This is a genomic window from Lysinibacillus sp. GW823-FHT06C08 (assembly GCF_058795135.1).
Genome location: NZ_JBXAHN010000008.1, coordinates 55455 through 113125, shown reverse-complemented (window position 1 = coordinate 113125; position 57671 = coordinate 55455). Strand labels below are relative to the sequence as shown.

At 35.1% G+C, this 57671-nt stretch carries 65 protein-coding genes, 3 pseudogenes and 1 riboswitch (1 of these 69 only partly in view); of the genes and pseudogenes, 25 read left to right on the top strand and 43 right to left on the bottom strand.

Features of this window, described 5'->3' with window-relative positions; translation table 11 throughout:
• Positions 1–32: the final stretch of a hypothetical protein gene (locus AC1Q6O_RS17720; RefSeq protein WP_089987390.1), read on the top strand. Its footprint begins 577 nt before the window's first position; the window shows 32 of its 609 coding nt (coding positions 578–609); the start codon falls outside the window, past its left edge; the stop codon is at positions 30–32.
• Between the two features lie 92 nt (positions 33–124).
• On the opposite strand, the gene AC1Q6O_RS17715 is transcribed toward AC1Q6O_RS17720, so the two are convergent.
• From AC1Q6O_RS17715 to AC1Q6O_RS17695, 5 genes and pseudogenes are all read right to left on the bottom strand, one after another.
• Positions 125–1698 (bottom strand): IS3 family transposase gene (locus AC1Q6O_RS17715; protein ID WP_492401863.1). Its coding sequence is split into 2 segments (ribosomal slippage): positions 125–1056 and positions 1056–1698, totalling 1575 coding nucleotides; the frame shifts between segments, so codons are not numbered across the junction.
• A 223-nt stretch (positions 1699–1921) separates the two neighbouring features.
• A pseudogene (locus AC1Q6O_RS17710) lies at positions 1922–2071 on the bottom strand (XlyB); the annotation flags it as partial.
• On the bottom strand, positions 2068–2472 hold the full coding sequence (locus tag AC1Q6O_RS17705) for a phage holin family protein (protein ID WP_492401861.1): 405 nt from the start codon (positions 2470–2472) through the stop codon (positions 2068–2070). The pseudogene AC1Q6O_RS17710 and the gene AC1Q6O_RS17705, both read right to left, overlap by 4 nt.
• Positions 2473–2566: 94 nt before the next feature.
• Positions 2567–2944, bottom strand: a pseudogene (locus AC1Q6O_RS17700) (BclA C-terminal domain-containing protein); the annotation flags it as partial.
• 219 nt (positions 2945–3163) lie between these two features.
• Complete coding sequence (locus tag AC1Q6O_RS17695) at positions 3164–3310, bottom strand: CD1375 family protein (protein WP_255319043.1); 147 nt, start codon at positions 3308–3310, stop codon at positions 3164–3166.
• A 30-nt stretch (positions 3311–3340) separates the two neighbouring features.
• Here AC1Q6O_RS17695 and AC1Q6O_RS17690 point away from each other — a divergent pair, with 30 nt between their 5' ends.
• Together AC1Q6O_RS17690 and AC1Q6O_RS17685 are read left to right on the top strand one after the other, a co-directional pair.
• Entirely contained in the window at positions 3341–3592 is a 252-nt protein-coding gene (locus AC1Q6O_RS17690) for a hypothetical protein (RefSeq protein WP_492401859.1), read from the top strand.
• A gap of 129 nt (positions 3593–3721) precedes the next feature.
• On the top strand, positions 3722–3892 hold the full coding sequence (locus tag AC1Q6O_RS17685; protein ID WP_107922627.1) for an Arm DNA-binding domain-containing protein: 171 nt from the start codon (positions 3722–3724) through the stop codon (positions 3890–3892).
• Between the two features lie 828 nt (positions 3893–4720).
• Here AC1Q6O_RS17685 and AC1Q6O_RS17680 read toward each other — a convergent pair.
• The 6 genes and pseudogenes from AC1Q6O_RS17680 to AC1Q6O_RS17655 all read right to left on the bottom strand — a co-directional run.
• On the bottom strand, positions 4721–4954 hold the full coding sequence (locus tag AC1Q6O_RS17680) for a hypothetical protein (RefSeq protein ID WP_139150955.1): 234 nt from the start codon (positions 4952–4954) through the stop codon (positions 4721–4723).
• Positions 4955–4988: 34 nt separating this feature from the next.
• Positions 4989–5444, bottom strand: coding sequence for a GNAT family N-acetyltransferase (locus AC1Q6O_RS17675; protein ID WP_090002718.1), 456 nt, complete (start codon positions 5442–5444; stop codon positions 4989–4991).
• 223 nt (positions 5445–5667) lie between these two features.
• Positions 5668–6390, bottom strand: coding sequence for a hypothetical protein (locus AC1Q6O_RS17670; protein WP_239354706.1), 723 nt, complete (start codon positions 6388–6390; stop codon positions 5668–5670).
• A gap of 1 nt (position 6391) precedes the next feature.
• Positions 6392–6679 carry a hypothetical protein gene (locus AC1Q6O_RS17665; protein ID WP_492401856.1) on the bottom strand — a complete coding sequence of 96 codons (288 nt, stop codon included), beginning with the start codon at positions 6677–6679 and terminating at the stop codon, positions 6392–6394.
• A 565-nt stretch (positions 6680–7244) separates the two neighbouring features.
• Complete coding sequence (locus AC1Q6O_RS17660; RefSeq protein WP_164908716.1) at positions 7245–8465, bottom strand: stalk domain-containing protein; 1221 nt, start codon at positions 8463–8465, stop codon at positions 7245–7247.
• 252 nt (positions 8466–8717) lie between these two features.
• Positions 8718–8828, bottom strand: a pseudogene (locus AC1Q6O_RS17655) (hypothetical protein); the annotation flags it as partial.
• A gap of 1011 nt (positions 8829–9839) precedes the next feature.
• On the opposite strand from AC1Q6O_RS17655, the gene AC1Q6O_RS17650 reads away from it, so the two are divergent.
• The 3 genes from AC1Q6O_RS17650 to AC1Q6O_RS17640 all read left to right on the top strand — a co-directional run bounded on the left by AC1Q6O_RS17650 (position 9840) and on the right by AC1Q6O_RS17640 (position 13982).
• Positions 9840–10484 carry an SHOCT domain-containing protein gene (locus AC1Q6O_RS17650; protein WP_089987011.1) on the top strand — a complete coding sequence of 215 codons (645 nt, stop codon included), beginning with the start codon at positions 9840–9842 and terminating at the stop codon, positions 10482–10484.
• Positions 10485–10843: 359 nt separating this feature from the next.
• On the top strand, positions 10844–12061 hold the full coding sequence (locus AC1Q6O_RS17645) for a type I restriction endonuclease (RefSeq protein WP_239354710.1): 1218 nt from the start codon (positions 10844–10846) through the stop codon (positions 12059–12061).
• An 892-nt stretch (positions 12062–12953) separates the two neighbouring features.
• On the top strand, positions 12954–13982 hold the full coding sequence (locus AC1Q6O_RS17640; RefSeq protein ID WP_492401853.1) for an alpha/beta fold hydrolase: 1029 nt from the start codon (positions 12954–12956) through the stop codon (positions 13980–13982).
• 232 nt (positions 13983–14214) lie between these two features.
• On the opposite strand, the gene AC1Q6O_RS17635 is transcribed toward AC1Q6O_RS17640, so the two are convergent.
• Entirely contained in the window at positions 14215–14445 is a 231-nt protein-coding gene (locus tag AC1Q6O_RS17635) for a LuxR C-terminal-related transcriptional regulator (RefSeq protein WP_258954751.1), read from the bottom strand.
• 1070 nt (positions 14446–15515) lie between these two features.
• Here AC1Q6O_RS17635 and AC1Q6O_RS17630 point away from each other — a divergent pair.
• On the top strand, positions 15516–15905 hold the full coding sequence (locus AC1Q6O_RS17630; RefSeq protein WP_089987010.1) for a spore coat protein: 390 nt from the start codon (positions 15516–15518) through the stop codon (positions 15903–15905).
• 253 nt (positions 15906–16158) lie between these two features.
• Here AC1Q6O_RS17630 and AC1Q6O_RS17625 read toward each other — a convergent pair whose 3' ends face one another.
• Together AC1Q6O_RS17625 and AC1Q6O_RS17620 are read right to left on the bottom strand one after the other, a co-directional pair.
• Positions 16159–16845 (bottom strand): YetF domain-containing protein, encoded by a 687-nt coding sequence (locus AC1Q6O_RS17625; RefSeq protein WP_090002723.1) that lies wholly within the window; start codon positions 16843–16845, stop codon positions 16159–16161.
• Between the two features lie 223 nt (positions 16846–17068).
• The gene (locus tag AC1Q6O_RS17620) at positions 17069–17617 is read right to left on the bottom strand and encodes a hypothetical protein (RefSeq protein WP_171364987.1); all 549 of its coding nucleotides are present in this window, start codon (positions 17615–17617) and stop codon (positions 17069–17071) included.
• A 763-nt stretch (positions 17618–18380) separates the two neighbouring features.
• On the opposite strand from AC1Q6O_RS17620, the gene AC1Q6O_RS17615 reads away from it, so the two are divergent.
• A complete protein-coding gene (locus tag AC1Q6O_RS17615) occupies positions 18381–18794 on the top strand; it encodes a hypothetical protein (protein WP_258954750.1) in 414 nt (137 codons plus the stop codon).
• A gap of 188 nt (positions 18795–18982) precedes the next feature.
• On the opposite strand, the gene AC1Q6O_RS17610 is transcribed toward AC1Q6O_RS17615, so the two are convergent.
• The 3 genes from AC1Q6O_RS17610 to AC1Q6O_RS17600 form a co-directional block, all read right to left on the bottom strand.
• Positions 18983–19642, bottom strand: a complete 660-nt coding sequence (locus AC1Q6O_RS17610) for a hypothetical protein (RefSeq protein WP_089987007.1) — start codon at positions 19640–19642, stop codon at positions 18983–18985.
• Positions 19643–19688: 46 nt separating this feature from the next.
• Positions 19689–20162: a GNAT family N-acetyltransferase gene (locus tag AC1Q6O_RS17605; RefSeq protein ID WP_090002726.1), complete on the bottom strand. Its 474-nt coding sequence runs from the start codon at positions 20160–20162 to the stop codon at positions 19689–19691.
• Positions 20163–20350: 188 nt separating this feature from the next.
• The gene (locus AC1Q6O_RS17600; RefSeq protein ID WP_492401849.1) at positions 20351–21826 is read right to left on the bottom strand and encodes a methyl-accepting chemotaxis protein; all 1476 of its coding nucleotides are present in this window, start codon (positions 21824–21826) and stop codon (positions 20351–20353) included.
• Positions 21827–21962: 136 nt separating this feature from the next.
• Between AC1Q6O_RS17600 and AC1Q6O_RS17595 the strand changes: the two genes are divergently transcribed.
• Entirely contained in the window at positions 21963–22925 is a 963-nt protein-coding gene (locus tag AC1Q6O_RS17595; protein ID WP_107922635.1) for an MBL fold metallo-hydrolase, read from the top strand.
• A 69-nt stretch (positions 22926–22994) separates the two neighbouring features.
• On the opposite strand, the gene AC1Q6O_RS17590 is transcribed toward AC1Q6O_RS17595, so the two are convergent.
• Complete coding sequence (locus AC1Q6O_RS17590) at positions 22995–24812, bottom strand: DNA ligase D (RefSeq protein ID WP_492401848.1); 1818 nt, start codon at positions 24810–24812, stop codon at positions 22995–22997.
• 108 nt (positions 24813–24920) lie between these two features.
• Here AC1Q6O_RS17590 and ku point away from each other — a divergent pair, with 108 nt between their 5' ends.
• Positions 24921–25742 (top strand): non-homologous end joining protein Ku, encoded by an 822-nt coding sequence (ku, locus tag AC1Q6O_RS17585; RefSeq protein WP_089987002.1) that lies wholly within the window; start codon positions 24921–24923, stop codon positions 25740–25742.
• 17 nt (positions 25743–25759) lie between these two features.
• On the opposite strand, the gene AC1Q6O_RS17580 is transcribed toward ku, so the two are convergent.
• A complete protein-coding gene (locus AC1Q6O_RS17580) occupies positions 25760–26305 on the bottom strand; it encodes an AAA family ATPase (protein ID WP_090002730.1) in 546 nt (181 codons plus the stop codon).
• Between the two features lie 83 nt (positions 26306–26388).
• On the opposite strand from AC1Q6O_RS17580, the gene AC1Q6O_RS17575 reads away from it, so the two are divergent.
• Both AC1Q6O_RS17575 and AC1Q6O_RS17570 read left to right on the top strand, forming a co-directional pair.
• Positions 26389–27141, top strand: coding sequence for a class I SAM-dependent methyltransferase (locus tag AC1Q6O_RS17575; RefSeq protein WP_089987000.1), 753 nt, complete (start codon positions 26389–26391; stop codon positions 27139–27141).
• 60 nt (positions 27142–27201) lie between these two features.
• Positions 27202–28224, top strand: a complete 1023-nt coding sequence (locus AC1Q6O_RS17570) for a serine hydrolase domain-containing protein (protein WP_170844178.1) — start codon at positions 27202–27204, stop codon at positions 28222–28224.
• A gap of 105 nt (positions 28225–28329) precedes the next feature.
• Here the strand turns inward: AC1Q6O_RS17570 and AC1Q6O_RS17565 are convergent, their stop codons facing one another.
• Positions 28330–28860: a dihydrofolate reductase family protein gene (locus tag AC1Q6O_RS17565; RefSeq protein WP_008177464.1), complete on the bottom strand. Its 531-nt coding sequence runs from the start codon at positions 28858–28860 to the stop codon at positions 28330–28332.
• A gap of 101 nt (positions 28861–28961) precedes the next feature.
• Between AC1Q6O_RS17565 and AC1Q6O_RS17560 the strand changes: the two genes are divergently transcribed.
• From AC1Q6O_RS17560 to AC1Q6O_RS17545, 4 genes are all read left to right on the top strand, one after another.
• Complete coding sequence (locus tag AC1Q6O_RS17560) at positions 28962–29906, top strand: helix-turn-helix transcriptional regulator (RefSeq protein WP_107922638.1); 945 nt, start codon at positions 28962–28964, stop codon at positions 29904–29906.
• Positions 29907–30000: 94 nt separating this feature from the next.
• Positions 30001–31038: a DUF418 domain-containing protein gene (locus AC1Q6O_RS17555; RefSeq protein ID WP_492401844.1), complete on the top strand. Its 1038-nt coding sequence runs from the start codon at positions 30001–30003 to the stop codon at positions 31036–31038.
• 232 nt (positions 31039–31270) lie between these two features.
• Positions 31271–31516: a hypothetical protein gene (locus AC1Q6O_RS17550; protein WP_089986997.1), complete on the top strand. Its 246-nt coding sequence runs from the start codon at positions 31271–31273 to the stop codon at positions 31514–31516.
• A gap of 8 nt (positions 31517–31524) precedes the next feature.
• Positions 31525–31677: a hypothetical protein gene (locus AC1Q6O_RS17545; protein WP_164908717.1), complete on the top strand. Its 153-nt coding sequence runs from the start codon at positions 31525–31527 to the stop codon at positions 31675–31677.
• A gap of 30 nt (positions 31678–31707) precedes the next feature.
• Here AC1Q6O_RS17545 and AC1Q6O_RS17540 read toward each other — a convergent pair whose 3' ends face one another.
• The 7 genes from AC1Q6O_RS17540 to queF all read right to left on the bottom strand — a co-directional run bounded on the left by AC1Q6O_RS17540 (position 31708) and on the right by queF (position 36310).
• A complete protein-coding gene (locus AC1Q6O_RS17540) occupies positions 31708–32100 on the bottom strand; it encodes a RidA family protein (RefSeq protein ID WP_090002733.1) in 393 nt (130 codons plus the stop codon).
• Positions 32101–32918: 818 nt separating this feature from the next.
• Entirely contained in the window at positions 32919–33089 is a 171-nt protein-coding gene (locus AC1Q6O_RS17535; protein WP_164908718.1) for a hypothetical protein, read from the bottom strand.
• Positions 33090–33248: 159 nt separating this feature from the next.
• Complete coding sequence (locus AC1Q6O_RS17530) at positions 33249–33788, bottom strand: VUT family protein (RefSeq protein WP_008177451.1); 540 nt, start codon at positions 33786–33788, stop codon at positions 33249–33251.
• Positions 33789–33833: 45 nt separating this feature from the next.
• Positions 33834–34562, bottom strand: a complete 729-nt coding sequence (gene queE, locus AC1Q6O_RS17525) for a 7-carboxy-7-deazaguanine synthase QueE (protein WP_008177449.1) — start codon at positions 34560–34562, stop codon at positions 33834–33836.
• Positions 34555–35028 (bottom strand): 6-carboxytetrahydropterin synthase QueD, encoded by a 474-nt coding sequence (gene queD / locus AC1Q6O_RS17520; RefSeq protein WP_089986994.1) that lies wholly within the window; start codon positions 35026–35028, stop codon positions 34555–34557. Before queD ends, queE begins: the two co-directional genes overlap by 8 nt.
• Before the next feature lie 2 nt (positions 35029–35030).
• Positions 35031–35690, bottom strand: coding sequence for a 7-cyano-7-deazaguanine synthase QueC (queC, locus tag AC1Q6O_RS17515; RefSeq protein WP_107922640.1), 660 nt, complete (start codon positions 35688–35690; stop codon positions 35031–35033).
• Positions 35691–35809: 119 nt separating this feature from the next.
• Positions 35810–36310, bottom strand: a complete 501-nt coding sequence (gene queF, locus AC1Q6O_RS17510; RefSeq protein ID WP_492401841.1) for a preQ(1) synthase — start codon at positions 36308–36310, stop codon at positions 35810–35812.
• A 123-nt stretch (positions 36311–36433) separates the two neighbouring features.
• Positions 36434–36480, bottom strand: a riboswitch (PreQ1 riboswitch).
• A gap of 371 nt (positions 36481–36851) precedes the next feature.
• Here queF and AC1Q6O_RS17505 point away from each other — a divergent pair.
• Complete coding sequence (locus AC1Q6O_RS17505; RefSeq protein ID WP_090002734.1) at positions 36852–39206, top strand: M13-type metalloendopeptidase; 2355 nt, start codon at positions 36852–36854, stop codon at positions 39204–39206.
• Between the two features lie 222 nt (positions 39207–39428).
• On the top strand, positions 39429–39680 hold the full coding sequence (locus tag AC1Q6O_RS17500) for a hypothetical protein (RefSeq protein WP_128472292.1): 252 nt from the start codon (positions 39429–39431) through the stop codon (positions 39678–39680).
• Between the two features lie 110 nt (positions 39681–39790).
• Here AC1Q6O_RS17500 and AC1Q6O_RS17495 read toward each other — a convergent pair whose 3' ends face one another.
• The 3 genes from AC1Q6O_RS17495 to AC1Q6O_RS17485 all read right to left on the bottom strand — a co-directional run bounded on the left by AC1Q6O_RS17495 (position 39791) and on the right by AC1Q6O_RS17485 (position 41960).
• Complete coding sequence (locus tag AC1Q6O_RS17495; protein WP_107922684.1) at positions 39791–40546, bottom strand: class I SAM-dependent methyltransferase; 756 nt, start codon at positions 40544–40546, stop codon at positions 39791–39793.
• Between the two features lie 72 nt (positions 40547–40618).
• On the bottom strand, positions 40619–41020 hold the full coding sequence (locus tag AC1Q6O_RS17490; protein WP_008177431.1) for a VOC family protein: 402 nt from the start codon (positions 41018–41020) through the stop codon (positions 40619–40621).
• Between the two features lie 178 nt (positions 41021–41198).
• Complete coding sequence (locus tag AC1Q6O_RS17485; protein ID WP_090002736.1) at positions 41199–41960, bottom strand: glycosyltransferase; 762 nt, start codon at positions 41958–41960, stop codon at positions 41199–41201.
• 659 nt (positions 41961–42619) lie between these two features.
• Here AC1Q6O_RS17485 and AC1Q6O_RS17480 point away from each other — a divergent pair.
• The 3 genes from AC1Q6O_RS17480 to AC1Q6O_RS17470 all read left to right on the top strand — a co-directional run bounded on the left by AC1Q6O_RS17480 (position 42620) and on the right by AC1Q6O_RS17470 (position 44294).
• Entirely contained in the window at positions 42620–42898 is a 279-nt protein-coding gene (locus AC1Q6O_RS17480) for a hypothetical protein (protein ID WP_239354727.1), read from the top strand.
• 478 nt (positions 42899–43376) lie between these two features.
• Positions 43377–43697: a DUF4183 domain-containing protein gene (locus AC1Q6O_RS17475; RefSeq protein ID WP_043990304.1), complete on the top strand. Its 321-nt coding sequence runs from the start codon at positions 43377–43379 to the stop codon at positions 43695–43697.
• A gap of 198 nt (positions 43698–43895) precedes the next feature.
• Positions 43896–44294, top strand: a complete 399-nt coding sequence (locus AC1Q6O_RS17470) for a hypothetical protein (protein ID WP_043990302.1) — start codon at positions 43896–43898, stop codon at positions 44292–44294.
• Positions 44295–44378: 84 nt separating this feature from the next.
• On the opposite strand, the gene AC1Q6O_RS17465 is transcribed toward AC1Q6O_RS17470, so the two are convergent.
• The 3 genes from AC1Q6O_RS17465 to AC1Q6O_RS17455 form a co-directional block, all read right to left on the bottom strand.
• Positions 44379–44597, bottom strand: a complete 219-nt coding sequence (locus tag AC1Q6O_RS17465; RefSeq protein WP_008177421.1) for a hypothetical protein — start codon at positions 44595–44597, stop codon at positions 44379–44381.
• 162 nt (positions 44598–44759) lie between these two features.
• Positions 44760–44882, bottom strand: a complete 123-nt coding sequence (locus AC1Q6O_RS17460; protein ID WP_258955268.1) for a hypothetical protein — start codon at positions 44880–44882, stop codon at positions 44760–44762.
• A 275-nt stretch (positions 44883–45157) separates the two neighbouring features.
• A complete protein-coding gene (locus AC1Q6O_RS17455; protein WP_492401835.1) occupies positions 45158–45643 on the bottom strand; it encodes a hypothetical protein in 486 nt (161 codons plus the stop codon).
• 144 nt (positions 45644–45787) lie between these two features.
• Between AC1Q6O_RS17455 and AC1Q6O_RS17450 the strand changes: the two genes are divergently transcribed.
• The 3 genes from AC1Q6O_RS17450 to AC1Q6O_RS17440 all read left to right on the top strand — a co-directional run bounded on the left by AC1Q6O_RS17450 (position 45788) and on the right by AC1Q6O_RS17440 (position 48478).
• Positions 45788–46420 (top strand): hypothetical protein, encoded by a 633-nt coding sequence (locus AC1Q6O_RS17450; protein ID WP_008177415.1) that lies wholly within the window; start codon positions 45788–45790, stop codon positions 46418–46420.
• Positions 46421–47223: 803 nt separating this feature from the next.
• Positions 47224–47460, top strand: coding sequence for a hypothetical protein (locus AC1Q6O_RS17445; RefSeq protein WP_008177407.1), 237 nt, complete (start codon positions 47224–47226; stop codon positions 47458–47460).
• 700 nt (positions 47461–48160) lie between these two features.
• Positions 48161–48478, top strand: a complete 318-nt coding sequence (locus AC1Q6O_RS17440) for a tyrosine-type recombinase/integrase (protein ID WP_239354728.1) — start codon at positions 48161–48163, stop codon at positions 48476–48478.
• An 88-nt stretch (positions 48479–48566) separates the two neighbouring features.
• Here the strand turns inward: AC1Q6O_RS17440 and AC1Q6O_RS17435 are convergent, their stop codons facing one another.
• The 8 genes from AC1Q6O_RS17435 to AC1Q6O_RS17400 all read right to left on the bottom strand — a co-directional run bounded on the left by AC1Q6O_RS17435 (position 48567) and on the right by AC1Q6O_RS17400 (position 56170).
• On the bottom strand, positions 48567–49772 hold the full coding sequence (locus AC1Q6O_RS17435) for an EAL domain-containing protein (RefSeq protein WP_492401832.1): 1206 nt from the start codon (positions 49770–49772) through the stop codon (positions 48567–48569).
• Positions 49773–50229: 457 nt separating this feature from the next.
• Positions 50230–51333, bottom strand: coding sequence for a TFIIB-type zinc ribbon-containing protein (locus tag AC1Q6O_RS17430; RefSeq protein ID WP_171365001.1), 1104 nt, complete (start codon positions 51331–51333; stop codon positions 50230–50232).
• A gap of 14 nt (positions 51334–51347) precedes the next feature.
• Positions 51348–52679, bottom strand: a complete 1332-nt coding sequence (locus AC1Q6O_RS17425; protein ID WP_089986986.1) for an SPFH domain-containing protein — start codon at positions 52677–52679, stop codon at positions 51348–51350.
• 146 nt (positions 52680–52825) lie between these two features.
• Complete coding sequence (locus AC1Q6O_RS17420) at positions 52826–53200, bottom strand: DUF423 domain-containing protein (RefSeq protein ID WP_492401829.1); 375 nt, start codon at positions 53198–53200, stop codon at positions 52826–52828.
• Positions 53201–53211: 11 nt separating this feature from the next.
• Positions 53212–53637, bottom strand: coding sequence for an acyl-CoA thioesterase (locus tag AC1Q6O_RS17415; RefSeq protein WP_036126381.1), 426 nt, complete (start codon positions 53635–53637; stop codon positions 53212–53214).
• A 544-nt stretch (positions 53638–54181) separates the two neighbouring features.
• Positions 54182–54814 carry a DsbA family protein gene (locus AC1Q6O_RS17410; RefSeq protein WP_008177398.1) on the bottom strand — a complete coding sequence of 211 codons (633 nt, stop codon included), beginning with the start codon at positions 54812–54814 and terminating at the stop codon, positions 54182–54184.
• Between the two features lie 39 nt (positions 54815–54853).
• On the bottom strand, positions 54854–55492 hold the full coding sequence (locus tag AC1Q6O_RS17405) for an NAD(P)-dependent oxidoreductase (RefSeq protein WP_492401827.1): 639 nt from the start codon (positions 55490–55492) through the stop codon (positions 54854–54856).
• A gap of 39 nt (positions 55493–55531) precedes the next feature.
• On the bottom strand, positions 55532–56170 hold the full coding sequence (locus tag AC1Q6O_RS17400; protein ID WP_492401825.1) for an FMN-dependent NADH-azoreductase: 639 nt from the start codon (positions 56168–56170) through the stop codon (positions 55532–55534).
• A gap of 228 nt (positions 56171–56398) precedes the next feature.
• Between AC1Q6O_RS17400 and AC1Q6O_RS17395 the strand changes: the two genes are divergently transcribed.
• Positions 56399–56803 (top strand): Rrf2 family transcriptional regulator, encoded by a 405-nt coding sequence (locus AC1Q6O_RS17395; protein WP_008177395.1) that lies wholly within the window; start codon positions 56399–56401, stop codon positions 56801–56803.
• A gap of 340 nt (positions 56804–57143) precedes the next feature.
• Here AC1Q6O_RS17395 and AC1Q6O_RS17390 read toward each other — a convergent pair whose 3' ends face one another.
• Together AC1Q6O_RS17390 and AC1Q6O_RS17385 are read right to left on the bottom strand one after the other, a co-directional pair.
• A complete protein-coding gene (locus AC1Q6O_RS17390) occupies positions 57144–57284 on the bottom strand; it encodes a hypothetical protein (protein ID WP_008177394.1) in 141 nt (46 codons plus the stop codon).
• Entirely contained in the window at positions 57272–57442 is a 171-nt protein-coding gene (locus tag AC1Q6O_RS17385) for a YhjD family protein (RefSeq protein WP_492401922.1), read from the bottom strand. The genes AC1Q6O_RS17390 and AC1Q6O_RS17385 overlap by 13 nt, the downstream gene beginning before the upstream one ends.
• Positions 57443–57671: the final 229 nt, after the last annotated feature.

The following is a 57671-nucleotide window of genomic DNA, read 5'->3' as shown; positions in this document are numbered from 1 at the left end:
CCTTAACTTTTACAGGAGTATCAGTTAATTGAAAATAATGTAGAAGAATAAAAATAAATATAGACCAAGAAAGCAATTATGAACTGCCCCCCGTCAAGTAGACAGTGGAAATAATAAAAATGTATTAAGCGGCTTGAGTCCTAAATTCTAACGGACTCAAGCCGCTTAATCGTTTCTGATAACGATAGTAATTATAAAAATGAATATAATCATCAATCGCTAGTTTTAACTCTTCATATGAATTGTACTTATCTAAATAATACTTCTCACACTTCAATGTGCCCCAAAATGATTCAATTGGTCCGTTATCAATACATCGACCAATACGGGACATACTCTGTGTCATATTGGCAGTTTCCACAATTCGCTTAAATTCCTTCGATGTATATTGAAAACCTCGATCACTATGTATTAATGGCTGTTCGCCTGATTGTAATGATTGAATAGCTGATTTGATTGTTTTGAAAACAAGGGAATTATTATTCGAATGACCGAACACATAACTCACAATTGAACCATCATATAAATCGATAATTGCGCTTAAATAAGCTTTTTTCCCATTTCCATACTTAAACTCTGTGACATCTGTACACCATTTTTCATTTGGCTTTTTCGATGTAAATGCTCGATTTAATCCGTTCTCCGCCACATGATGTGCTGGGGATTTACGATAAGGCTTGCGCTTTCTACGAATAACAGACTTCAATCCACTAATCTGCATTAAACGATAAATACGCTTTTCGTTAACCATCGTTTGATTATTTTCTTTTCGCTGACGATTGATGGTCAACGTTGTACGACGATAGCCGTAAATACCATCTACTTGTTGGTAAAGGAGATGAATGTCCTTTAAAATTGCTTCATTTTCAACTTCTCTGTTAGAAGGCTTGCGACTTAGCCACTTATAGTAAGCTGCACGCGAAACATCAGCTATTTCACATAGTAAAAGAATCGAAAGTTCTTCCTCTCTATGTAATTCTTGAATCGCTAAATAGCGTTGCTGTAGACGTACTTGGCTTAGCGACGCCTCCTTTCGATTTCCTCTAACTTTTTTAAAAATAAATTTTCTACACGTAAACGTTCATTTTCACGTTCAATACGTTGAATCTCTAATTTCAATTTCTCCTCAACGGTTAATTCGACTTCATCTTTTGTGCGACCACGACGATCACGTAATCCCTCTTCACCGTTCGTTTCAAATTTCTTCGTCCATTGATATACCTGTTGATACGAAACACCATAGGTGTGCGCTGCCAACTGATAATTTTTCTGGTGCTTCAAACCGTACTCGACAATCTCAATACGTTCTTCAAAAGTTGTCTTTCTTCCTTCTGTCATAGCTTGACTCATTCCTTTACCTGAATCTTTTATTTCACTATGACTAGTATACTTTTTTACCCAGCTTTTTAAAACGGAGGTCCTGCTAATCTCGTATTTCGCCAACACCTCCATCTGTGAATAATTTCGTTGATTGTAATCCTCCACAGCCGCTAATTTTAACTCTTTTGAATAGAACTTACATGAAGTGGCTTCTTGTAATCCTTCACGTCCACCTGCCTCAAATTTCATTTTCCGTCTATGAAAAGTTTGACGATCTATTGAAAACCTTTCACACAATTCATTGATAGAATAGTGACCTTCTTCGAACAATTGAAGGATATGTAGTTTCAACTCGAGTGGATGTTTGCTTCGCCCCATAAAAAATACTCCCCTTAGATAAACAGATTTTATTTTTTCATCTGTCTACCTAATAGGGAGCGTATCAATTAAGCTATCTTGGTCTTTACATTTTAATTACTACGCTGTGCAATAATAATTATCAAGCCTTCAAAATCACCACTCGTCATAGTACCATTTTCGAATTTAACTAACCAAGATTTATCAATCAAACCCTTATCGACTGCTTGTTGAATATAATCTTATTATTGCCAACCATATACGAAATTTCATTTTCTGCTGGTGCATCATTAGCTGTATTGTGTACGGTAATGAACTGTGGTGCCATGGTATATGGAGCCTTTAATGAATACTTGTTTGAAGGTAAAAAAGTCTGTTTAAATACGTAGCTCATCTAACCTCACCCTCTCCTGTTTTATCCTTCACGATTGCTAAAATATTTTTAATGAAGTCAGGCATTGGCAAGCCCATCTTTGTTCCGTTTTCTGTAATTGAAATGAATTCTAGTACACAAAATGCTATAGCTGCCCCATCCCCTGCATACTCGATGCCAGGAATTACAACGGATAATAAGTAAACTGAGCCAACTAGCATTAAGTAATAAATTTTTCGAATGATACCGTTGAAGCCTGTACGACGGTTTAAATTTTGATTAACGATACCACCCATAATTCCTGTAAGGTAATCAATAGCCATAATGCCAATCAAAACAGTAACTGCCATTCCTAGACCATCCACTGAATATGAAATGATAGTGCCTATTGTTCCACTTACTACAGCAATCCATTTTTCCATATGAACACTTCCCTTTTCCCAATATAAAAGCCCTCCACAGATAGTTGTGGAAGGCAAAACAAAAGACACTCAATATGAGCGTCCTTTGTAAAATTTATTTCTTTGTAATACTCAATGAAGTAACCTTAGTCGGATCACCAGGAGTTAAAATAGCTACACCCAAAAGATTATATAATTGCAAACTTAAAGTATCACCAGCGTTTAAGTTTACTGTAGCTTTTTTAGTTAAATGATCCATAGCTGTTACTGGTACTATCACACTATCTGGCAGTTCAGTGCCATTTAATATTATTCTAGAATTTACCAATAAAGGTGTCGTGAGATAAACATGATACTCAAGTTCATAAGTTCCTGATTGTTGAACTGTAAAAGTAGTACTTCCTCCATTTACATTCACATTATTTAACTGTTGATCGTTAGGTAATGGGATATCTGTTCCACTCAATATCACAGCAATTACTGACCCACTTGTGTTTTTGGCAGAGTTTAAAACTGTACTATTCTCGTCTTATCCTTCTCTATCTCTAAGTTTTATAACGAGCCTTCACCGTACGAGCGACTTTCATCGCATACGGCGATCCGTCAGAAGTAGATATTATAACTTATTTCCCCTACTTTTAATTATATGCATAAATCAAAGAAAAAATATTGAGGAATGTTAATAGTTCTACAAAAATGTTAATGGTTTAGATTAATTTATAAAAAATAACGCTAGCTTATGCTGCGTTTTCTTAACTTCGTTATCGAGTAATGCTTGTACATCTTCACGCCATAATAATGGCACTTGGTCAACTGTTCTCAAATTCATTTTAATTAAATCCCAATATAATTTAGCCAATGGGAGATACAATTTAATCCGTTATGGAATGTGGATGCTAAAACTGATGCTGAAATTCGTAAGCTAGTTGCTGAAACAGATCAGATTTATTTACTTAATAACATCATAACGGCTGATGAAATGGAGGAATTGTTGATACATAATCATACAGCACAAACAATTATTCAAGTAATGCAAATCTTTAACGTAGAGTACGATTTTGCTTATAGAAGATTAACACAATATAACCGTAATCATAATATGCAGAGGTTGCATAATATGTCATTTTTAAATATGAGATGAGGACAGTTCATAAGTGAGTTTAATATGGCTTATCTGCTTAATAGTTACTGTGAAAGGAGTGATGTTCTAATTGTCCTTAAACTCTAATTTATGTACCTGTCCGGGTCAGTTAGATAAGAAGTGGACAATATGGTTAGAAAGAAACTTAATAGTACTAAAAAGGAAAATATTTATTGGTATTATGATACAAATAAGAAAAAGAAATATGCCTTCCGTTACAAATTTTATGATCATACTGGTGTACGTAGAGAAAAAACAAGACAGAATTTTAGCACAAGCACAGAGGCTGAAAAAGCATAGCCCCTCCCCAACCCTTGATAATCAAGGCTTCTATAAAAAAATAACTATAAGCATAACTTATGACCTTGGTTGCTATCCTGATGTTTTTAATTTTTTGATGTGCATAATAAAAAGGGTTTGTTTTTAAAAGGGTTTCTATACCTATCTAACTAAGTGTATTTTAACTAGGGCACTTTTTGGGGTACTCGTAGTTTTTTTAAAAAAAGGTACCCAGATAAATGATAATAAAAAAAGGTTGGACAGGAACTATTTTATTAAATAGAAGAAAAAATTTTATTTACAGTAACTTTTACTTATGGATTATTATTAACCCATTTATACTTGAAAATTAAAAATCATTAATACTAGTCACTCGATTGCCTGTTGATTATTCAAATGACTGATTAATAATTTTTCAACCTGAGTTTTCAAAGCCATATTAGCATATCTGAGTACCACATCATTACCAGCTATAGCTATATGAACGTCACTAATGATTGAACTGCCATTTTTAGAATTAAAGATTTATGAAATAGTCGCCTTTGCTCAGGATTCAACATACAACTCCATCCTCTCAATAAGAACTTTCGTTTGCTTTTTATAGTACGAGTGTTTATATTTTGAGAAGTATTTTTTGTGGAAATAATTACATATATGAAATAGAGCAATACATTGTTAAGATATTATAGCTCAACATTCTATGCGAAATTCCCAAAATTGATATTGAGGTGATTTTTAAATGACGTTCGCATCGTTTGGACTATTATGTATACCCATTTTTTATCTTTATCAAATTATCTTTTACTTCTTTTTCAGAAAAAAAGAACCTAAAGAATCCACCTTAAAGTATTACAAATTTACCTGCGTGACCAATTTCTTGATTTTAAGTGCGACTAGTCCATTAGGGCTTTTTATCGGTGTTATGGCAACTGATAGCGGAGAAATCCCTATGGTTTCATTCATTTTAGGATTTTTATTCATCACTGGTTTACCATTACTTTTCTTCATTTGGTCACTTAAAGATTTTCTGGTTTTACATAAAGAAGTAAGATAGGCAGTAAATAAAAACATAAAAATGCCCATTACCGATTTAGATAACGGGCATTTACTTACATTATCAAATTGTTTTAGCCATTGTTATATTCGTAATTTCATAACCCATTTTTTCATATAACCCACGAGCTATTTTATTATGACCAAAAACGTTTAAACCAATTTTATTCATACCTAACTGTTTAGCAATAATTTCAGCTTCTTTCATTGCTTTCTTGCCATACCCTTGCCCTTGATATTGTTCAAAAATCACAAAATCATAAATAAAACCTTCATTAGGGGTTTTTTGCGAAATCCAAATCATTCCAACTAAAATATCGTCATGAAAGATAGACGATAAATGATTATTTTCGGTCTTCTCACCATTGGGTAGTAGTCGTTCAAATGATTCCCTCGACAAGTCAATCGCTTCATCTTCACTCCAATTTCCGGAAGCAATTTTGTCTTTTGCATAGTCTTCAATTGCATAACTAATATATTGTTTGAACTCTTCGTGGTTCATAGGTTTTAAAGAAATCACTTTATTTCCCTCCTAATCTATCCTTTAATCTTAACATTTTTTCAAGCTTTCCGTAATTACACTTATAATTAGTTTTTAGCACAACTCGGCACAGTGCATTGCTTTAGGTCTTGTTGTATAAAAATAGCCCTCCACAGATGAATGTGAAAGGCATAAAAAGGACACGTCAATCTGACGCATCCTTAACAAAAATTAATTTTATTACTACGGTTTATGTCCACTATTAAACAGTCTTCATTAATTTAAACACAGTCACTTTTTGATGGTCAACTAGTGGAACATGAACTTTATTTTGCAAGACTTTTAACATCTTTTCATTTTCTCCATCTACTACAAATGTAAGATACTTCATTTGTGTTCTCTTTAATTGTATCGATATAGCGTGCCAAAACAATGATAAGCTTCTTCCCAATGATTGATATCTTTCTTTAACAAAAAGATTATCATACATCAGCAATTGATTGGTAGATGGTAACACAACACACCAGCCTATTAACTCATTATGTCGGCGTAAAATCAAGCTATTATCTGCTATTGTTTCATAACAAAGTGGATGGTATCTAGTTGGAAACCAAACATTTTCACCTTTTCGAATAAAATCAACCTCTTGTGGTGTTAACTCTTGAATTGAATGAACAGTAAATCCTTCTTTTAAATGATTGCGACTAAAGATTGGCAGGTCTTTGGTTTTCAAAGCATCCAGTATAAAAACATGCTGGGATATTTCCTTCTTCCATTTACCTGCAGTTACCTCATTGTCTTTAGAAAATTGCACTTCAGATACTTGGACATAGATATCCTTATTACTTGTTCCATATTCAGCTGCAAAATGAGCTAACAGTTCTACTAGGTGTGAACTACCTACTTTAGTAGTAACGACAATATTTAATGAATTTTCTTGTTCACCAATTAACCATTCTTGTTCAATATTCTGTTGATATTTCACCTTATTCTACCACTGGTGTCACAGATTGTGATTCAACCTCTACACCATTTACACCTTTTAAGGATCCCTTAGTGTATTTTACTGTAGCCACTGTAGTTTTTGGTGTAAACTCTACAGTAATAAACTCATCATTTATTTGTTCTGGTGTAGATGGTAGGTTTGGGCGTATAGTATTAAATGAAGAACCCATAAAATATTGGCTTGAAATATCTCCAAATTGAAATTCCCCTGCCACTACAGTCGAATCTTGAACAGGCTGTGAAAACTTTATTTCTGCCTTAGTGTACAAATTGTTAATATCCTTATAGATATAAATACTTGTTATTTGTGGAGCTACATTGCTATTCTCGCCTTATCCTTCTCTGTCTCTATGTTTTATAACGAGCCTTCACCGCACGGGCGACTTTCATCGCATACGGCGATCCGTCAGCAGTAAATATAGTACTTATTTCCCCACTACTAATTATATAAATAAATCTATGAAAATATACTGATGAATGTTAATAGTTCTTCAAAAATGTTAATGGTTTAGATTAATGCATAATGCTACGACTACTTGTTTTCGTTATCGAATAATGTTTGTACAGCCTCCCGCCACAACATTCATTATATTACCTCTTTAGTTGCTATTAATTCCGCCAATTCTGCAATAGCTAATTAATTTTCTATTTTTTCTTGTTGTTATGCCTCTGCTGATTCAGCTAATGCAAGCTTTTGTGCATAGCCCTAATAGGTTGACTCAAACGATCTTCAATTAGTATCGCAGTGTGAATTGTTGCCATGATCTCACCTTTTTTTGGCATAAATAAAAAGAACACCATAAAATCACTGTTTTGGTGTTCTTGAGTTGCAAATTATAAAATGCCTTTATTTTTTAAATCTTCTCGATTAATGTAAGTATCTCCATTAAAAATTTTAAATCGTATTCCGTTAAAAGTAGTTTCAATATCTTTTTCATTATCCAGATAATCTATGGGCATATCTGGAACTTCGTATATTACTTTTTCAACAGTGCCAGTAAGAGGGCTAATTATTGAGAAAGCCATTATTAAAACGGTTTTATCCCCTACTCGTTTTGCATGTGCAGAGAAATCCATTCCCTCTGAATTCATATGAAACTCTTTCAATGAAATCCATTCATTGGGTTCTATGTTTTCTAAATCTATATCATTAAATGGATCTCTATCCATAATATTAATACCTTCTTTAACTTCTAGATATCTATCAACTATTCTAGTGGCTTCTTGTGAATATAAACCTTGGGTAAACCAATCCTGGTATGTTTCACCGAATGTTTTTGCTAACCAATTTTGATTTATTATACCGTCATTCTGCCCCAACAAACGCTCTAGCGTAGTAATATCTGAGAAAAAACTATATAGTTGACTTCTTGTATGAGTATAAGTTTTCCCATCGTATATCCAACTGATTTTCTCTTTCAAATCTTTCGGCTTTAAATCTTCATAGGTAACACTATAAGAAGAAGAGTTTCCAGTATAGTAAATAGAATAATGATTTTCATATGGATAACCAATTAACTTTTTATAATCAGAATATTTTCCTGTTCCATTGACTTCATAAATTTTTCCGAAATCAATACTATTTATATCTATGATAGTATCAAAATGAGTTGAAATGTTTGCTTGTTTGTCAATTATAGCTATATCTGTATCGATTAAAATGCTCTGGGTGGCACTATCCCATATAACATCGTGCCCAAAATATTCAGATATAAAGCGTAAAGGCACATAAGTACGATTCGATATTACTTGTGCAGGCGTGATTAAGTTTACAACCTTAGCATCAACTAATGCACTATTTTTCCCAATTTCTAAAATTATTTTATGGCCATCTTTAACAATTTCCACCTGTTGTTTTGATTGATTCCATTTTGTTTCGCCTTTTAAAGCGGTATTGATAGCACGTATCGGAACTAATGTACTACCATTAACAACTTTTGGTTGCACGTCCATTTCCACTTTTTTATTTTGGTAAAATACGTCGATTGCGAAAGCTGTAGTAGATATATTCAGTGTTATAACTACAGTGAATATAAGTATTAAAATTCTTTTCATAATACCCCTCCTTATACACAAATATACATAATAAGAAGAGATTACTCTATAGCTATCTAGCATAATTATCTAATTTTTAACTTTTCGAGATCCACGTTTCACTTCGCGTCCCTGCTTTTTGTCATCTTCAATTTTGACTTACAGTGACCCGATGACACATACTTTATCAGCCATTGATAGGGTACATTAGCCTGAATGACAAACGTGATATTGTTACCTTGTACGCCCTTGTATTTGGCTGTAGCGAAGTCGTTAGTAGCTGCCACAGCATTGAAAGGCATGTACAAATGAAACCCAAGTATTATATTCCTCACTCCAGTATCGTTTACTAAGCTCTTGGGTACTCTTTAAATCGCTGAAAAATCCACGATCATAATGATGTTATCTACTTTGATTTTCCATTCTACCCCAAATAATTCACCTGTATAGATGACTTCTTTTTACGGCACTCCCCTCATATTGTTTGTGGATTTTGAATTGTTAGAAGGTAATTTTAAATAACGCCTCTTTGTAAACTATGTATAACAAAATCACCAAAAAAATATCTTTTGCATCCTTATTTAAAGTTTGAGCAATCTGTAATGCTAACTTCGAGCCAGTTCTGAAACTGACATCCCTGTTTTCATCCTTATATCCCTTAGTTTGTTAACCAAGAATAACACCTACTGTGCACTTGGTGTAATACAAGGTTTACTTAATTGTCAACAATGATTAACATTTATTTTAGTTAAATTAAATACATAAATTATTTAAAGTATTGTAAAGTATGTATTACAGGTGGTGATTACATGAAAACAACACACTAGGTGAATTACTGAATGAATTAAGAGGTAGTGAGTCTTTACGAAACGCCAGTAAACGTATTGGTATTAGTCATACATACTTAGACACTATCGAAAAAGGATTTAATAGACGTTCAGGAAAACATGTAAACCCTACCCATGAAACACTGAAACTTTTATCAAAAGCATACAATTAGGACTATAAAGAGTTAATAGTTAAGGCTGGTTACCTAGAACCAAATTCTACAGACGAAACCCAAACCGAAAATGACGAAGCAGAGTTCCAGGCTTTCGCAAACAATCCTACTCTTGAAAAATGGTACAAGGAGTTACTGAAATCAAAGAAGAGGACTTAGAAAAACTACGTAAGCTGTGGGAATTTTGAAGGATAAAGGGGAATTGTAATCGTTATTTGGAGAGAAACAAATAATCGATTTATAATTAAAACTAAAAGTAACATAATAATAACTATGAAAAGGACATGTTATAAACATGTCTTTTAATAGCACCACTATTGGGAAATTTACTTATTTATGTTTATATACTATTCTTTTACCTAATCATTTCAGGAAAATAAATACGAGGTGACAAAATGAGCTTTTTCAAAAAAATAATGGGGACATTTGAAAATACTCCAGAAAGACAAGCTGTTATAGATGCAAAAGAACGTACAAAACAAGAGGATATCCAACAGCGAGAGAAATATGTGGGGACTAGTTTATATAGAGGGATGAAGTACACCTTTTATAAGCCAGCAATCGATTATTTCGAAAACACTGTGCAATTGGCCAATGAAATTGTACTCTCCTCTTTACCAGCTGAATACGATTTTGGAAATTTAGAAAAAAAAGGTCTTTTGATAGCAACAAATATGCGAGTGGTTTTTGTTACAAAAATTGGTAATCTCCAATTATATACACCATTTAACTATAAATATATGGAAGGAGTTTTACTTGCCTCTGATGGCATTGCTCAAAAAGAATTGACAATCCTCACTCCTGCTTTACGTGCAACATTTGATGATATTTTAAATGATGATCGTTTAAACAAGTTTATAGATGTTGTGCAAAAACAAATGCAAGATAGCAAAGATAACCCTCGTATGACTAATGATAAAAAGAAATTATCAACCTCAGCAGATCCATATAGTGACTTAGAAAAAATTGCGAATTTACGAGATAAAGGGATTTTAACTGAAGAAGAATTTTTAGAAGAAAAGAAAAAAATTTTAGGCTAATTCAATATGGCATGTGGAAGATAATAATCAATACTCCATTTCATTTACAAATATTTAGTAAAATTATTAAAAATATTTGAGAGCTAGGTAAGTTGTGAGAGATATTGAAAGATAAAGCTGAGCTTTAAAAGCTAATTGAACATTCTATTAACAGGACATGACATAAACATGTCCTGTTATAGCACCCTTATTGGGAAAATTACTTAATTATGTTATATTATTTTTTTGTCATCATTATAGGTATATTTACGCAAAAATTATTGACTACTGATATAAAAAATGGATTTAATCCAATGAGAAATTTTTATTCCGAAGTTTGCGACTTGTATTATTTCAACACAAAGGGAGAGAGTGTTCAAATGAATCTAAAAGAAACTATAGAATTATTAAACAACGTGATTTCAGAAAATAGTGAACTAATTAAAAACGAAGAATCTACAAAACAATTTCTTGTTTTACCATTGCTTAAAGGGTTAGGTTACGATACCTATAGCCCCCAAGAAGTCACTCCAGAATTCACAGCTGATTTTCATAAAAAAAATGAAAAAGTGGACTATGCTATTTCAATCAATGGGCAACCTCGAATTTTTATTGAGGCAAAATCGATCAATATGAAAATTAATAAAAGCGCCCCACAATTAAGTAGATATTTCAGCACATTCCCTAGTGTGAAATTAGGTATCCTAACAAATGGAATTGAGTATCACTTTTTTACTGATTTAAATAACTCAAATATAATGGATTCTAAGCCCTTTTTTATCTTCAATATTATAAATCATAATGAAGAGGATTTTGAAAATCTGATTAAGTTTTCTAAAAATTTATATGATCAAGAAACAGTAAAAATCCTCGCTGAATCGTTAATATATTTTCAATCATTTAAATCTGTAATAAAAGAAATTTTTGAATCCCCAAATGATGATTTTATCAAATTTGTTATTAAAGAACGGTTTAAATTTAAGGTAACTCAACAGTTTATTAACACCTCTCGCCCTTTAATAGTGAAGAGTATTCAAGAGGCAATATCTGAAGTAATTAGTGAAAAATTTAATATAGATACATCACGATCTTCTCAAGAGATTGCTGTTACTAGCATAGAAGATGTTACAAAAGAAGAGAAAAAAGTTTACTTCACTCAGGATGAAATTGACTCACTAGGGAAATTTGAAGAGTTTGAGGGAGTAACGATTGTATTACCCAATCCAGACTCTTACATAAAATTACTAAAGTTAACATCTGAAGAATACTCAGTTGAAAAAGGTAATCCATTAAGTGATTTCTTTATTTCTTCGGTTGTAACACAGGGTCCTACAATTGTGGGGTATTTAGTTGGTCAGTATGTTAATCAAAAGGAAGATATAAAACTATATACAGTTAAATCAAACGAAATAGCAAAATTTTTGGATGAAAACCCTATTCTTAAAGAGACTGGTTTCATTAACGCCCGATTAGGTTCCCGGTTTAATAAAAATAATAATGAGACTACGTACTTCTTGAAAAGTTGTCTAAACAACCTATCATTTAGAGACATTCCTAACCTTATTTCTAAAATTGAAGACACAGAGAAGTTTTTTTAGAAACATCAAGTAGTCGAATTCCTATATGACAACCTGAAAAAAGTCGATGCTGAGTTCAAGGCTTTCGCCAACAACCAAGAGACTTTAATTGCAACAATTACCAAATACCTTTTATTCAAGCATTAATCTCCAAGTAACCCCACTTCCCAAAAGTGGGGTTTTATTGTACTCTCAAACAAAACTTACGTTCTTAATTTCTTATTAGAGGTTGATTCACTTCCACTATACTCACCTTGAAGACTATGTCCAACAGTTTTACACTCGTTTGGGCATTATGGACCCTGTCCTACTGAATTTTGAAGAAATAGCCTTTAGAATGGGCTTGAAATTTTTTATTGGTCAGATAAGAGTCAAGCCTTATTTATTGATGGTCGATATTATATTTTCCTTAATAAAAACCAATCGCCACAGCAACAATGGCAAAATTTTTGACATGAGCTTTCACATGCCCTATTTCATTCAGGCGATCAATTTCATATGTATCCCCTATTTCGTGAGTACCAGGAATTCAAGGCAAATAATTTTATGTACTACCTATCTAACTAAGTGTATTTAATTGGGACACTTTCTGATGTACATGTAGATTTTTCTAAAAAAAGTGCCCCAGTTTTGGACAGCTACCATTTTATATAGAAGGAAAAATTAATATTTTTTTTATGTCACCTTCTGTGCATTTATTCATTCCCTTTTTCACGACTTACAATAATTTCTATTTAGATAAAATTAAATCTTCCTCACCGTTTTAATTTCGGTAACTTTTACCAAAAAAGTTACTACACAATATCTTTCACTTGTTCATACTCAGTTCATTTTGTCGTCACTGTGAGTTCATCTTCGTCGGTTAGGCTTTCCTTAGGGCACTTAAAGGTAGCCCAAAACGATAGGAGACGAAATGCGTGAAAATACGAGAGGTGAAAAAATGGAATTGGACACAACAACAGAAAAAAAACCAGCTAATAAGATGAAAAAATTACTTATCATTTTACTTAAAATTTTAACAGCAATAGTTATAATAATTGTCGTTTTTATAGCCATTGTTTTTGTGATTGATAAGATCAGTAGCAAATTAGAAGCAGCAAAAATAAAACCTTATGGTCAGTCTGTAACAGTAGATGGGAAAAATATGAATGTTTTGATTGAAGGACAAGGCGCAGAAACAGTCGTGCTACTGCCAGGTTTGGGAACAGGAACACCAGCACTTGATTTTAAGCCGCTAGTAGAAGAGTTATCGCCATTTTACAAAGTTGTAGTGATTGAGCCTTTCGGTTATGGATTAAGTGATATAACCGAAAAAGAACGGAGCACAGAAAATATTGTAAGTGAAATCCACGAAGCCTTACAGATTCTTAAAATTGACCGCTATATTCTAATGGGTCACTCCATTTCGGGCATTTACGCACTAGATTATGTGAATAAATATGAAAACGAAGTGAGTGCATTTGCCGGGATCGATAGCAGTGTTCCAAGGCAATATGGTGATAAGGTTGTTGAATCTCCGATACCTAATTCTGTAATTACACTACTCAAAGAATCAGGTCTAGGCAGATTGATAATGAAACTAAGTGCTGACCCATATGCTGCACTACCAGTTGATGATGAAACAAAAGAACAAATGAGAATTCTTTCTTACAAAAACTTTAGAAATCCAACTATTGTGAATGAAATAGAAAATAGATCTCCTAATTTTAAAGCAGCTGAAAATTTAACATTCCCAAAAAACCTGCCTGTTATTTTCTTTTTACAACCGAATAGTGCAGCGATTGAAGGATGGTCAACACTACATGAAGAGCAAGTAAAAGATTCTATACATGGAAAAGTGATGACATTTGAAGGAACACATTATTTACACCATACTCAATCAAAAGAAATCGCTGAAAACCTCAGGGTATTTATTGAAGAAGTAAAGCAAGACAGTAGATAATTTTTCCATGCTACGGCACCATGTACAAGCTTTCTTGCATGTGTGCTGTAGCATTTCTTTCATATATGCCTATTTATTATTCACACACTCTTAATTGGATTATTTTTCCTCCAATAATTATATTAATGACAATTTCATTTGCTTAGTAGTTCATCGTAAATGACCAAGTTTCAATGGTTTCCGTTACTTCACCCGCCTGTACAAAATCTTTCATGGAGCACATGGCCCCAAATCAAGCAATCATCTGTTTTACAATGTTATCCTTAATTCGTTTAATACTCGTTGCTGATAAAGCCATATGTTGGCCTATCCAACGTTGCGAATCGCCGTCTAACATCCAATTCAGTACTTGAACCTCTCTGTCGCCAGTAACTCGTTCAATAAGCATTTGTACCTCTAATAGCTTCTTCTCATACTCTGCAACATGCTTTATATTTTTCGAACGTCTAATAGCCTCTTGCATAATCGGATCGCCTACGCCACCTGCTGCCTTTGGTAGTGTAGCCTCAATACCATACTATGCCGTTTTTGCCCCTATAACCATTTCTGATCACATTTCTTTGATGGCGTTAACCATGTATTCTGTAATCATTGAATCTAATGCATCTGGTGTAATCGTTATTGTTCTTTTTTTAACATAGGTTTGCCCTCCTAAGTTGTGTTATAATGCTAATGACTAAGCCATTATTCAAAGGGCATATACCAATTCGAGCTGTAGCGTATGCAAACGCTGCGGCTTTTTCATGTTATAATTTACACGAAATACATAATAAGGTAAATAAATGGACATGTTTACAGGATTATCACTTGGTAGATATCTGCTATATTTCATTCCACCGATGTTATTGCTACCTGTTGTAATGATAGGATGTGCAGTAATTTATAAAATTCTATTGGGAAATATTTTGCCTAAGAAGTTTTATAATTTTTTACTTGGTCCAATTGCCCTGCTAGGATTCTTTATTTAGGCTATCCCAATCAATATGGGATTTTATGAGTTTTTTAGAGGTATATTTTAACCGCTCTTTTTCTATTCCAAAGGCAATTAACTATAAAACCCATATTATTTAAGCATATAAATAGTAGTGTTAAGCTAAACAAGTTTAACAAGAACCTCCTGAATTGTTACTTAGGGTCACTCACACTCAGTGACCCTTTTTTAGTTTCTTTACTCATATTGTTCATTAGTTTACTGTAGCGTGTGATGCTACAGCTTTTTTTATTTTTAAATTTATTTCACGGCAATTCACTATAAATATACAGCTATCTTGACATATTAATAGTAATGTGAAGCTAATTTAGCCTTACACATCCGAATCTTTTTACTAATGGTCACTTATATCCCAAGTGACCTTTTTTAGTTTCTTTACTCAAAAGTGCCCTATAGAATTGACTTCGGTCCAGATACAACATGGCTAATTATAAGTATTGAAGTAATAATTTTTACTATATCTTCACTCCACCTTACTAATTGTCCAATCATCTGTATTCGATATGAATAAAATATTAATTAGAAAAGGAGGTGAATATAAAATGGCATCATTTGAAATTGGAGCGAGAAGTCTTTTCAACTTTAGAAATGAACGCTTTTTCCTATTAGTTGAAGATGAAATTACAATTCCAGATCAAGGTGTGGAGATTGATCCAGTTAATATCTATGAGATTGACCAACAAACTTTCAATTTTATCAGAGATGAAGGAGATACACCTGTAGTTGTACCACGTTTTAATCTTCCTCCTGTACCACCTGGATTTACATTAGAACGAAAATGTATTTTTACAGTCGATAATTCATACTTTGTCATCTATGATTTAGAAAATGGTACTGATAACAATGTTATTTTAAGAATCAGCGCAGCTTTATTTAACTCATTAAGAAATTCTGGCGTTCGTGAATGTGTTCCACAAGACTTCATTAATTAATAAAAAATCCAACATTCAGTAACATTTTTCTTTGATTTTGCTCACTCAAAAAAACCTTAAGCCATCTCTTCTTTTTAGAGATGGCTCAATACTTTAAATCTATACATGCTCTATGACTAGAACTATCACGTGTAATGCATACTAAAATCTTCTTTATATCCTCAGGCGAACACACCTCAAACGATCATTTTCAATGTTAGGATATGACTTTTAACTGTTGGTATAGAGTGAATACATACAGTGATACAGAATGTTAAGGAATTGATTGATTATTTTTTTCTTTAAGACTGATATATAATGATCCATTTGTTTGAACTTGTGCAAAATACACATCTTTTATGTTCTGGACATTTTGCTTTTTCAACTTCTTATTAAGCCAGTCTTTTGTTAATTCAAGTTCCACTAAATTTTCGACAATAAGTTGACCATCTGAGATGACCTCTGTTGGCAAATATATTGGAGGTGTAACGTCTGCTTTAACATCTTGCTTTGTAGCTGATTGAACTGGTGTTTTGTGTAAAACACTAAGCTTGCCATCTGTTTCAAGTATTGCAAATTGTATGTCTTGTACAGAAAAAACAGCTTGCTCCCTTAACATCATTGTTAGTTCGTCCATATGCAAACGGTTTTTCTTTAAAGCAGATTCTAAAATTAGACCATTTTGAATGACAATAGTCGGTTTATCATCAAAGAGTACACGTGCTTTTTTAGATTTTAATGTAATGATGGTTATTATAAATGTTAAAAAACACCACCATATTAACGATATTAGTCCATCTAAAAAGGGTGTTTCGGCGACTGCAGCGATTTGAGATGCAATAGAACCAATGGAAATCCCTGTTATATAATGAAAAAAAGTTAGTTGACCAAGTTGTTTCTTCCCAAGGATTCTGGCCAATATCAGTAGTGCTAAAAAGGATAATATGGTTCTAAGTGTCATTTCCCAAAAATTTAATGAAAAAAATGGTCCATACTTTATTCAACTCCTTAAATCTCTGTTGACTATTAGAATGGACATGAAACATCTTCTTATGCTAAATTTTTGAGAATTTGCATTTTGTACGACGATCAAATAAATTTTAAATGACAAAAGCCATCGAGAATGAACTTCTCAACGGCTTTCGTCAACAATATGAAAGAACATTTATGCAGGTGTACTTTCATTATTTCTTCTCGTTTAAAACATCTGGATAAACCATGGTATTAATCACTTCTCCACTTGATTCGTCATTAAAAATTACTGTCACTTTGTAATTCTCCACGTCTGCACCATTAAATAATTGATAGTACATACCCGTTAAAGCAAGCCCGACTGATGCCATTGTATCAAGACTACTTTCAAACTCTTTTTTGTTTACAGATACAGTGAATTCTGAAAAGGATTTGTTATATGTAATATCTTTGACTGATTTGAAATCATCACTAGCTTTAATCTCGTCTACATTTGCTAAAATACCTTCTTTTAAGCCTTTCATCATTTCTTCGTGCTCTGGTTTAGCCATTTTATAAGTTAAAGAACCATCATCATTTTTAATGATTTCTTTAATCCCACTATTTTTTGCCTTAGAAATAACAGAATCAATGTCCTGTCCTTCGAAAAATAAAGCGGGAATGGTTACTTCCACGTCCCCAGCTTTTTTTTGATCCTCACTACATGCAGCCATTAAAGCACCTAGTAATAAAAGTAATGGTAACACCCATTTTCTAGCCATTAAATCTCCTCCTCATACACAAATATACAGAATATGAAGGGATTTCACTATAACTATTACAAAAAAACATTTATTAATATAAAAAACACTTTTCATCGATCACTAGTATCTGTGTACAAATCAGTTAGATTCCTTCGACGTTTCATTCAAAATGACCATTCGTTAATAAATAGTAAAATCATATATTCAACGTATCTTTCTTTAGTAGTCATACTGAAACCGACTCTTAAGAATATTTCTATTAATCATTTTTATTTAACTCATTGAGAAATTCTGGTGTTCGTGAATGTATTCCTCAGAATTTCATTAATTAAGAATGCTATAAAAAACAAGTAATCAATTTGATATGCAGGATCTTTTCTTATTCTACAATCAGGCCATTTTCTTGAGTAACACATTTAAAGGAATCGTTATGGAGGAAAGAAACTGTTAAGATTTTCAATTAAACTAAAGAAGCAGGTTTTAGTTCAACAAGAAGTTAAAGTATTATTGAGTTATATAAGCTACCAAAGGAAGTGTACAACTGTTCTATTACTCAAAAAAGAAGAAAATACGAGGTTGGAAAAGACAGAAGAGAAAAATTGAAAGATGGAAGCAAAACGCAATAAATTTAGATATTCACTATTTAAGGAATTACCATAGAGAATACGAAAAATTATGGATTCATCCCTTTTATGCATGGGTACGAAAAAACCCTCCCAATTGGTATAATCAACTTTTACTTGATGCAATGATTGAAGTTTACTTGGAGTGGCATCAAAAAATGATGGATGAAAATGAAGCATTTTATTTAAAAATCTGGCTTTATGACCCTAATTTTATCAATTCACAGATAGTCGTTGCATATAGAGATTGTTTTGATTGCTATAATAAAGCCTTCAAAATAAGGGAAGAAAACAAGGAATTCCCTTTCAATAAATTTCATTCCTTGAGGGATAAGTTAGAAGAATTCCAATGGGATTTGCACATTGAGACTGATTATTACGATGAAAACGAATTGAATGAATGGTTAGAAGAAGGAGGTTTAACTGAAAAAGAAATGTCAAAAATTAAGGGAAAAGCCTATGAAACCATAAAATTTGAAAATGAATTTGGGGGTTTCCTGCAATATAGTCTCGACAAAGGAGATATTTGGATAGGGACATTAAAGAAGAAAGATAATACAGTAATTGTTTAACGAACAGGTGCTTTACTTTAACATGCAAAAGACAAATCACCGACTTGATTTCAACAATCGGGCGCAATTATTTAATAAAAAGATATTTACTCATTCTTTTTCCCTTTTCTTTCTACAAAAAAAGAGCAAAACCATAATGGTCTGCTCAGCATTTAAAAATGAGCGCTCGAAATCTGGCATTTCTTTATTCATTTATCGTACGCAAACATTTTATTTTGTATTTCTATATGGAATTGCTGTACATCAAGCTGATGAAGCTTGATGATATCTTCGGCTACTTGTCGAGCTTTCTTTTGTATCACATCATCTTTCTCTTCTGTTAAATTGATGATGATGTGGACAATTTCTGATGAAATCGTGTAATCGATGCTAAAGGAACCAACTTGTTGTGCAGTCATCGCTTCAAATAAATGAGCCATAACATCATTATAGCTAAGTCTGGTCGAGTTCATGGTCACAGGATCATAAAGATTTTTAATTGTCATTTGAAACGATATTGGATTTAAATCATTTTTTTGAATACATTCAAGCATCATTTCCTCTATTTTTTGTTTGGACAACTGATCTATCTTTTCAGGTGTTGACACAAGGAGCTCTATTTTTCTATTCGGCAGTACACCATAATCTACATAAAAGATATAAGATTCTTTTTGCAGGGCCATAGCAATATCACTCATTAGAAATTGGTAGTGCTGCATATAATCTATTAGTTCATCGTTAGTAGGTTGCGATAGAGAAACATTTGATTTCTCCGCATATTGAATAGGTATATTTGCAAAAAAGAAAAAGCCACCACAAACGATGATGGCAAGAAGAAACCATAAGGTAAATAGTTTTTTGATAAACATTTATAGCCCCCTTATTCGGGACTATATGCAAGTTCAGTACCGTAAATTACTGTAGAATTTTATAAAATAACACACGGTCTTGATTTTCGCCGCCATAACCACTATGGATTGACATATTATCCATCACCTTGTCACCTTTCTCCATTCTGAACCCCATATTTGTGTGAAAGGCAATGGACACTTCGTTTATAGGTGATGTCACACACTTAACGATATTACGATGATACTGTTTCACCACATGGAAAAATACATCATACAACCTTTTTGCAATATTCTGTTTTCTGTAATCAGGGTGAACCCCTACAAAATGAATGAACGCTTCATTTGTGTTGGATTGCGATAAAAAGCCGACAAGAAAACCAATAATCTCGCCATCCTTTTCCATAATGAGGCTTGTGTTCGTAAAGTGATCGAAAAATAATTTAGGCAGTTTATCTGACATATTCCTTCCGCCCCACCACTCATTAATCACTGGCGATAACGTATAATAATCTGCACTCTGTAAACTACGAATATTCATGGTATCCTTCCTCCCTTTCAACTTCACCTTTAAATTGGTCAGCATTATAGAGAACACGCTACCAATGCATATGAGTTTAATTTGTCATTCGGATATCTCAGATGAATAACAACACTATACCCTCGATCTAAGATGTTTAATCATACTGTTATTTTACCCTACCAATTATTTCAATTTCAATATTTGCCTCAAATCTTTGCCATAACCAATGATTTTAATGTATGACTTAAAGTCTGAATGCGATTTGTCGTATCCGACATCTTCACTAAGAGCTGATTTTCGTCCTCCACAGAAAGCAATATATCACCTGTTGATGAGGCATTTTGCTCTGTCATTTTATTCAGCCTTTCAATTTGCATTTGAATTGCCTCAAACTGTGAGATGGCACTGCTTAATTCGTGCATGCCTCCCGTCAAATCTGTATTCGTTTGCGTAAATGAATCCTTTAAAATATTAAAGAAATGACTGACATCCTGTAAAAGCTGTTCCCCGTGCTGCAATGCTTTTTCACCATCATCAGAACGTTGATGAGCCTCCGTCGATTTCTCAAATAAGGTTTTCGTCACATTCGTAATACTGACTGTAATGGCTGCACTTTCCTCTGCTAGCTTTCGCACTTCTTCCGCTACAATAGCAAACCCCTTCCCATGCTCCCCAGCCCTAGCTGCTTCAATCGCTGCATTTAGTGCCAATAAATTTGTCTGCTGTGCAATATGTGTGATACCCTGCAACAAGCTATCCACTGTTTGTAAACTATTTTGAAGCTCGTTGACAGTTTCTGCGGTTGAACTCATCGCATGACTCATCACGCCCATTTGAGCCATTGCGTCTTGCATTTTAGCCCATCCTGCTAAAACCTCTTGTTGAAGTTCAGTAGATTTCACCACTGTGTCCTTTGAAATCGTCAAAGTTTCATTTACAAAATGAACAGAATCACTCATAGTGCCATGAATCATATGCAAGCTAGAAGCCTCTTGCTGAATACTTGCAGAAATATCCTCAGTCGCTACCAATATTTGTTTACTAGAGCTTGAAATACTTTGCATTGTTTGTTGGAATTGTGTCACATGCTCGTCCAATGCCTGGCTACTTTTCTCTATTTCCCGAAATGTATTTTGTAATTGATTGAAGGAAGCTTGGACTTCATTTTGCTGAATTTCTGCATGTTTAATTAGCTCATTGCCCCATTTAGCTAATAAATAAAAAGCAATAATGACGCCGTTCATAATCGCTAGAAGTGTGACGAAAACAATGATGTCGTCAAACGGACCTAACAAAGATGATGAGTTGACCAAATATAAAATGATAAAACTAATATTAGTCAGTATTCCAAAAAACACGATTAATTCCTTCTTAAAATAAAGGGCAATAATAGCAATTGTGCACAGCAAAATATAATGTTTATTCAATGAAAAACTATCTAGTAAAAATAATGTAAACACTACGCTTGATGGAATAAGACCAAAGATAAATCCCTTCACATAAGTTTTAATCGGCAAGAAATAATTACACACCGCTAAAGCGATGACAGCTAGTCCGACAAATAAAAATAGTATTCCTTTTGATAGGATCATAGGTCCACAAATTAGAATGGCTAAAATCGATATTATTGCCAAATTAACTCGGTGCACCTTCCTTGTATCATAACGAATTTTGTTCTTCATAACGCTCCCCCTAAAAATGAATGGACATTCAGTTTAATTTTCTATTATTATATAGTATAACTACTACTTTTTGTAGCTAAAATTTTACTTTTAGAGCATATGTTTCACATTTTCGAAATTAAAGGGGGAAATTCATTTGAGTAGAGTCCAACAAATCGCCGCAAATTTTTATTGTATTGATACACATGATTTAAATAGGGAACAGCGAACAAGCTCCTATCTATTAATTGATGAAAAAATAACCTTAATCGAAACGTCTGCTAGTCCATCCGTTCCATACATTATGGAAGGATTGAAGGAATTAAATATTGCTTTAGAGGATATTCATTATGTCATTGTGACACATATTCATTTGGACCATGCTGGTGGTGCAGGATTATTTTTACAAAACTGTCCTCATGCAAAATTAGTCGTTCACCCAAGAGGATCGGCACATATGATTGATCCGAGCAGGCTTATTTCCAGCGCGAAAGGCGTTTATGGGACCGAATTTGACCGTCTTTTTGATCCGATTGTGCCCATTGATGCAGCACGAATTATTGAAGTAAGCCATGAACAACAACTCCATTTAGGACAACATCATTTAACGTTTTATCATACAGAAGGTCATGCCAAGCATCATGTTTCTATGCTTTATTCCGCTACTAACGGCCTTTTTGTGGGGGATACAACGGGTGTACGTTACCCAGAAATGGACGGTGAAGCAATAGATTTAATCATACCTTCCACTTCCCCAAACCAGTACAATCCTGAAACGATGGAGAACTCCATTCAATTGTACGAAAAGCTACAGGCGAGTGAATTATATTTTGGTCATTATGGGGCTTATAAAAATCCACCAGAGGCATACCGTCAAGTACGCTATTGGACACCTCTTTTCTTAGAAGAAGGCCGTAAAGCACAAGCAGCATCCAGCCAGTTCCAGGAACAAGTTCACTATTTGGATGCTCGCTTAAAAGAGCTTTTATTTAGCTATTTACAAGCAAATGATATACCGCCAAATCACCCTGTCTATCAAACCATCCCTTTCGATACCATTGTGTCATCGATGGGAATATTGGATTATTTAGAAAAAGTGAAAGCACAGGTACCACTTTAATCGTAAAAGGAGATGTCTCAGGCATCTCCTTTTTTATATGGATGAAAAGTCGCTTTCAATATAGAGAATTTATTCTTTTAAACGCTCTAAAACCACTTGAAAATCCTGTTGTTCTCCTACTTCTCGAAAGTATTTAAAGGGATTACTGATTTGCTTCATCCGCTCCATAACAGCAGGAATCGAAAAGTAATAAGGTTTTAAGTCGTCATTAACCTCTTCCCAATGGAGTGGCGTTGCGACTAAGCCTAATTCATTTCCACGAGTGGAGTATGGGGCAATAATTGTCTTGCCTTCAGCATGCTGCACATAGTCTAAATATAATTTATTATGACGATTCTTTTTCAAGCGCTCAATCGTATATAGATGTGGCTTTTGCTGGCATAAAAAACGACAAACAAATTCAGTAAAGACACGAACTTCCTCATAGGTAAATTTGTTTGCAGGTAACGGGATATAGAGTTGTAAGCCTTTCCCGCCCGAAGTTTTGACAAATGATTGTAGCTGAAAGTAATCAATAATTTCTTTTAAATCTAGAGCACCTGTAATCGCCAAAGAAAAATGGTCCGTTGAAGGGGGATCTAAATCAAAGACAATCTCTGTCGGATACATGGTTTGTCGCGTTTGAAATGGAATGTGCAATTCTAATGCCAATTGATTGCCGAGCCATAACAATGTTTCAAGATTATTACAGACAATATAATCAATCTCATCCATCATCGCAGTGGCAACAAAGTTAGGTAGTTTATCTGGTCTACTCTTTTGATAAAAGCTTTCCCCTGGTACACCATGTGGATAGCGTATTACTGTTAATGGTCGATCTTGAAGAAATGGCAACAAGTATGGCGAAACACTTTGTAGATACGATAAATAACGATCCTTTGTCACACCTATTTCTGGCCATACAGGTTTGTCGGGATGTGTAATGGGAACTGTTTCAGGAATAGGAAACAGTTGACGCTGCATATGCTGCCATTGACAACTATATGGTGATAATTCCAATCGAAAGGCATGAAATTTTGGCTCGCGGAGCTTACTACCATCAAAATCTATGCAGGCAATATCCACACAAATAGAGGGCGCTAGCGTCCATAATTCTTTCTTACGTTGCCCTTGAGCCTGGAAAAAAGCAACGAGTGTTTGATGCTCTTCCTCCTTCATGCCATGTTTAAATGTAACGACCTCTCGTAAATGTCCTTCATCATAAATCGAGCCTTGAAAATAACCATTACTATGATCATATTGCGTCACAATGACCGACACATAACGCCAGTTTTTAATTTTCAACCAATGGCTTGAACGTGTGTTATCTAGCCATTTACTTGTTCTCTTCTTTGCAACCATTCCTTCCCCATTGTAGACCTTGATCGCCTGCCATAAAATCTTACTTTCCTCACTAGCCTGCACAATTTGTATGGCACTTCTGTCTTCATAATCTACATTTGGAAGCTTTACCTTTGCCGCTAGCCTCGCCAATTGCTCTTTACGAGTTTTTAAATAACGATTGCTGAATGATTCCCCTTTCAACGTTAACACATCAAACACTAGAAGCCGCATCGGAAAAGCTTGTGCATGTTTGGCAATGACATCTTGATTTTGCATTCTCCCTCTTTGTTGAACAACTAAAAATTCACTTTTATATGAATTGTTTAAATACACTAGCTCCCCATCAAAGGTGAGTGGTAAAAATGCTTTTACAGAGGCATATATTTGGTGACAATACTCTATAATTTCAGGAAAAGAATGATTTAAATTGCGTCCATTTCTACTAATAAGCATCGGTTGTTCATCCCATAGTAAGAGGCATCGAAAGCCATCATATTTCGTTTCATAAAGCCACTCATCCCCTAATGGAATGTCATTTGTTTCTGTTAAAAGCATTGGTTTCATGACACAATACCTACCTTGCTTTTTATCTACAGTGTTTGACGATTTCGATTTACGATACATAAAAAACTGCAAAATATATCATAGTAAGAAAAACGAGGTGACAATTATATGCATACAGTATGGAAAGGAAGCATTTCCTTTGGACTTGTCAATATCCCAGTAAAGCTTCATGCCGCTACGGAAAACAAAGATATTAAACTGCGACAGCTCCATAAGGAATGCCATACACCAATTAGCTATAAAAAGGTTTGCGAAGGCTGCAATCAAGAAGTAAAAGATGAGGATATTGTAAAAGCATATGAATATACAAAAAATAAATTTGTCGTACTGGATCAAGATGATTTAGAGAACCTACGAAAAGAAAATGAAGAGAAAGCCGTAGAAATTATCGATTTTGTACAATTAACGGAAATCGATCCGATATATTTTGAACGCACCTATTTCCTATCCCCTGATTCTACTGGTGCTAAAGCCTATTCGTTATTGCGCAAAACGTTAGAGCAATCAGGTAAAATTGGCATTGCTAAAATCATTATTCGTTCAAAAGAACAGCTTGCGGTCGTGCGAGTGTATCAAAATGCCCTCGTGATGGAGACCATTCATTATCCTGATGAAGTAAGAAGTGTTGGTGATGTCCCGAATATTCCAAGCGAGCAAGACGTTGTACCAAAGGAATTAGAGACAGCTCTAATGCTTGTCGACCAATTAACAACCACATTTAACCCAGAGAAATATACTGATGACTACCGGAATGCATTGCTGGAATTAATCGAAGAGAAGAGAGCAACCAATATGGTAGCCACGAGCGATCAGCAACGACCAGTTCCTGACAATGTCACAGATTTAATGACAGCGCTACAGGCATCCTTAGATAAAACGAAAAAGCCTACGACAAGAAAGCGTACAACACGCACAAAGAAAAATGCCTAAACAAGAAGCGTATCCATTCAGCGGGATACGCTTTTTATTGGTTGGAACTGACGAAAATAATTTTCTACATCCTTTTTATGCCGAACGACTACTAGTTTACCTACTATGTCTTCCTGATTGCTAAAAAATTTAGGCTTCCCCACCTTCTCAAAACGTTTATTCCATCGAAACATTTTAAAAAAAATCGAAAAGGTTGGCTCATAATGAGCTTTTTCAATCCCTATTTTTTGTTTAAAAAATCTCTTAATAATTCGAGCAGTACGAATTTTATAAGGCGTATCCAAAAAGATGATACAATCCGCTTGCTGGAAGCTTTGTGTCACCCATTCCTCTTGATGAATTCCTTCAATAATCCACCCATCCGTTTGGATAATACTTTGTAGATATTCCTGCCTTTCTTGCTCCGTCCTTCTCATATCCCCCGATGGTTTGCGAATCCAAACGACATTGTCTAATTCATGAAAAGGAAGCTGAAGAGTTTTGGATAATGATCGTGCTAATGTTGTTTTCCCACTACCAACAGAGCCAATAATATGTATTTTTTGCGGAAATTCCATTGCCATTGTAGCATCACCTCTCGTGTATCTTTGTAGAAATTTTACCTTTATTATACAATGATTTAAATAATAGAAAATAGGAGGACAAGATGAAGCCACACAATTTCGAAAATAATTTACAGACTTATAATAATCCATCCGATTATGACGCTCTCTATGCCAACTATCAAGACGACCATCACTATATTCAACGCTATCTTGGTACGAAAAAAGACCCCATTATTGAATTAGCCTGTGGCACTGGCCGGATTGCTATTCCATTAGCTACTCATGGAATTCCTGTCTTTGGGATTGACCTTCATGAAGGAATGATTCAGCATGCTATCGAAAAAGCACAAAAACAAAATGTAGAAGTACAATTTATCGTACAAGATTGTACACAGCTACAACTGCCTATCACCACAAAATTTATGTATATGACAGGCAATTCATTTCAACATTTTTTAACGAATGACAGTCAAAACGCCTTATTGCAATCTGTTAAAAAGCATTTACAGCCAGGTGGCGAGTTTCTCTTCGATACAAGAAATGCTATTTTAAATGAGCTTTCAGTCATTGATGAATATGAGGAACAAACGGTCACTAGCAATGGTAAACAACGAATCACCTTCCATCGTGAGGAATATAACCCTGTCACGCAAATTTTAACGTGCCATGCCGTCCATCAACAAGGTGGAAAAACCTACGAGGATTCCATTTTACTGCGCTATACATACCCACTGGAAATGATGAGACTATTACAGCAAAATGGCTTTGAATTGATACACCTATATGGTACATGGCAGAAACATGAATATCATGCACAAAGTCCCTCTATGATTATTCATGTACGTTCACTATAGATAAGAACATACATTCCTTCCTCATGTTATCATACAAGAAAAACTAGGAGTCTATATTATATGCTGACAATTTATGACCGTATGGTGCAGAAACAAATTACAGGGCTTAGTCTTGCTTTTATTAAACATGGAGAGATTCAAAGAACTGAGTGCCTTGGAGTGTTAGAAATTGGGTCAATGGATTATGTAAATGAGGAAACCATTTTTAATGCCTGTTCGATTAGTAAATTATTGACAAGCATTTTAGTGCTAAAGCTAGCAGAGCAAGGAAAAATCGACTTAGATGAGGATATTAATCGTAATCTTCTCTCTTGGAAGTTGCCAGAGAGTGAGTATACGCGGGCAAAAAAAGTGACAGTACGAAGCTTATTAAGTCATCAATCTGGTATTGTTGATCCAGCAGATAGCTTTTCTCCCCTACATTCTTTGGCTCAATGGCCATCAATGAAGGATTTATTACAAGGTGCAACGCCTTATTGTCAGAGTCCAATCGTAAGCACACTTGAACCCAATCAAAAATTTCATTATTCTGATGCAGGCTATTGCATCATTCAATTGCTAATTGAGGAAGTCACAAACACGCCCTTTTCTTCTCTCATGGACGACCTAATTTTTCAACCATTAGCTATGCATCACAGCTTTTTTTCATCTTCACTCCCAATAGCTCATACAGCAAGTGGGCATCATAAGGATGGTACTAGAACGATACCAAGCCACCCGTTGTATCCTTATGATGCAGCATGTGGCATTTGGACGACACCCTCGGATTTGGCTAAGTTGTTAATCGATATGATGCAAACATTTAAAGGAAAAGGAAAACTAGGTCTGACAGCTCCTACCATGCATGAACTCATGCATGCACAAGGTTGTAATGAATCTGTAGGGCTTGGCGTATTTCTTGATGGCCAAGGTGAACAAGTTGAAATTTCCACTTTAGGCTGGGGTGTTGGCTATCAGTGCATGCTAGTTGCTTACCCCTATTTAGAAAAAGGCTTTGTTGTGATGTCTAACACGGATTCAGGTGTCCATCAAATGCAAGGAATTATGGGTGATATTTACCGCTCCTTTGTCTTGTCGGTTTAACGAAAGGTGAATGACTATATAAGATGTCTTACATTTATATAAATGATCCCATGAAAAAAAGGATAGATTTTCATCATCTATCCTTTCCTTTTAATCCATAGTATCTTACGCTTCTTTCTTCACCTTGTAATGCATTTGAACCATTTGACCGTATCGCTTTATCTCAAGCAGTTTTAAATCTTCAAAAGGTCGGGGCTGTTTAAATAATGGAATACCTGCCCCTAATAAATGTGGGGTAATGGTGATGATCCATTCATCAACCAACTGCTCCTGTAAAAAAGCATCCAATATATCAGCACCACCGACCATCCAAATTTTTGTGCCTGGTTGTTGTTTTAAATTCTTAGTAAATGCCACCAAATCCCCTTGAACAAACTCCACATGCTCAACTTTTCCCGTTTGAGATTTGCTGAACACATAACATTTCTTATCAGGGTATGGGAATGTATCATTATGTTCCATGATATAATCATATGTTCGTTTTCCCATTATAACGGTATCAATTGTTTGATACATATCCGTATAGCCATTATCCCCTTCTCCCTCTGTTTCTTCCAGCCACTGTAAGTCATCATTTTCTTTCGCTATAAACCCATCTAAACTTATTCCGATAAATACCACTATTTCTCGTGACATTATGTCAGCTCCTCTTCTTTTGAAAATCTTTTGTACAACGTCTATACTAAACATAAAACATGACAACTATTGACATGTTTAATTAAAAAAGGTGAAAAAATATGTCCAAGGCTAAACGATTAATTGATATTTTGTTATTTGTCAGCGCTAAAAAGCAATTTACAGCCCAGGAAATTGCCGATGCCTTCAACATTTCGGTACGAACTGTACATCGCTATCTGTTAGATTTAAGTGATATGGGGCTACCAATTTATGCGGAGCAAGGAAGAAATGGTGGATATACAGTGCTTTCAAGTACAATCCTTCCCCCTATTTTATTTACAGAGGAAGAAGCGGTCGCTATTTTCTTTGCGTTCCAATCGTTGCACTATTATCGTGATTTACCTTTTAATACGGAAATGAAGTCCGTGTCACAAAAACTATACGAATCCTTGCAGAAGGAGGCTCAAAAAAAGGTAGGTAGTTTGCAATCCTATATAGCCTTTTGGAACCCTAAACGCGCTATATCTACACCACTATTATCAGATGTATTAGAAGCGATTATTAACCATTCACAATTAGACATTCAATATGAATCAAAATCAGGCATCACAACTAAGCATGTCCATCCCATTGGGGTGTATGCGCATGACGGCTTATGGTATATGCCTGCCATTCATTTACAAACAGAAAAAACCCTTCTATTTCGAGTCGATCGCATTCATTCAATGCATGTAAGCGATAAAGGCTATGAGACAACTGTTCATTTACAACAATGGCTAGAGAGTCCCCATGAACCTCAGCAGCCTATACGCTTACATGTTGAATTAACTAGAGAAGGTGTAAGACAGTGCAGAAGTGAGCCAAACTTTGAGAAGGTATTGGTTACTAATAGCAATGGAACTGGCTATATCGATATGATGATTGATCAAGGAGAGATTCACTTTATTAGCTCCTTTTTTTATCGCCTAGGTCCGGATGCGATTGTCCAAGAGCCGCTTGAATTAATTCAGCTTTTGCGGAAACATGCGCAAACCATATTAGCGACATACCCTCTGGACAGCTAATTCCTATATGACGATTTTGTAAGATTCACGTAACCTTCATCGTTACTAATTTTTAGGAAATGTCTTTATACTTGGTTGTAAGGAGGAGATAACGTTGCAACCAACCGACAACAACAAACGTATTGATACATTAGATTACTTAAGAGGATTTGCCTTACTTGGTATTATTTTAGTAAATATCCCTGCATTGATGTGGATTGCACCACCCCAATTAGCTAGTGATATTGCCTATAGTCAATTTCTTACACTTTTTATAGAAGGTAAATTTTTCATTATATTTTCATTTTTATTCGGGATCGGATTTTATCTTTTTCTTTCCCGTGCAATGGCTAGAAACGATAGAGCCTATGTTTTATTTAGTCGCAGACTTCTGATCTTATTACTAATGGGTATTATTCATTTCTTTTTTCAACCAGGAGAAGCTTTAACTGTCTATGCCATCTTTGGCTTTTTAGCTTTACCTTTTTATAAAGTGCGGAAAGAAATTAATTTGTTAATTGGGCTCATCCTATTAGCCCTTACAGCTTATTTTGGAATGAAAATCGTCATGCCCTTCCCACTAATTTTACTAGGTTTAGCTGCTGGCCAATATCGCCTATTTGAAAATATCCCACTACATCGAAAGAAAATTCTGCTAGCGACAATTGTCATGTTCCTTGTTAGCATAGGTAGCTGGTTGTATCAATGGCAGTATGTCCCTACAGCCAATGTGAATATCGATCAATTATCCAAAATTCAGCTAGAAGAGCATATTACGAATATGGAGCAATTTGCGTTAATTGGATTACAGTTTAGTCCGTTTGTTTCAGCGTTTTACATGGGAGCCATTATCCTATGTCTACAAAGTGCACTATTCCAACAACTATTATCACCATTAAAGGCTTATGGACGCATGGCTTTAACGAATTATTTAGCGCAGACAGCACTCATTTTAATCATTGGTCATACATTCCAACTAATCGGGCAACTTCGATTCATCGAGTCACTATGGATTTGTCTAGGTATTTATGTTTTCCAATTGATTTGTAGTAAGCTCTGGCTACACTATTTCCGCTTCGGACCAATGGAGTGGCTGTGGCGAATGGGGACCTATTGGACAGTCCCTCCCCTAAGAAAAAGAAAAGATTCTTAGCCAAGGATATATACCTATCAACCTAAAGTGAAACGTCATATATTGGTAATGTACCCTACTCGCTTTCCATCTTTGCTCATATCTTCAGCAAGATACACATCCCCATTTTATTTGGTCACTTATTTTTCAATAAGTGACCTTTTTTGGCTGCTATTCACCTTTGTTGCTCTGCACCTGTCTCTTACAGCATGCATACTATGTAAGTAATACCCTTTTTTGCAGGGAGGATTTTATGAAAACTAACAAAGGCTATCGGAGTAGTGAAGGAACTGAATCAGTGAGTCAAGCAGCTAAGCTGGCTGTTATTGCGGGAGCCATCACAACACTAGGTGATGCACTAGCGACCATTGCAGCAGGTCTTGCTTTGGAAGATGAGTTAAAGGAAAACGAAAGTAAAAATAATGATATTGATAAACTGCAAAAACAAATTGACGATTTAAATTATGAAATGAAGCAATTAAAAAAAATGTTCCGATAGTGGTGGCAATGGACGAAAAAAGACGACAATATTCAACTGATATTGTCGTCTTTAAATTGTACAATGATAAAGTTAAGCAAGTGAATGTCACTACTGGTGGACACTTTCCGCAAACGGGACCGCCCTTCGTTCCAATCATCCTCGTAAAAATAAACGTTTAAGGTGATCAACGATATTAACGAAGCATCAAATTATTTAGCCGCCCAAATTTCAAGCTCTATTTTAATTTCTGGTAAACCTAGTGCCGATACGTAGGCTATGGTCATGGATGGATAGGATTCTCCAAACATACATTCCCATTGCTCGTAGAAATGATCCCAATCTATTTCCTCCGTAGCCCAAATATTGACCTTTACAATGTGAGTGGCATCCATTCCCTCTGAAGCTAAAATTGTTTCAATATGTTGAAAGGTATTTATAATTTGTTCCCATAATGTCTGTGGTAATTGATCATCTTGGCCCAAACCAATTTGACCTGAAAAAGCATACATTGTCGCATCTTTTGGAATAATTGTGACATGACTATATTTCCCGATAGGTTTAGGTGCCTGCATTGGATTTTTACGCACTAGTTTTGATTTCATGTTGAATCTCCTTTAGGTTTTTTGTTTTTTTCTAAAAAAGGACAGACTTATCCCTTAATCAACTATTCTAGAAAAAAACAGCTGTGGAGAATCCAATGCCCATGCTTAAAAAACGTATAGATCTTTTTTTCATAAGCCTTCTCCCCCTCTACCTAAAGTTATTTCCATGTTACCATTTCTATCCGTATATTTTCAATTTATAACTGAAACTATTCAGGAGTTTCTTTTTATGATCTTTCAGGCAATTAACTATTTAACGATAGCGAACCTAACATATAATTAATAGTGTAAAGCTAAATTAGCCTTACACCTCCGAATTGTTACTAGGGTTACTCCATCCCAAGTGACCCTTCCTTTTTTCATAATTAAAACTAGGTGCTCTCTTTTTGGAGTACCTAGTTTTTTGTTAATATGCGTGTTCATCCATAGAATATCATGTCAACCTCTACAATTTTTCAACAAACTACCTTTAAGTGCGGTATGCATAGTTACCATGTTTGTACTAAATAAAAATGGAGAGCGATTGTCTATGTACAGCCATAATAATCTTTTCTCTTTTTACAGTTACATGGTATATAATTTACAAAATAAGTAAATGATATGTTTTGTAAGGGGGAAATCGCTATGAACACTAATGTGACTAAACCCTTTATTCCATCCCCTAGTTCATAGCGATTACCATTCTTAAAAAATACAGGTCTCCTTAGAGTACCTGTTTTTTGTTATAGTTTTTAGGACAATACCCTTTACTACATGTTGACAAGCATAACTAAAGGACTTGCAGTGATTTCGACTTCAAGTCCCTTGATAGTATCTTGTTATTTTTTTATACTTTCTTTAATTTCTTCTAATAATTTTGTTTGTCTTTTAAGTTGCTTAGTCGTACTAATAGCAAACCAAATGATAAAAACAATCGGAATTATGTAAAACAACAGTCCTAAAATTGAAAATAAACTAAAAATAATATCTCCACTATTATATTTATTCAAAACCAAAAATCCCCCTATCTTTTCTATCTATAAAGAAAAGCTTAGCATACTCGAGCTGGATTTGGCATAAAAATGGAAAAATCAATGTCATATAACTATTACTCAATACAGGCTACTCACTTTTCCCATAAGAAGCGAGTAGCCCTCTACTACAAAGAATTAGCCTGAAATAAGACGTTTTTCTTTTATTGCTCCCACTTGACCGAGAATTAAGGCACCGAACATTTGTATAATCGTCTTCACAATCATTTGTCCTAAAATAGCGGCTGGTACTGCTTCCCAAGGTAATATATTGGCTCCAAGTGGACTCAAACCAATGACAACGAAAATTGCGGAATCTAGAAACCCTCCAACGATTCCACTGTATAACACTCGCCAAGCCATTGGTAATTTCAGTCGAGTATAGATTTCAGTATCAGCTGTTTCAGCGACAACAAATGAGACAGCCGATGCTACCACAATTAAAAGTGTATCCCCCAGTATGAATGACACGACTGCTGATAAAATTAAAGCTGCACTAATAAATATATACGTCTTTGCACGTCCGTATTTATTTTGCACAAGGTCTCGAAAAATAAAGGTCGCCCCAATTAAAAGCGTCCCCATGGGAACAATAAACATCCCAAACTGCAATGGCGCAAATGCCGCCGTTACTACATTAGCGATGACAATCGATAATAAATAAAATAAAATTCTCAACCTACTACTCCTCCAATAAATGTATAGACATTTTGTAATGGCACACTATACACCTCTTTTATTTCCCCATACAAGGGCATGTAGCTGTGGCAATACTTTGACATCTTTTAATTCATCATCTTTCATCACTCTACCAATCAATGCATGATATTTTTCTAATAAATCGTTTATTAATCGTGAATTGTCAATCGTTGTGAGATCATCATTTCCAACTTGCAGATAAAAAGGAATCCTTGGAAATCGATGATGAATTTGTTTGGCAAAATCATAATCCTCTTGATTAAAAACGACTATTTTGAGTGAAATATTGTGATTTCTATTTCTCCCTTTAAGTTTTTCGAAAATATCAGCGAGCACCGAATGGTCAATGGTCATTCCTGAACTAGGTGGCTTTGGTGAAATTGTCAATTCATCAATGTCATACATCCAGTTTTGCCACCTACTGCCCTGTGTTTCCACTCCGATCTTTATGTCGTTTTCTTTTAAAATGGCAATAAGCGCTTCTAAATTGGGATAAAGGGCTGGATTGCCACCTGAAATCGTAACAAATGAAAAACCATGACCTCCAAGGCGCTTCAACTCAGACCAAATCTCTCCGGCTGTCATTTGAACGATAAGATGTTTTCCGCTCCCGTCCCAAGTAAATGCAGAATCACACCAAGAACAGGAATAATCACAGCCCGCCGTTCTTACAAACATGGTCTTTTGGCCAACTACCATTCCCTCACCTTGAATTGTAGGTCCAAAAATCTCGATAACAGGTACCTTACTCAACCTCCATCCACTCCCGTCTTGCTTCTGCATAACTTGTCGGAGTTTCATAAAGCCTGATAAACTCTACGCACGCACCGTTTTCTCTTTGTTCTTCATGCAAGGCCTCTACCAATTTTTCGTATATCCAAACAACGATATTTTCTGCTGTCGTATTCATAGGTGGAAGCGTTTCGTTTAAATAACGATGATCCAAATGAATGTCGATTTTTTGTTTCCATATTTTTTTGATATCGCCAAAATCAATCATCAAGCCACGTTCATCTGTATATCCGCTCAGTCCCAATACGACACGATACGTATGACCGTGTAAATTTTTACATTTCCCCTCATATTGATGTAAATGATGAGCAGCATCGAAGGTAAATTCTTTACTTACAAGCACACGCTTAGCATGATAGTTCAATTGATTGCTTTGAATATCTTCACCCATTTTTTGGAGCTTATCGACAATTTTAAAATCTAACATGCCTAAAACTCCTTCCTATTGCTTAAATAATCATCAAGCCCTTTTTTTCGCAGTTTACAGGCTGGGCATTCCCCACAACCATCTGCTATTACACCGTTATAGCAAGTCAATGTTCTCTCCCGAACAAATTCAAGTGCCCCAAACTGATCAGCAAGCTCCCATGTCTGTGCCTTATCTAGCCACATCAGCGGCGTATCAATCACAAAGGAATCATCCATCGATAAATTTAACGTTACATTCAAAGACTTAATAAAAACGTCTCGGCAATCCGGATATCCGCTAAAATCTGTTTCGCATACACCAGTTATGATATGCTTAGCTCCTACCTGGCTCGCTAAAACGCCCGCGAATGAAAGAAAAAGAAGATTCCGTCCAGGTACAAACGTCGATGGAAGCTCCCCATTTTTACCGTCTTCCACCTTAATGTCTTGCCGTGTTAATGCATTCGGAGCGAGCTGATTTAGGAGAGACATATCAAGAATGTGGTGCTTGATACCGAGCTCCTCTGCTATCAGCTTCGCACAATCAATTTCTAGACGATGCCTTTGACCATAATCAAAAGTGACTGCCTCAATCTCTGCAAAACGTTCTTTTGCCCAGAACAAACAAGTTGTACTGTCTTGACCTCCACTAAATACAACAATTGCTTTTTCCTGCTTCATCCATAAAAACTCCCTTTGATTGAAAAAACAGCACTCTAAGAAAAAGTGCTGCCTTCCCCTTAGTTTTTTTAAGAGGGTAGCTAAAAACCTCTTTTTAATTGAACTTACCAATTCCTCATTTATCGATTATCAATTTTTTCCGGATTAAGATCGTGGTTCATTAAACGATAACTTGCGATTTCCTCGTATTTAGTTCCTGGCATCCCATAGTTACACCACGGATCAATTGAAATCCCCCCACGTGGAGTAAATTTCCCCCAAACCTCGATATATCGTGGGTCTAGTAATGCAATTAAGTCATTCATAATGATATTAACGCAATCCTCATGGAAATCACCGTGATTTCTAAAGCTGAATAAGTACAACTTTAGTGATTTACTTTCAACAATTTTTTTGTCCGGAACGTACGAAATGTACATCGTTGCAAAATCAGGCTGATTGGTAAGCGGGCATAAACTAGTGAACTCAGGACAATTAAACTTGACGAAATAATCCCGATTGGAATGAAGATTATCCACTGCCTCCAATACCTCAGGGGCATACTCAAATGAATATTTCGTCCCTTGATTACCTAATAATGTTAAATCCTGCAGTCCTTCTTCATGGCTTCGACCAGACATAAAAAAACCTCCTTGTTAAATGTTTCCCAACACTTTTCAAGAGAGGCTTCACCCATTCGTCTATTCAAACATACGTCTAAACATAAAAAAGCCACGTCCAATATGGACATGGCATAGTGTCATGTTTCCATAGTTTTTTATAGAGGGTATCAGCTATGAACCTCTCCCGTTTAAGTCCGGGCATTCTTTTCCTCCATATAATACGAAAAATAGTACGAAACGTCAAATGGTTTTTTTCAAGCAAATTTCTCCGTCATACTTCTTTGGTAAAACAAACACAGTTATACTATCCTATCATTTAGCAGTACATGAAACCTTCAACTGAGCATAGATTTATTACTATTCGTATAAAATAAAACCTTAACAATTTATTTCTCGCTCTATTTGCGCAAAATTAGCTAGATAATGCTCTCTTGAAGCGAAATAGCTCCTAACATATTTTCAAACTAAAAAAAATCAACTACAATGTAAAAATGGTAGAAATTCTAAAATCTACCCAATTACCTTTATTTATACAAATTCACTATGAAGGAGCACGAAGATGAAAAAGAAGTTTTTATCCTTACTCATGGCCATTATAATGGTCCTATCAGTAAGTGTAGCGGTGTATGCCGATGAAAAGTCCCCACCAGCGACAAGAGGAGAGATTGTTAAAACCTTGTTGGTAGCAGCAGATGCATATCAATCAGGACTAAATAAAGAGGCGATTATACAAGGCTCAAAAAACAAGGATTTACGAGAAAATGAGCCAGCCAAGAAAGTTGAAGCCTTAGTTATGTTGAGCAGAGCGTTCGGCGAATTGCCAGAGCCTGTTGGCAATGATCTTCGCAGTGGCACATTTGGAGTTAAGTACACTGATGTACCTACTTGGGCTAAAAAAGATATCGATAATCTGACAAAAGCAGGCGTACTGACGGGCAACCCTGACGGCAAGTTAGGCGCAAATGACCCTATTACAATTGATGAGTTCCAAAATCTGATCGCCAGAATATGGACACTTAAAGGCTCCCACTTACATGACGATTTTTATGAAGCAATCAATAAAAAATGGTTAAATAGATCGACAATTCCAGTAGGAGAAATCATGGGCGGTGGTTTTCCTGAGCTTCAAAAACAGAATACAGATAAAATAGAAAAAATAATTACTGAGCTTTCTGGCAAACAATTTGCAGAAGGAACGAAAGAACAGAAAATTGCCGACTTCTATTCGACGGCATTGGATACAAGCAATAGAAATAAACAAGGGATTGAGCCTATTCAAAAATATGTAAAGGCAATTGATGATGCTAAAACCCTTGATGATCTTGTGCAAGCAGATCTTACCCTAGAGAAAGAATTGGGTCTAAGCTCACTATTTAGCTTTGCCATCATGAATGATGCGAAGAACAGCAGTAAAAATGCTCTGTATTTCACTGGATTAGCTACTGGTTTAGATAAGAACAGTTTTGTAAGCGAAGACGCTAATGCGAAAAAGGCCTATATTCAATATATGACTAAGCTTTTAGTCGTGTCAGGTGAGAAAGAGTCTGCTGCAATAGCATTCGCCGAGAAAATTTACGAAATGGAAAAAGCCTTAGCTTCCGTATCGCTTGATCCTCATGAACAAGGCGACGTTACTAAATACTATAATCCATATTCAATCGAACAATTCGATAACATGTTCAAAACCGTAGATATGAAACAAGTTTTGAAGTCGATGAAAGTTGACAGTGCAGATAAAGTAATCGTATTTGATGTGAAGCTGGCACAAAAAGGCGCAGAGCTCTTAACTGACACTAATCTTAATGTGCTTAAAGCCTACTCTAAAGTACAACTTCTTATGGCAACTGGCGGTCTGTTGTCAGATGAATTCGGAGATGCTGCTAATGAGTTTGCGGCAACATTATACGGAGTTACAGGGGAAAAAACAGATCAAGAAATCGCAGTAGCTAAGACAACTAGTACAATGAGCGGCTATTTGGAGCAAATGTATGCCGAACAACATTTTTCTCCAAAAGCTAAAAAAGATGTTGAACAAATGGTAGATCAGTTAATTGCTACGTATGAGGAAAGAATCAAATCTCTTGATTGGATGTCAGAAACAACAAAAGCTAAAGCCATTAAAAAACTGGATACGATGATTGTTAAAATTGGTTATCCAGACAAATGGGATACGACATTAGACAAAGTAGCGATCAAAACATATGACGAAGGTGGTTCGCTATTCTCTAATACCTTCACAGTAACGAAAGCTTATATTGATAACACGAAAGCCAAGCTAGATAAACCGGTAGATAGAACGCAATGGGTAACGAGCGTATATACGGTAAATGCTTTTTACAACGCTCTTAATAATGAAATTACGTTCCCTGCTGGTATTCTTCAAGCGCCTTTCTATGATATAAATGCTAAACCTGAAGAAAATTATGGTGCCATTGGCATGATTATTGGCCATGAAATCAGCCATGCATTTGATAACAACGGATCTGCATACGACGAAAATGGCAATGCAAATAACTGGTGGACAGAAGAGGACTTTAAAAAGTTCGAAGAGAAAAACCAGAAACTGATTGAGTTTTATAATGCTATAGAGATTATCCCTGGTGTTTTCAATGATGGTCAGCTTACATTGAGCGAGAATGGCGCTGATTTAGGTGGAATGGCAGCTTCACTGCAAGTTGTATCCCAAATGAGTAATCCAGACTATAAAGCATATTTCGAAAGTAATGCAGAAATGTGGAAATCCACTACTACAAAAGAATTTGCGGCAATGCTGAGCAAAAACGATGTACATTCAGCCAATAAAGTTCGAGTAAACCGCACGATTGTAAATTTCCAGGAATTCTATGATACCTATGGAATTAAACCTGGAGATGGCATGTATATAGCTCCAGAGGATCGAGTTTCTATCTGGTAAAACGCACAGTAGAACTACTCTTACATCCGTGTAAAAAAGTTCAATGACTGTCTGGAGAAGCTCTTTTTAGAGTAATACTGCTTTCTCTAAGATTGTTGTCATTAAAACAAATAGGCAGATTTAATCTACAGAGCTTGTGGATTAAACTCTGTCTTTTTGTTTTAAATTTATGTTGCTTCAATTCAATATACCATGGCTACTTTTTTCATTTTTGACAATCGAGTGGATGTTACTCAATCCATACCTTATGAAGCATCACAATTTGTACTTTATGCGGATAAAAAAACATCTTTCACCCACACTAATGGTGGAGGTGAGAAGATCATGGGTAATAATAAACATAAGAATAATAAAACACAAGACAACAAAAAACAACAGAATCAAAATCAAAATGCTAACAGAGAGCGTAAAAACCGAGAAGAGTTCGCTGAGGAAGTAGATTTCAGTCGTATTCAAAATGAAAAAAATAAGTAATTCATGTGGAATTACCCCCAATATTCACTTTATAAAGTTGAATATTGGGGTTTTTATGACTATCAAAAAAATGAAAATCATTTCTGGTTAGGTTGATTTTAGCAACTCTTTTAGACATTACCTAAATAGCTTCGCGTTATATTTTGGAGAACCATTTTTCCATTGTTACTGTATTTTTCGAATAACTCCGACAGTAAGTAAACGAATTCTTTATATTTTTCGTCATGTTTTTTGGGAGCATACGATGCTGATAAATTCCTTCCCAAGAAACCTTTATAATCAAATACTAAATCATTTTGATACTTTTTAAACTCATACTTTTCATCCTTAAAAAAGCTATTAAAAACGTCTTGGGTTTCTTCCATTCCACCGCTAAATCCTTTGAAATTTGAACATGTCCTTTGGCAAATTTCTGCATTCTCTTGAATAATCGGACTAGTTAAATCTCTGCTATTCCACACAAGAGCAACATTAGCCTTTTGCCTTACTATTCGTTGGCATTCAATTTTAAATGCTTTTTTATCAAACCAATGAAATGCCTGTGCAACTGTTACTAAATCAACGCTATTACCTTTTAAAGTAGTGTTTTCGGCAGTTCCTTTTATTGATTTAAAACGAGAATGTATGCTTAATGACTCCTCAGCCATCTTTCTCATGTCGTCATTTGGCTCTACTCCTATAACATTCATACCTTTTTCCAGCAGCTGACGGCTCAATATCCCCGTACCCGAACCAATATCGGCCACTATCTGTTCTCCTTTAAGTTGGTTAGCTGAAAGCAAGTCATCAATATATTCATTAGGGTAACTAGGACGATATTGCGCATATATTTCAGCCTTATCTGTAAAATTTTCAGTTGTTTTCATAGTACTACCTTCCTCCCTTTACTATTCAGTACGATTGGTTTTATCCAGAAAAATAGCTGCCTATATAAAGTGCTAAGTGTTTTTACAAATCATTAATACATTCCCATCTAGATCTTTGAACACAAAATAAAAATCATCCTGTATTTCTGTCACAAGTTCAACATGATGCTCCTTCATAAATTGATAAGAAGCTTGGAGATCATCCGTTACAAGCTGAATGGATGGGACTTGATAGGTGGCAATATCACCATCCTCTTTTCTCCACTTTGGCATAGCATCTAAAATTAATCCTGCCGTTCCTTCCATAGGTGCCACGAATAAATGTCCAAAATGCTCTTCTCCCCCTTCCAAACCCACTATTTTTCTGTACCATTCTATTGCCTTCTCTAAGTTACGAACTGGGATAAACACAGCACCGATTCTGTTTTTAATGGGCGTATTATTAGGTGTAGTCAACTTACATTCTCCTTTCATAAAGCTTTACATTTACTGTTGAATTCTACATCCCCTCATTTTTTCCCTCTATTAGTGAAGGTATATCACTATCGATCAATACAAACGAAAAAAAAAGCGTTAATCGAATGAGGATTAACGGCACAATGGTTTCTTTATTCTTATCTCTCATACTTGAAATCTAGCTTAAGACCATTCTTTATCTATCTTGATTTTCATAATAGGCTTCATCCGCATATTTTCGGTCAGTTCCTTTCAGATAGGCTAGGATGATTGATGGACGTTTAAGTAATATCCAATCTCCATTTTTATCAAATTTCCTACTTGAAGTGATCATTCCATTTTGAATGGTCCCAAATTTTTTCCCACTCTTTTTGCCCAACACTTTTAATCGTTTAGCGAAATCTGCATCTTCTGCCATAAGCATTTCTTCATTAAAACCATTAATCAATTTAAAGTCCTCTTTATAACACCAAAAGATCCCCACAGAAATAGCTCCATATTTAAAGAATAATGGGCCAATTAGTAACAAAGCTGAAACAAAAATTCCTAAGGACATTCTTTCAAACTTTCCTGTAACTCCGCCGCCAATATACTTTCCTGAGCTTAAATACTCCTCTGCCTTTGACAACACATGATCATTCATCAGTGTATCTGCATCAATCGTAACGATGATTTCACCTCTCGCTATTTCAACACCAGTGTTCCTTATCTTAGAAAGGTTCTTGTCGTCATTCTTTAATACGATACAATTATACGATCTTGCAATTTCCTCCGTTTTATCCGTACATCGATTTAATATAACAATGATTTCAACTTGATTTTCAAATGGTTTAGAAGCTTTTAAGATGGATTCTATGCATTTCCCAATGTACTGTTCTTCATTATGCGCGGGTATTACAATTGAAAATTTTATAGCCTCCTTATTTTTTTCTTCTAAAGAGTTCTCTTTTTCGCCCATACATTATCTCCCCTTTAAATGAAACCATTTTTATTTCTGTAACAGTGACTTGACACAAGAGTGAATGTTGTGGAAATGAAATCGAAGTGACACTATCTATTCATTCCCACTGCCAAACACCACCCTTATAAGGAATATTATCTCATTAAATATCGACCTGAACGAATCAAAATTTGAAATTTTTTCTAATTATTATGTATTGCAGTTTCAAGACACTTAGAAGTCTTTATCCGCGGCAAATTAGGAAATATTTTATACATTTATTGAGCTCTTAAAAAATGTAAAATAACGGCAATTAATCTTTCCGCTTTGGGAGCCATATCCTCTCATTTTAACTCTTCAAAATCACCATGGTTATTGTAATTCACTTTCTGGTCTCGCGACTAAGATTGTCTTATATTCTTCATCTGGAAAAGAAAATACTCTTTTATAACCAAAAATGGTACATTAATAAGGACTGAAAGTACGTTGTGTTGAATGAGCTCCACCATAAACTATTTTGAGAAGTAACGTGCGATGATGCTGCGGCTTTTCGTAAAAAGGACTGATAAGATGAAAAGATTTATGTGGACTATCAGCGACATACCAAGCTTGTAAGGAGTGCCGATACATCCCTTGACCTCTCTGCAAGCTTGGGTTTCTCAAGGGAGCTGATATGAATGAAAAATCGATTAAGGGCCTATATTCGCCATCAAAGAGAGCGAATGATTCAAAAGAAATGGGCTATTTTACAGAATATTATGTTACGGGAAAATGAATACATGCCTGTACGGGGTACATTGAGCAAAGGTAAAGTGCATTGCTCTTGTAGAATGTGCCGCTATGAGCAGTATCATTCGATTCCAAAAACCAAACATAAAGCAAGGTTAAAAGCTATGGAACAGGAAATAGACGAATATGTCTATTTCCTTTTAGCATGCTGTTCTTTCTTTACATGATCTTGCCCTTACAAAAAGCATATCGCTTGGAAATAAAAAATAATTTCCCGGGTAAGCGCAAGAAATGACAAGTTTAGTCTTCGCTAGCAACACTAAGCGACTGATTTCATCATTATCCATGACTTGCTTAAGTGATAAAGCAAGCATTTTCCCTCATACTATTCCATTTCATAATTAATTTCCACATGAATTGTATTTATTTCCTTACTAAGAATGTCTTGCCATCAATACGTTAATGTAGTGTTGTTCGAGCATCTGCCACTCTCCCTTCATCCTATATCAAATTTTCTTTAATAGACATATTGCCAAACCATCCTCCATATTCAATTCATATAATATTAGAGGAAATAAAGGAAGTTGCATTTTCTTGAAAACTTTCATTTTCTAGTGTGATAACAATCTACTTTTGGACTTGTATAACAACTTCGTAAATCTGATTTTCTCACTAAAGATTATTTTTTTGAAGGGAGGTGAAAAAATGGCACTTTCAATTATAAATATCCATGTAAATGTTACAGGAACTTCCACTAAATTCTTTAATATTTTAGCAGCAAATTTAGCTGTCACAGATGGCACGACTATTGCTGCAACTGCCTTTTTAAATGATAGTGGAAATGCCGCTACTGCTTTCCCAGTAGTCAATAATGGCTACTATAATTTCTATATTAATGGGGTATTACAGGAAGGTGGCTCCTATACAGTTTCTGCAACAGAGTTAACCTTTAACGACGTTACGGGTACACTCACTGCCGGTACGCCTTTAGTAATAGAAGCGGTAGAATTAGTTACACAAACGTAATAACTTAGTAATTCCCATTATTTTATGTTCGAGGGTCACTACATCCCCAAGTGACCCTTAAATTTCTTAAAGGAGAAATCACATTAATTTTTCTTATACTTTAATAAAGTAATAAACAAATAAAAAGTTCATAGAATAACATTGCATCATTCATTTGATTACGATGGATACTAAAATATTGAACGAAGGAGAATGACGATGAGCATTGAAATTATTAAACTCGCACCAACATTATTACATGTGTTTAAAGCTGGTGAGTTGATTCCAAAAAAAGAAAAGCGCATTATTTATGGACAAGCTACATCAGACGCAAATGGTATCGCTACCTTGTATGTTACAGACAATGCATTAGCGAATGGCAATCCTTTGTTATCAACTATTGATTTCGCAGTATCAAGCGTTTACTCTACAAATGCTTCGATTAATTTAAGACCTAGAGTACAAATGAGAGAGAAAAATATTGCTGCAAAATATGTCTCTGCTAATGTGACAAATATTAGTGGTGTGACGGTATTAGGCATTAGTGTATTGGGGTCTGAAAATCCAGTAAGCGGCGTTATTGTCGACTTTATGGTTCTAGGCAGCTTTGATCATTAATAGAAAGTATGGAGGTTTTTCATTGATGATGAAATAATGAAAAAAGGATCCCCAAAAAGAAGAGCCTTTTTGAACATCTTTACTTTATTGCAAAGGAATATTCAATTCAATATTTTTCCCAATAGGATTGACATAATAGTTTAAATATATTTTTGCCTTTCCATTATAATCTTCAAATTGTGTCGTTTCCACTACGTATTGCTCATCTCGTGAAATCGGAATACCTTTGAACTCTAACAGCGTGCCATCTTCTTTTATTGCATCAGAGAACATTAAAAATTCACCTTGATTATCCTTATTCATCTTTACTGATACACTTTGCTCCGCCGCGGAAATATCACCATTAAAATAGCATCACGTCCATAGCATCTTGCTCATTTTTAATATATGTAAAAAATATCCTCACCCATTTCAATAAGGGAAAGTATCACTTCATGATCCCCCCGTATAGCAGGCTGCTCTAATTCAAATTCCATCCTTTTCGCCTCCTTCCTCCATTAGACGGAGTGATTCTTCTTTTCGTTCAAAATCTGTAAAATTTTCTTTTAAATTGAAAGTGACAAGGTTCTTATCATAAGTATTTTTCACAAATAGAATAAAACCAGTAAAACACATCTTTCTGTGCCTTACTGGTTTTATAGAAACCTACATTTTATGAGTGAGAGAATTCCAAGCTCGATGTTTAAGTGTTCCCCTCTTTGTCATTCTCAGCTACTAAAGCGCAAAATGATGCATTTTTCTTTTTCTCGTACCCCCATGGTCATCGGTTATCCTGCTACCATTTGTAGAATCGTCGACCATTTTTTTGAAGAACGGCCGCCCCTATGATTCGACCACCACGTAAAACATTTATAAATTATTGTTTATCGTGTATACACACCTATGAAACCATCCTCATTCCCATTATTAAGAAGTTTGATTTCCTCATAGGGATTCTTCTTGTTACTTTCTAAAAGAAATAGCTTTTTGTTATTTGTGCTACTTCCTTCTGTAGTTGTATAGGTAAAAGTTAAAATTTTCTTTTCCTTATTATATTTAAAAGAGTAATCAGAGTAATTCTTTGTAGTTGAGTTTATTAAAATATATGTTTTATGTTCATTTTCATCGTAAGCATAAATTCCATCCTTTAACTCTTCTCCAAATATGTTAAGAACCTTCTTACCTTCTTCATGATTAGCATCCAGTTCTAGTACTCTTAAATTTTCTAAATTTGTATTTTCTGAATTTGTATTTTCTGAAAGAACAATTTCGGGATTGTTCTCTTCATAGTTTACATCCACTTTATAGCTGCAAGCCGTTTGCATTAACAATAATCCAAGTAAAGCACAAAATGTTAACCTCTTTTTCACGACTCTTTTTCCACCTTTTTATAAAATTTAATAATCTTGGTCAATACTTACATATTATACAATAACCTAAACTAGTATATACAAACATTGCCACTTAGTATATAATGGAAATTGAATTACAAATACAGGGGAGGTTGTTAAAAGATGACAGCAATTACTGGAAATAAGTTACTTAGTTCGTTGTTCTTTAGCTTTGTGTTATTTTTAGTTTTTAGTTGCAGTAGCCTTTTAGTCCATGCAGCCGAGAGTGATTCAGAATTACTACCCTTTGAAGATTTAGAATTTGTGACAGATGCTAGGTATAGCGTACCAACAGAAGACGGTGGCATGATTTTGTTTGAATCAGAAGAAGATTACCAATCTTATCTGAATAACAGCATACAACCTTTATGTGCTACATGTAATCAAACAACTCAGACAACACTTGAAAAATACACTGTTTCACGTGCATTTATTGGTTATCACCCCGCTACACCAGGTTGGGATAAAGTGAAAAGTGTATCCATCGCTGGTGGAATCACTTGGAGTATAAACGGCTCCTTTGCACAAGGTTCATCAACGTTCGGTATTTCATTTTCACATAGTTTTACGTCTACAAGGACTTATGAATCGCAGTACCCTACTAAATATATCCGTGTTGGTGTTAGAAAAGATGTTATTTACCACAAAGTAAAAAATGTAGTAAGAAATCCTATTGGTACAATTATCAACACGTATATTACTGAAACTGCAACCCCATATGGTGATACGTATACCGAGTTAATGTATAGAAATTAAGTAGCTATTAAACTGTTGTACAAGTATAAATATCATGTTACGAAAACCCAACTACAAACTTTTTTGTAGTTGGGTTTTTAAATTAACGAATGTATTGAAAGCAACTCAAGCACACTCTTTATTAATTAAAATAGAATAAATCCTTACGTCAATTGTGGGGTACAATCATACGTATCCCCCACATTCCTTGCTAGTTAAGCATTTCTAGACTTACCTAAAAATATTGTGTTCATAAACGTCAGGTTTTTAATTAAGCTTCTTTAATTTTGAAGAATGGTGTAGTTAAAGTAATTCTAATAATTATTTTTAAATCAATGTTTGTAATAAGGGGTTATTAAAGTAATTCAAGTGGGGTACAACAGCATTGGGATAGGACTTATGATCCTTTATTTTATAATTGATACTATATCTAAACTTTAAATAGACAACCCTACTATATAGATCATATTTTTCATTATTTTATAATCATCTCCTTTAGTATTAACTCCTTGTTATGTGTAACAATAATAAGTTGGCCAAGTTGTTTTTTTCCAAGGATTCGTGCCAAAATAAGTAGTGTAAAAAAAGAAAATAATGTTCTAAGAGTCATTTCCCAAAAATTAAGTGTAAAAAAGTGATCCATTCAATACTTAGCTCCTTAAACCGTTGTTGAATAATAGCATATACAAGAAACTCCTTCTAAAGCTAAATTTTTGAGAATTTGTTCAAAGATCATAAACCAGCCAATTCGAGCTGTAGCGTGTGCGAACGCTGCGGCTTTTTCTATGTTATAATTTACATAAAATACATAACGAGGTAATTTAATGGACATATTTACAGATATATCAATTGTAGGAAGTCTGTGGTTTTTTATACCACCACTGATCTTACTGCCAGTTGTAATGATAGGATGTGCAATGATTTATAAAATCCTATTGGGCAGCATTTTGCCAAAAAAGGTTTACAACTTTTTGCTTGGTCCTATTGCCCTGTTGGGTTTCATTATTTGGGCAATCCCAATGAACATGGGATTTTATGAGTTTTTTAGAGCTATATTATAGTCGCTCTTTTTCTATTCCAAAGGCAATAAACTATAGAACCTAAGTTAACTAAGCATATAAATAGTAGTGTTAAGCTAAACTAGTTTAACTTGAAACCTCTCGAATTGTTACTTAGGGTCACTACTATCCCGAGTGACCCTTTATTTTTTTTGAAAGCTGTAGCGTATGATGAAGCTGCGGCTTTTTTCTATTCACTTTTGTCGTATTAACAAGACCATTAACATTCGTCAGTATTTACCTGACCTAAATTGACATATAATAACGTCGGGGAAATAAGTTTCTTATTTTTATCGCTGACGGATCGCCGTGTGCGATGAAAGTCGCCTGCACGGTGAAGGCTCGTTATAAAACCTTGATATAGACAAGGTATAAAACGAGAATAGCTTAACACCACCAGCACCAAGCATCACCTCTGATTTTACGTCAACGTCAATTACTATATACTTGGAACCAAATGCAAATTTTAAAGTGTATCAAGTTATCAACGGAAATATTGTATTTTCTTATTATTTTCCTTTCCCAAATAACGATGGAATAATAACCCATCAAAATCCTCAATTTGTTTCTGGTTCATCTTGGTGCGTAACACAAGTTGTAAATGGAGTAGAGAGCCCTTATTCAAATACAATAACGTTTCCGTAAAATTTTTTTATGACCTCACCATTCGGTGGGGTTCTCTTGTAAAATATGGTGTATTGAAATGAAAAAAATTTACAACGTTGAATTAAAAGAAGATGATTATTTATTTATTACTGCTAACCTAGAACCAATTAGCAGTAATTATATATCTAAAATGTTTAATGCTTTAAAGAAGAAACATGATTTTGAACGTTTCTCAGCACATATTCTTCGCCATACATTTGTAAGTATTCTTATTGCAGAGGGAACCGCTGTAACTACAGTTGCAAAAATCATTGGGGATACTCCTGAAATGGTGATGAGGGTATATACACATTCCCTCGCGGATGAGGAATTAAAGGCAACACAAATTCTTTCTTCTTTAATTAAAATTGAATAAATCATGATAAACATCAAATTTGGGGTACAAAGTGGGGTACATTCATAAGTTATACCCCACAACCCTTGTTATATCAGCATTTCAAAGCCTATCTAAAAATATTGTGTTCGTAAAGATAGTCATAGGAAAGGTCAACAAACAAGTATTCATGTTCGTTGATAGCAATTGAAAAGGTTCTTGTAATTTCGCCTGTTTCAATATCACGATAAAGCTCAGAGATTTCGCCACTTTGATCGTTTCGCATTTTAATAATCGTTTGTAAGAAGTATGGGCGCCAGCTCCAATTTTTGTTGATGGCACGTGGCTGCAACTCCCAATTTCCCTCTATTCTCATGACGTTCGGCGTTAATTGGAAGCCATCCTCATTACAAATATATAGTCTGAAAGAATAGTTATCCAGTAATTCAGCTAAATGCTCTAATTGTGAGGTATTATCACTCGTTGGTTTCACACGGTGTACAATCGCCTCTAATTCTTCTCTTAATTTCTTTAGCTGCAAAAATTGTGCCTCTAGCATTTTCTTTTCAGACGTAATAAATTGCTGACATTCTTTTTTAAAGCGTTCCTTTAATACCTCTTTATCGACAAGATTCATTGCAGGATTGGCTAAATAAGGACCTTGATAATAGCGTCCTCCGTTTTTCCAAGCAAATTGTAGCTGATAAACCGTTTCAATATCTTCGAATAATAGATTCGCACCTATTTTATAGGCAAGACTGCCAATAGCAGAAATCATATCGGATTGAGCAGACCAAGAATCATAATTTAAATCACGTGTATTCACTTTTAAAATATGGGGCGCCAATAACGCAATATGCTCTAAATGACTTTCAGCTCCTACTTCCTGAACAGCGATTTTTACCCCAAATGTCGTAAAATACCTCAGTGCATGGTGCAGTTTATTAATATCTCCTAAAAATCGATGCTCAGATACGACAAATACAATGCGGTTTAAATCTTCTTCTTCAATATATTGTTGGATGATATTAAAATGACTTTCACCAAAATCTTGCATCAATAAATTGGGGTTACTAGGAATGTATATATCAATATCTGATGCAATTTCCCCAATTTGGGCTAGTGCTGCATGCAAAATTTTATGTTCCATATCTATTCGATATTCTTCTGGAATATCTTCATTATTAACGAAATCCTCTAAATTAATTTGCTGACCTTCAATTTGTAGATGTCCGGAAATTTCGTAGGCTATCACCGTATGCGCGTCTGCGCTAAATATCGGCTGATAATACCCATGTATTTGATCTAAATTCGTTAACACTTCAATTGCGTCCATCTTCGAAACCTCCATTATGAATAACCTTTTATTTGTTATTCAAAAATAACATTTCATAGTCTTTTAATAGCTAAAAAAATGCTCTCTGACTGTATAATAAGTTTTTTATTGTAAAATCGCAACTTCACTTATTAACATTTCTGGCGTATCTGTCTGAAATTTTCTCATCATCTTCGTTGTCAACCTTATAATTTCCCATCATTTCTAATGGGATAGGTTACTTTTTTACGCCATCTTGTCATTGTATGCTTTCGTTCTACCTAACATGTTATTTATTCAAGGCTGTTCGCTCTTTTTACTATTCATTATAATTTATGCTATGAGCTTCCCTAGCGGCTGGGATAAAGGATGATAATGATTCATAAAGTAGTCAATTACCTAGCATTAATGGACAATTTTATGAAAAAAGCAGTATTCCAAATGGTCAACTAAGCCCCTGATGGAATACTGCTCATCGTTATTCAGACATGAAGAAATACCAAATGACAGCTATCACTAGTAATGATAAGATAACAGCTATCGTTACACGTAGTGGTGATATTGGAGCATCCCCACCTACTCGACCCGTTTGCCCATTGACCATAAAGCGATAAATTTTCTCTTTATAACGGAAGGACGACAACCAAATCGGTAACATTAAATATTTGTATGTAATATCATCATGATTGGTCGAAAAACGTAAATTCGATACGACATCCGCGCTATTTTCCCAACGAATTTTTGAAGTGATCTGCGCTTGAAGATGATCATGGATATCCCTCTTGGCATGATTCCAGCCATCCTGTAAGCCAATGCTATATCGTTCAGACAAAAAGCCCGATACATACTCTGGTTTATAGGCCTTATTGTTTAAAAGATTAAAAGGCTCGATTTTTCGCATCATATTCTGATCATAGCGAGTAGTTGCACTTATTAAATGATCGTCGATAAATTCCTGATAAAAGCCACTTGTTGAATACCAATCTGTTTCTGTATGTGTTTTACCATCTTTATCTGTAACGGTGCGATGTCGTCCATATCTGGCAGAATATCTGGAGCTTGTTTTCGTATCAAATGTCCAGTATGGAAGATAGACCCCTTTAAAGGCATCCGGCCGAGCACTAATTTTGGCAGCTTTCGGTGTAAACAATCTACCTTTTATCCACTTTTGAAAATGTTCCCCAGCTTGCTTATCTGTTACTTCAAAAGCGCATACACCATTTGGGGCTAGTGTGTTTTCAGCACTTGCTTCCATGACTTGATGGGAACCACAGTAAGGACAACTGTCAGCCACCTGTAGTGCATCGTATATCGTTTCCGCCGCACAGGCTTCACAGATCACTGTTTTTTTCTCCACACCCCAATTGAAATTGCCTCGTTCCTCCGCTGTGAAAAAATCCATTTCTTGAGCAGCTTTTTCTTCTTCTTGCTCTGGGGTAGCTATTTCTGACTCAAAGCCACAATAAGGGCAAGAAAGCTTACCTGTCGCAGGATTAAATTCAATTGATGCACTACATGAAGGACATTCCGCATCAAAATCAAGCTTTACTTGTTTGACATTCTCAACTTCTTGCGTTGACATGAATCATCCTCTCCTTACTTCACGTCGTTTTCATCAAACACATCGCCACATTCAGGGCAGAATTTTGGCGGATTAGTAGGGTCTTCTGGCGCCCATCCGCATTTATCACATGCATATACTAACGCTCCTGTAGGTTTTTTTGCCCCACATTCACTACAGAATTTTCCTTTATTTACCGCTCCACATGCACATGACCAACCTTCTTCAACTGGTTTTGATGTCCCACAATTTGAACAGAATTTCCCAGTATTTTCATGACCACATGTACATGTCCACGCATTTGCTTCATTTGCTGTTTGATTTTGCATAGCCGCTTGGGCCATTTGAGCTTGCTTATTTTGTTCATTCAATTGATAAAGCTGACTAGCATTAACGCCACCAGCTTGTGCAGCCATGTTCATGCCCATAAATCCTGACATTGCACCCGCATCATTGTTGGCAGCCGCAATCATCGCATCTGCCTGTGCCCCCGTTAAATGAGCCGCAGCCATCCCAGGATCACGCATCACAGCATTGCGTTGTAATTGTTTAATCATTGCCTCATCTTCTTCAGACGCTTTTAGTGTACTAATGCCAAATGACACAACCGCTAGTCCTCGTGTCGCAAGCCATTTCTCTGATAATACTTTATTAAGAGCATCTGCTAATGCAACTGTATGGGCAGGTATTTCACTATAACGAACGCCGCTTGCTGAAATTTGTGCAAACGCCGGTTGTAGCGCTGTCATTAATTCTGATTTTAACTGGCTATCAATCGAGCCCCGAGTGTATTCACGCTCTACATTGCCACAAACATTTGTATAGAATAATAGGGGGTCTATAATTTTATAAGAATATTCCCCGTGACAACGAATGGCAATATCAATATCTAAGCCAATATTGCGATCAATTACACGGAAAGGGACAGGTGCAGGCGTTCCATATTTATTACCTACAATTTCTTTCTTATTAAAATAATACACTCGCTGATCTTTTGCAGGCTCTCCACCAAATGTAAAACGTTTGCCAATTTGCTTGAAAGTCTCCATAATCCCCTGAGACAGGTCTGAGCCATACATAATGGAAGGTTCAGTTGACGTATCATAAACATACTCGCCTGATTCTGAAGAAAACTCTACGACCTTCCCCTGCTCAACAATCATCATACATTGCCCTTCATTTATCGCAATAATAGAACCATTACTAATAATATTGTCATTCCCTTTATTTGACCCACGTTTGGACGTGCGCTTCACACCTTTAGTCACCAGCACATCGGCCGATAATGACTCACAATAGAAATATTCACGCCACTGATCCTCTAAAACGCCAGATAATGCGCCAATTCCCGCTTTTAATAAACCCATTTAATTTCCCACCTTCACATTGATGTTTAGCTTATTTTATCATCTATAAACAATATGTAATACGCATAATCAGACAAATTGTTTCACTTTTCTTTATTCACGCAAAAAAAAACGAGCAGCTCCTGTGAGAACTGTCTCGTTTTCTTTTATGAGAATGCCGCAATCGCTACAAGTCCCCAAGCGAAAATAAATAGCATTCCGCCTATGGGTGTAATCGCCCCAAGTTTTTTCACACCTGTCACTGCAAGGACATACAGGCTACCAGAGAAGAAAACAATCCCTGTAAACATTAAATATCCTGCCCATGAAAGCAGGCTAGAACTTCCTAAAAGCGCCTCATTCGAAAGAATACCCAACCCGATAATCGCTAATGCATGGTACATCTGATATTGCACAGCTGTTTCCCAAATGGCTGCATAATGAGGCGATGCAAATTTATCCTTTAGAGCATGCGCCCCAAAAGCACCTAAAATAACACCAATACAGGCCAAAACCGCGCCTAACGCTAAAAACATTTCCATCTATGGCTCTCCTATTTTGCCACAACGGCAATTTCTTTATATTTTGCATCCCAAGCAGGATCCACTTTACTTAACGATACCGGACGCAATGTATCCTTATGAGCTAAAATATGTACAGACTGTGCAGTGGCCGCCACCGTACCATCCTCATGTAAAATTTCATAGCCATAAGTTGTTCGTAACCGGTCATGCTTTTCTACCCAAGTGCGAACCGTTGCCACCTGCCCGTAATGCATCGCAGCCTTATAGGAAATCGATAAATCCATAACCGGCGACACATAACCATCTTCTTCTAATGCCGCATACTTAAAGCCCGCATCACTTACAAGCTGCGTACGTCCAATTTCCATCCAAATGATGTAGTTTGCATGATAGACAACGCCCATTTGGTCTGTCTCCGCATATCGAATCTCAATCTGTTTTTCACTCACAAACATTTTCTTCACCTCGTCCTACATTATAGCGTAAAAATGTTGATTTGGTGGGGTTTTTGCTCTACGGAAATAAGAGAGTTGAAAAATAAATGGAAGTTATTCTTGAATATCTAAAATAAATATGGATTTTTCTAAAATGAAATACATTTCATATAAACTCATATAAACACTTTTAAGTGGGGTACTTTCTGGGGTACCATCATTTTAAATAAAAGTATCAAAGTAATGAGCAGGTGCAATGTTAAATATTTTTATGTATTTCTATAGAAAACAAATTATTTCTTCCACAAATCATTGGAAATTTTCTGTACCTTTGAAATCTTTATCCCATCAGCTATCCATACATCCTCATCTTCACTAGACATTATACATTTATTTTAAATGGCGTTTATGCAACAATCGGGACAGGTTGTTGAGGAAAGTACATGGGAGACATATAAAGAACCCATTAATAATACTAAATAAAACATCCTCTATCTTGTATATTACATAGAGGATGTTTTTATTGAATATCAATTAAATTCTTGAATAAACCGAAACCTTATTTTTATTTTTCTAAAATTTCTTTCAATTGAGTTTCAAGCTTTTCAGCAGTCATAGCACCCCCGCCTAAGCTGATGTATTCATCACCTTTTTTCAATAAAAGTGTAGGATAACTATTAACGTTAAGTTGATGAACCTTTGTAAAGTCAGCATAAGCATCGCTTATAGTATCTTTTTCCTTCATCCGTTCAATAACTAAATCAGGATTAAGATTATGAGCAATAGCTATCTCCCTATAAGTTTCTTCAGCACTAAGGCTTTTTCCCTCGTAATAAAAAGCGTGTTGCATGGATGAAGCAAAATACACTGCACGTTCAAGTGCAATAGATCTTAATGCAGAAAACCCAATGGCTGCAACCTCAGAGTCCATAACAAAAGTTCCGTTTGCTAGAAGTTCTTGGTAAGCTTCACCATACACTACATCAGTAAGCTGACTTATGCGCTTATTTGCTTCAGGAATGTGAGGGTATTCATTTATAGGAAGACTTCTATCTCCTACAAATAAACCGCCGGAAATAATTGTTAATGGTAATTCTGGGTACTTTTCGTGCAAAGTACGAATACTTTTCGAAAAGCCATAACACCAACCACAATATGCATCCCATACATATACAAGAGAAATTTCTTTATCACTCATACTAAAAGCTCCTTTCAAAAGAATAATATTTTTTTGTACTTAGCGTTCTCCCACTACAGCGAAACGCTCATTTTTATGTTGTTGATTTTCTATTTCATCAAGTATTGCAAGAGCATAGTCTGCATAGCTAATGTAGCTTTCACCTGTTGAGTTTAAGATAATTTGATCTTTTCCTTTTTGGTAAGAACCTTTTTTCTCACCTTCTGGGTCAAAAACACCACCTGGGCTAATATAAGTCCAATGAACACTACTAGTATTTCGAAGATCCTCTAGGTTTTCGCCCATATATTTTGCAGTTGGGTAATAGGCTTCTGGAAAACCTGGTGATTCAAATTTTTTCATTGTTTGAGATTCATCTACATACAAACTTCCTGCACCGCCTACTACAATTAATCTAGTTTCAGGAGCATCTTGTAATGCATTAATTAAAACTCTACCAGCTTCCACATGTTGTTGTTCTTGTCCATTGGGAGCCTTAAAGGCATTTACCACTACATCAAATTGATTAAGGTCTTCCTTTTTTGAATCAAATACATTTTTCTCTAATATTGCCACTTGTTCATGAGATACTTTAGCAGCATTACGAACAATAGCTGTTACTTCATGTCCACGACTAAAGGCTTCTTTAAGAATAAAACTTCCTGCTTTACCATTTGCTCCAATAATACCGATTTTCATGTTAATCCCCCTAATTTAAATAGTTATTCCCTGATAATTTTAGAAAGTTTTAGCTAAATATTTTGCACGAGCAATAGCATCTTCTTTAATTTCTAGTGCTCTTTCAGGCACTTTATTATGTCCCTCAACGAAGAGTCCTTCTAAAGAAGGAACACCAAAGAAATTCATCATTACTTGGAGATGACGATGACCCATTTCAAGTTCTGCAGCTGGACCTTCAGAGTAAAAACCACCTCGTGCCTGTATGTGCAATGCTTTTTTGTCTGTTAGCAACCCTACTGGCTGTCCGTTTTCTGTATATCTAAAAGATTTACCTGCTACAGAAACTGCATCCAAGTAAGCTTTCATAACGGGAGGATATGAAAAGTTCCAGAATGGCGTAACAAAGACAAACTTGTCAGCCGTAATAAACTGTTCGTTTATTTCACCAAGGCGAGTTACTTTTAATTTCTCTTGCTCTGATAGATCCTCGAAGCTTGACCCTGATCTAAGCTTTCCCCACCCACTAAAAACATCTGCATCAATTTGAGGGATATTTTCTTTATATAAATCAATGTGAACTACTTGATCGTTAGGATTAACTTCTTTATACGTATCAATAAACGCTTTTCCTGTCGCCATACTGTAAGATTTTGATTCATCATGTGGATGTGCTGTGATATATAATACTGTTGTCATTTTGTAATACTCCCTTTCTTCCAAAGCATAGTAATAGTTTTATTAAATACAAAGGGTTATTAAGTTGTAACAATAATTGTTACACCCTTCTGTAACGATTATAGTTACACCTTATACGAATGTCAATAATCTTTTTTCAGTAATAATCTTTTTAAATAATTATTTGGATATTATCTAATTGACAAATAAATATATGTAACTAATATTATTACATGAGGGGTGATTTGCATGATAAATATACGTCTTTCTGTAGCGATCCATGTATTATCGTTAATTTCTACAGACTCAACATTATCATCTGAAAAGATTGCCAGCAGTGTAAATACAAACCCTGTTGTCATAAGACGAATTAGTAGTGACTTAAAAAAAGCTGGAATTCTGACTTCTAAAGTTGGCGTACCAGGTTCTTCCTTAACTCGAGACCCTAGTGACATCACTTTATTTGATATTTATAAAGCCGTTCATCTAGAAAAAGAGTTGTTTCCTATACACAATAACCCTAATCCTGATTGCCATGTAGGTAAAAAAATTCAACATACACTGAATGTAACCTTTGAAAGTGTACAAACCGCAATGGAAAACGAGTTAAAGAATAAAACTCTCGAAAGTGTTATGAATCATCTCAATGAATAGAGATGATTTTTTTTATTAATTAATATTTAGATTTGATTTGGAGGATAATAGCTTCTTATATTAGGTGTGTTCCTATACGAAAGAAGGCGAAAAAGGGATAAGTTTGAATAAATGTACTTAAAGTAACAGGTGCAAGAGTTCAATAAGTGAGTTATTTAAAATGAGTAATGAATAAACATTATTATTCAATAACGGAGGCTTTAGTTCAAAAAGGAATTGGAAGTTAGATTTTATAATTTTTAATGTAAAGAAGAACCTATTTCAAAAATAATATTTTAACCCCGCCCTTGCTTAGAACAGGGTTATGCTTGATTGAAAATTAATTAGTCTTTGTACTGAACTATTGTTTAATCTCCTTTAAGTAGTTAAAAATTAAATTTTCAACTTGTGTTTTTAGCGCTTGTTTTGCGTACCGTAGTACTACATCTTCTCCAGGATTCTTCACCACAACGTCGCTAAAATATTGATCTATATGATCCACCTAACTATTTCGATTCTTTGTTTAGTCAACATGCGCTTTTTATTGTAGTAATCAGGCCTTATAACTTTTAAAAGGACATCAACTATTTCGATATAGACCTTGGACATCTTAAGATTCCCTAGTTTATCGTAGTCATTTTGTAAAGACTTTACTGCCATCTCCAAAAGGATAAATTGATGTACATCTCTCCGTTCTTCAGGCTTAATCATCGTCTACGAATGATGCTTTTTTTTGAATTAGATCATATGTAATTCGTTTTATCGATAAATCTGTATCTAATAATAACTCTTTTTTGTACGTATCAATGCCAGTTACCAGCCCTACATGGTCATGTAGTTTATAGTGGTCCTACAGCGTTAATTTACCTAATTTCTGCAATTTAAACGC

Excerpts from the sequence above, each read along its gene's own strand:
- AC1Q6O_RS17705 (WP_492401861.1), bottom strand. The coding sequence starts at position 2,472 with ATGGAAAAATGGATTGCTGTAGTAAGTGGAACAATAGGCACTATCATT.
- AC1Q6O_RS17685 (WP_107922627.1), top strand. The coding sequence starts at position 3,722 with ATGGTTAGAAAGAAACTTAATAGTACTAAAAAGGAAAATATTTATTGG.
- AC1Q6O_RS17680 (WP_139150955.1), bottom strand. The coding sequence starts at position 4,954 with ATGGGCATTTTTATGTTTTTATTTACTGCCTATCTTACTTCTTTATGT.
- AC1Q6O_RS17660 (WP_164908716.1), bottom strand. The coding sequence starts at position 8,465 with ATGAAAAGAATTTTAATACTTATATTCACTGTAGTTATAACACTGAAT.
- AC1Q6O_RS17650 (WP_089987011.1), top strand. The coding sequence starts at position 9,840 with ATGAGCTTTTTCAAAAAAATAATGGGGACATTTGAAAATACTCCAGAA.
- AC1Q6O_RS17645 (WP_239354710.1), top strand. The coding sequence starts at position 10,844 with ATGAATCTAAAAGAAACTATAGAATTATTAAACAACGTGATTTCAGAA.
- AC1Q6O_RS17640 (WP_492401853.1), top strand. The coding sequence starts at position 12,954 with ATGCGTGAAAATACGAGAGGTGAAAAAATGGAATTGGACACAACAACA.
- AC1Q6O_RS17635 (WP_258954751.1), bottom strand. The coding sequence starts at position 14,445 with ATGCAAGAGGCTATTAGACGTTCGAAAAATATAAAGCATGTTGCAGAG.
- AC1Q6O_RS17630 (WP_089987010.1), top strand. The coding sequence starts at position 15,516 with ATGGCATCATTTGAAATTGGAGCGAGAAGTCTTTTCAACTTTAGAAAT.
- AC1Q6O_RS17625 (WP_090002723.1), bottom strand. The coding sequence starts at position 16,845 with ATGACACTTAGAACCATATTATCCTTTTTAGCACTACTGATATTGGCC.
- AC1Q6O_RS17620 (WP_171364987.1), bottom strand. The coding sequence starts at position 17,617 with ATGGCTAGAAAATGGGTGTTACCATTACTTTTATTACTAGGTGCTTTA.
- AC1Q6O_RS17615 (WP_258954750.1), top strand. The coding sequence starts at position 18,381 with ATGATGGATGAAAATGAAGCATTTTATTTAAAAATCTGGCTTTATGAC.
- AC1Q6O_RS17610 (WP_089987007.1), bottom strand. The coding sequence starts at position 19,642 with ATGTTTATCAAAAAACTATTTACCTTATGGTTTCTTCTTGCCATCATC.
- AC1Q6O_RS17605 (WP_090002726.1), bottom strand. The coding sequence starts at position 20,162 with ATGAATATTCGTAGTTTACAGAGTGCAGATTATTATACGTTATCGCCA.
- AC1Q6O_RS17600 (WP_492401849.1), bottom strand. The coding sequence starts at position 21,826 with ATGAAGAACAAAATTCGTTATGATACAAGGAAGGTGCACCGAGTTAAT.
- AC1Q6O_RS17590 (WP_492401848.1), bottom strand. The coding sequence starts at position 24,812 with ATGAAACCAATGCTTTTAACAGAAACAAATGACATTCCATTAGGGGAT.
- ku (WP_089987002.1), top strand. The coding sequence starts at position 24,921 with ATGCATACAGTATGGAAAGGAAGCATTTCCTTTGGACTTGTCAATATC.
- AC1Q6O_RS17580 (WP_090002730.1), bottom strand. The coding sequence starts at position 26,305 with ATGGCAATGGAATTTCCGCAAAAAATACATATTATTGGCTCTGTTGGT.
- AC1Q6O_RS17575 (WP_089987000.1), top strand. The coding sequence starts at position 26,389 with ATGAAGCCACACAATTTCGAAAATAATTTACAGACTTATAATAATCCA.
- AC1Q6O_RS17570 (WP_170844178.1), top strand. The coding sequence starts at position 27,202 with ATGCTGACAATTTATGACCGTATGGTGCAGAAACAAATTACAGGGCTT.
- AC1Q6O_RS17565 (WP_008177464.1), bottom strand. The coding sequence starts at position 28,860 with ATGTCACGAGAAATAGTGGTATTTATCGGAATAAGTTTAGATGGGTTT.
- AC1Q6O_RS17560 (WP_107922638.1), top strand. The coding sequence starts at position 28,962 with ATGTCCAAGGCTAAACGATTAATTGATATTTTGTTATTTGTCAGCGCT.
- AC1Q6O_RS17550 (WP_089986997.1), top strand. The coding sequence starts at position 31,271 with ATGAAAACTAACAAAGGCTATCGGAGTAGTGAAGGAACTGAATCAGTG.
- AC1Q6O_RS17545 (WP_164908717.1), top strand. The coding sequence starts at position 31,525 with ATGGACGAAAAAAGACGACAATATTCAACTGATATTGTCGTCTTTAAA.
- AC1Q6O_RS17540 (WP_090002733.1), bottom strand. The coding sequence starts at position 32,100 with ATGAAATCAAAACTAGTGCGTAAAAATCCAATGCAGGCACCTAAACCT.
- queD (WP_089986994.1), bottom strand. The coding sequence starts at position 35,028 with ATGTTAGATTTTAAAATTGTCGATAAGCTCCAAAAAATGGGTGAAGAT.
- queC (WP_107922640.1), bottom strand. The coding sequence starts at position 35,690 with ATGAAGCAGGAAAAAGCAATTGTTGTATTTAGTGGAGGTCAAGACAGT.
- queF (WP_492401841.1), bottom strand. The coding sequence starts at position 36,310 with ATGTCTGGTCGAAGCCATGAAGAAGGACTGCAGGATTTAACATTATTA.
- AC1Q6O_RS17505 (WP_090002734.1), top strand. The coding sequence starts at position 36,852 with ATGAAAAAGAAGTTTTTATCCTTACTCATGGCCATTATAATGGTCCTA.
- AC1Q6O_RS17495 (WP_107922684.1), bottom strand. The coding sequence starts at position 40,546 with ATGAAAACAACTGAAAATTTTACAGATAAGGCTGAAATATATGCGCAA.
- AC1Q6O_RS17490 (WP_008177431.1), bottom strand. The coding sequence starts at position 41,020 with ATGAAAGGAGAATGTAAGTTGACTACACCTAATAATACGCCCATTAAA.
- AC1Q6O_RS17485 (WP_090002736.1), bottom strand. The coding sequence starts at position 41,960 with ATGGGCGAAAAAGAGAACTCTTTAGAAGAAAAAAATAAGGAGGCTATA.
- AC1Q6O_RS17480 (WP_239354727.1), top strand. The coding sequence starts at position 42,620 with ATGAAAAATCGATTAAGGGCCTATATTCGCCATCAAAGAGAGCGAATG.
- AC1Q6O_RS17475 (WP_043990304.1), top strand. The coding sequence starts at position 43,377 with ATGGCACTTTCAATTATAAATATCCATGTAAATGTTACAGGAACTTCC.
- AC1Q6O_RS17470 (WP_043990302.1), top strand. The coding sequence starts at position 43,896 with ATGAGCATTGAAATTATTAAACTCGCACCAACATTATTACATGTGTTT.
- AC1Q6O_RS17465 (WP_008177421.1), bottom strand. The coding sequence starts at position 44,597 with ATGAATAAGGATAATCAAGGTGAATTTTTAATGTTCTCTGATGCAATA.
- AC1Q6O_RS17450 (WP_008177415.1), top strand. The coding sequence starts at position 45,788 with ATGACAGCAATTACTGGAAATAAGTTACTTAGTTCGTTGTTCTTTAGC.
- AC1Q6O_RS17445 (WP_008177407.1), top strand. The coding sequence starts at position 47,224 with ATGGACATATTTACAGATATATCAATTGTAGGAAGTCTGTGGTTTTTT.
- AC1Q6O_RS17440 (WP_239354728.1), top strand. The coding sequence starts at position 48,161 with ATGAAAAAAATTTACAACGTTGAATTAAAAGAAGATGATTATTTATTT.
- AC1Q6O_RS17435 (WP_492401832.1), bottom strand. The coding sequence starts at position 49,772 with ATGGACGCAATTGAAGTGTTAACGAATTTAGATCAAATACATGGGTAT.
- AC1Q6O_RS17430 (WP_171365001.1), bottom strand. The coding sequence starts at position 51,333 with ATGTCAACGCAAGAAGTTGAGAATGTCAAACAAGTAAAGCTTGATTTT.
- AC1Q6O_RS17425 (WP_089986986.1), bottom strand. The coding sequence starts at position 52,679 with ATGGGTTTATTAAAAGCGGGAATTGGCGCATTATCTGGCGTTTTAGAG.
- AC1Q6O_RS17420 (WP_492401829.1), bottom strand. The coding sequence starts at position 53,200 with ATGGAAATGTTTTTAGCGTTAGGCGCGGTTTTGGCCTGTATTGGTGTT.
- AC1Q6O_RS17415 (WP_036126381.1), bottom strand. The coding sequence starts at position 53,637 with ATGTTTGTGAGTGAAAAACAGATTGAGATTCGATATGCGGAGACAGAC.
- AC1Q6O_RS17410 (WP_008177398.1), bottom strand. The coding sequence starts at position 54,814 with ATGAGTGATAAAGAAATTTCTCTTGTATATGTATGGGATGCATATTGT.
- AC1Q6O_RS17405 (WP_492401827.1), bottom strand. The coding sequence starts at position 55,492 with ATGAAAATCGGTATTATTGGAGCAAATGGTAAAGCAGGAAGTTTTATT.
- AC1Q6O_RS17400 (WP_492401825.1), bottom strand. The coding sequence starts at position 56,170 with ATGACAACAGTATTATATATCACAGCACATCCACATGATGAATCAAAA.
- AC1Q6O_RS17395 (WP_008177395.1), top strand. The coding sequence starts at position 56,399 with ATGATAAATATACGTCTTTCTGTAGCGATCCATGTATTATCGTTAATT.
- AC1Q6O_RS17385 (WP_492401922.1), bottom strand. The coding sequence starts at position 57,442 with ATGGCAGTAAAGTCTTTACAAAATGACTACGATAAACTAGGGAATCTT.